Source organism: Pseudonocardia sp., from assembly GCF_035305885.1.
GTDB lineage: Bacteria > Actinomycetota > Actinomycetes > Mycobacteriales > Pseudonocardiaceae > Pseudonocardia.
On the sequence record NZ_DATGOP010000034.1, the window covers coordinates 1 to 57,671 of the forward strand.

General features: G+C 73.9%; 47 protein-coding genes and 1 pseudogene (1 of these 48 running past the window's edge). 24 read left to right on the plus strand and 24 right to left on the minus strand.

All coding sequences use genetic code 11. From position 1 onward, the window contains the following. A partial coding sequence (locus tag VKZ81_RS06420; RefSeq protein ID WP_324240495.1) for a monocarboxylic acid transporter occupies positions 1-1,438 on the plus strand: 1,438 nt, incomplete at its 5' end. A gap of 98 nt (positions 1,439-1,536) precedes the next feature. Here the strand turns inward: VKZ81_RS06420 and hppD are convergent. Then, positions 1,537-2,742, minus strand: coding sequence for a 4-hydroxyphenylpyruvate dioxygenase (gene hppD / locus VKZ81_RS06425; RefSeq protein WP_324240496.1), 1,206 nt, complete (start codon positions 2,740-2,742; stop codon positions 1,537-1,539). A gap of 109 nt (positions 2,743-2,851) precedes the next feature. Between hppD and VKZ81_RS06430 the strand changes: the two genes are divergently transcribed. Continuing rightward, positions 2,852-3,364 carry an Lrp/AsnC family transcriptional regulator gene (locus VKZ81_RS06430; RefSeq protein WP_324240497.1) on the plus strand — a complete coding sequence of 171 codons (513 nt, stop codon included), beginning with the start codon at positions 2,852-2,854 and terminating at the stop codon, positions 3,362-3,364. Between the two features lie 6 nt (positions 3,365-3,370). On the opposite strand, the gene VKZ81_RS06435 is transcribed toward VKZ81_RS06430, so the two are convergent. The 3 genes from VKZ81_RS06435 to VKZ81_RS06445 form a co-directional block, all read right to left on the minus strand. Then, positions 3,371-3,619, minus strand: a complete 249-nt coding sequence (locus VKZ81_RS06435; RefSeq protein WP_324240498.1) for a hypothetical protein — start codon at positions 3,617-3,619, stop codon at positions 3,371-3,373. A 564-nt stretch (positions 3,620-4,183) separates the two neighbouring features. Further along, entirely contained in the window at positions 4,184-4,450 is a 267-nt protein-coding gene (locus VKZ81_RS06440; protein ID WP_324240645.1) for a DUF1876 domain-containing protein, read from the minus strand. A gap of 45 nt (positions 4,451-4,495) precedes the next feature. Further along, the gene (locus VKZ81_RS06445) at positions 4,496-5,461 is read right to left on the minus strand and encodes an NADPH:quinone oxidoreductase family protein (protein ID WP_324240499.1); all 966 of its coding nucleotides are present in this window, start codon (positions 5,459-5,461) and stop codon (positions 4,496-4,498) included. Between the two features lie 54 nt (positions 5,462-5,515). Between VKZ81_RS06445 and VKZ81_RS06450 the strand changes: the two genes are divergently transcribed. Next, complete coding sequence (locus tag VKZ81_RS06450; protein WP_324240500.1) at positions 5,516-5,887, plus strand: MerR family transcriptional regulator; 372 nt, start codon at positions 5,516-5,518, stop codon at positions 5,885-5,887. Here the strand turns inward: VKZ81_RS06450 and VKZ81_RS06455 are convergent. Together VKZ81_RS06455 and VKZ81_RS06460 are read right to left on the minus strand one after the other, a co-directional pair. Beyond that, on the minus strand, positions 5,865-6,635 hold the full coding sequence (locus tag VKZ81_RS06455; protein ID WP_324240501.1) for a PIG-L deacetylase family protein: 771 nt from the start codon (positions 6,633-6,635) through the stop codon (positions 5,865-5,867). The two genes, VKZ81_RS06450 and VKZ81_RS06455, sit on opposite strands and share 23 nt — an antisense overlap. A 60-nt stretch (positions 6,636-6,695) precedes the next feature. Continuing rightward, positions 6,696-7,847, minus strand: coding sequence for an ROK family transcriptional regulator (locus VKZ81_RS06460; protein WP_324240502.1), 1,152 nt, complete (start codon positions 7,845-7,847; stop codon positions 6,696-6,698). A gap of 48 nt (positions 7,848-7,895) precedes the next feature. Here VKZ81_RS06460 and VKZ81_RS06465 point away from each other — a divergent pair, with 48 nt between their 5' ends. Then, on the plus strand, positions 7,896-8,510 hold the full coding sequence (locus VKZ81_RS06465) for an HAD-IA family hydrolase (RefSeq protein ID WP_324240503.1): 615 nt from the start codon (positions 7,896-7,898) through the stop codon (positions 8,508-8,510). A 34-nt stretch (positions 8,511-8,544) separates the two neighbouring features. After that, entirely contained in the window at positions 8,545-9,666 is a 1,122-nt protein-coding gene (locus VKZ81_RS06470) for an epoxide hydrolase family protein (RefSeq protein WP_324240504.1), read from the plus strand. A 97-nt stretch (positions 9,667-9,763) separates the two neighbouring features. On the opposite strand, the gene VKZ81_RS06475 is transcribed toward VKZ81_RS06470, so the two are convergent. Continuing rightward, entirely contained in the window at positions 9,764-11,086 is a 1,323-nt protein-coding gene (locus VKZ81_RS06475) for an NAD(P)/FAD-dependent oxidoreductase (RefSeq protein ID WP_324240505.1), read from the minus strand. Positions 11,087-11,221: 135 nt separating this feature from the next. Here VKZ81_RS06475 and VKZ81_RS06480 point away from each other — a divergent pair, with 135 nt between their 5' ends. Beyond that, positions 11,222-12,049, plus strand: coding sequence for a sugar phosphate isomerase/epimerase family protein (locus tag VKZ81_RS06480; RefSeq protein ID WP_324240506.1), 828 nt, complete (start codon positions 11,222-11,224; stop codon positions 12,047-12,049). Further along, a complete protein-coding gene (locus VKZ81_RS06485; RefSeq protein WP_324240507.1) occupies positions 12,046-13,164 on the plus strand; it encodes a Gfo/Idh/MocA family protein in 1,119 nt (372 codons plus the stop codon). Before VKZ81_RS06480 ends, VKZ81_RS06485 begins: the two co-directional genes overlap by 4 nt. Positions 13,165-13,274: 110 nt before the next feature. Here the strand turns inward: VKZ81_RS06485 and VKZ81_RS06490 are convergent, their stop codons facing one another. Next, positions 13,275-14,078 (minus strand): serine protease, encoded by an 804-nt coding sequence (locus VKZ81_RS06490; RefSeq protein ID WP_324240508.1) that lies wholly within the window; start codon positions 14,076-14,078, stop codon positions 13,275-13,277. A gap of 194 nt (positions 14,079-14,272) precedes the next feature. Between VKZ81_RS06490 and VKZ81_RS06495 the strand changes: the two genes are divergently transcribed. After that, positions 14,273-14,875, plus strand: coding sequence for a DedA family protein (locus VKZ81_RS06495; protein WP_324240509.1), 603 nt, complete (start codon positions 14,273-14,275; stop codon positions 14,873-14,875). Positions 14,876-14,967: 92 nt separating this feature from the next. Further along, the gene (locus VKZ81_RS06500) at positions 14,968-15,414 is read left to right on the plus strand and encodes a nitroreductase family deazaflavin-dependent oxidoreductase (RefSeq protein WP_324240510.1); all 447 of its coding nucleotides are present in this window, start codon (positions 14,968-14,970) and stop codon (positions 15,412-15,414) included. Positions 15,415-15,624: 210 nt separating this feature from the next. Here VKZ81_RS06500 and VKZ81_RS06505 read toward each other — a convergent pair whose 3' ends face one another. The 4 genes from VKZ81_RS06505 to VKZ81_RS06520 form a co-directional block, all read right to left on the minus strand. Further along, positions 15,625-17,436 carry a helix-turn-helix domain-containing protein gene (locus tag VKZ81_RS06505; RefSeq protein WP_324240511.1) on the minus strand — a complete coding sequence of 604 codons (1,812 nt, stop codon included), beginning with the start codon at positions 17,434-17,436 and terminating at the stop codon, positions 15,625-15,627. 14 nt (positions 17,437-17,450) lie between these two features. Then, complete coding sequence (locus VKZ81_RS06510) at positions 17,451-18,731, minus strand: MFS transporter (RefSeq protein ID WP_324240646.1); 1,281 nt, start codon at positions 18,729-18,731, stop codon at positions 17,451-17,453. A 95-nt stretch (positions 18,732-18,826) separates the two neighbouring features. Beyond that, a complete protein-coding gene (locus VKZ81_RS06515) occupies positions 18,827-19,591 on the minus strand; it encodes a 3-hydroxybutyrate dehydrogenase (RefSeq protein ID WP_324240512.1) in 765 nt (254 codons plus the stop codon). Between the two features lie 95 nt (positions 19,592-19,686). Then, the gene (locus tag VKZ81_RS06520) at positions 19,687-20,148 is read right to left on the minus strand and encodes a MarR family winged helix-turn-helix transcriptional regulator (protein WP_324240513.1); all 462 of its coding nucleotides are present in this window, start codon (positions 20,146-20,148) and stop codon (positions 19,687-19,689) included. A 74-nt stretch (positions 20,149-20,222) separates the two neighbouring features. On the opposite strand from VKZ81_RS06520, the gene VKZ81_RS06525 reads away from it, so the two are divergent. Then, positions 20,223-21,044 carry an LLM class flavin-dependent oxidoreductase gene (locus VKZ81_RS06525; RefSeq protein WP_324240514.1) on the plus strand — a complete coding sequence of 274 codons (822 nt, stop codon included), beginning with the start codon at positions 20,223-20,225 and terminating at the stop codon, positions 21,042-21,044. Here the strand turns inward: VKZ81_RS06525 and VKZ81_RS06530 are convergent. After that, a complete protein-coding gene (locus VKZ81_RS06530; protein ID WP_324240515.1) occupies positions 20,986-23,217 on the minus strand; it encodes a helicase in 2,232 nt (743 codons plus the stop codon). The two genes, VKZ81_RS06525 and VKZ81_RS06530, sit on opposite strands and share 59 nt — an antisense overlap. Before the next feature lie 172 nt (positions 23,218-23,389). Here VKZ81_RS06530 and VKZ81_RS06535 point away from each other — a divergent pair, with 172 nt between their 5' ends. Beyond that, positions 23,390-23,869: a hypothetical protein gene (locus VKZ81_RS06535; protein WP_324240516.1), complete on the plus strand. Its 480-nt coding sequence runs from the start codon at positions 23,390-23,392 to the stop codon at positions 23,867-23,869. Here VKZ81_RS06535 and VKZ81_RS06540 read toward each other — a convergent pair. Both VKZ81_RS06540 and fxsT read right to left on the minus strand, forming a co-directional pair. After that, positions 23,848-24,435, minus strand: a complete 588-nt coding sequence (locus VKZ81_RS06540) for an RNA polymerase sigma factor (RefSeq protein ID WP_324240517.1) — start codon at positions 24,433-24,435, stop codon at positions 23,848-23,850. The two genes, VKZ81_RS06535 and VKZ81_RS06540, sit on opposite strands and share 22 nt — an antisense overlap. A gap of 210 nt (positions 24,436-24,645) precedes the next feature. Further along, on the minus strand, positions 24,646-27,570 hold the full coding sequence (gene fxsT / locus VKZ81_RS06545; protein WP_324240518.1) for an FxSxx-COOH system tetratricopeptide repeat protein: 2,925 nt from the start codon (positions 27,568-27,570) through the stop codon (positions 24,646-24,648). Positions 27,571-27,726: 156 nt separating this feature from the next. On the opposite strand from fxsT, the gene VKZ81_RS06550 reads away from it, so the two are divergent. Continuing rightward, positions 27,727-30,882 (plus strand): hypothetical protein, encoded by a 3,156-nt coding sequence (locus VKZ81_RS06550; protein WP_324240519.1) that lies wholly within the window; start codon positions 27,727-27,729, stop codon positions 30,880-30,882. A 6-nt stretch (positions 30,883-30,888) separates the two neighbouring features. Here VKZ81_RS06550 and mmsB read toward each other — a convergent pair whose 3' ends face one another. The 4 genes from mmsB to VKZ81_RS06570 form a co-directional block, all read right to left on the minus strand. Continuing rightward, positions 30,889-32,133 carry a multiple monosaccharide ABC transporter permease gene (gene mmsB, locus VKZ81_RS06555; RefSeq protein ID WP_324240520.1) on the minus strand — a complete coding sequence of 415 codons (1,245 nt, stop codon included), beginning with the start codon at positions 32,131-32,133 and terminating at the stop codon, positions 30,889-30,891. Continuing rightward, a complete protein-coding gene (gene mmsA, locus VKZ81_RS06560; RefSeq protein WP_324240521.1) occupies positions 32,130-33,668 on the minus strand; it encodes a multiple monosaccharide ABC transporter ATP-binding protein in 1,539 nt (512 codons plus the stop codon). Before mmsA ends, mmsB begins: the two co-directional genes overlap by 4 nt. A gap of 88 nt (positions 33,669-33,756) precedes the next feature. Next, on the minus strand, positions 33,757-34,923 hold the full coding sequence (chvE, locus tag VKZ81_RS06565) for a multiple monosaccharide ABC transporter substrate-binding protein (protein ID WP_324240522.1): 1,167 nt from the start codon (positions 34,921-34,923) through the stop codon (positions 33,757-33,759). 243 nt (positions 34,924-35,166) lie between these two features. Next, on the minus strand, positions 35,167-35,796 hold the full coding sequence (locus VKZ81_RS06570) for a GNAT family N-acetyltransferase (protein WP_324240523.1): 630 nt from the start codon (positions 35,794-35,796) through the stop codon (positions 35,167-35,169). 174 nt (positions 35,797-35,970) lie between these two features. Between VKZ81_RS06570 and VKZ81_RS06575 the strand changes: the two genes are divergently transcribed. Both VKZ81_RS06575 and VKZ81_RS06580 read left to right on the plus strand, forming a co-directional pair. Then, a complete protein-coding gene (locus VKZ81_RS06575; protein WP_324240524.1) occupies positions 35,971-38,595 on the plus strand; it encodes an ATP-binding protein in 2,625 nt (874 codons plus the stop codon). Between the two features lie 73 nt (positions 38,596-38,668). After that, complete coding sequence (locus VKZ81_RS06580; protein ID WP_324240525.1) at positions 38,669-39,727, plus strand: methyltransferase domain-containing protein; 1,059 nt, start codon at positions 38,669-38,671, stop codon at positions 39,725-39,727. Positions 39,728-39,782: 55 nt separating this feature from the next. On the opposite strand, the gene VKZ81_RS06585 is transcribed toward VKZ81_RS06580, so the two are convergent. Further along, complete coding sequence (locus VKZ81_RS06585) at positions 39,783-41,237, minus strand: glutamate synthase subunit beta (protein WP_324240526.1); 1,455 nt, start codon at positions 41,235-41,237, stop codon at positions 39,783-39,785. Positions 41,238-41,282: 45 nt separating this feature from the next. Further along, a complete protein-coding gene (gltB, locus tag VKZ81_RS06590) occupies positions 41,283-45,818 on the minus strand; it encodes a glutamate synthase large subunit (RefSeq protein ID WP_324240527.1) in 4,536 nt (1,511 codons plus the stop codon). Between the two features lie 483 nt (positions 45,819-46,301). On the opposite strand from gltB, the gene VKZ81_RS06595 reads away from it, so the two are divergent. The 8 genes from VKZ81_RS06595 (at position 46,302) to VKZ81_RS06630 (ending at position 53,716) form a co-directional block, all read left to right on the plus strand. Beyond that, positions 46,302-46,988 carry a (2Fe-2S)-binding protein gene (locus VKZ81_RS06595; protein ID WP_324240528.1) on the plus strand — a complete coding sequence of 229 codons (687 nt, stop codon included), beginning with the start codon at positions 46,302-46,304 and terminating at the stop codon, positions 46,986-46,988. A gap of 310 nt (positions 46,989-47,298) precedes the next feature. Continuing rightward, a complete protein-coding gene (gene tig, locus VKZ81_RS06600; protein ID WP_324240529.1) occupies positions 47,299-48,729 on the plus strand; it encodes a trigger factor in 1,431 nt (476 codons plus the stop codon). 198 nt (positions 48,730-48,927) lie between these two features. After that, positions 48,928-49,536, plus strand: coding sequence for a ClpP family protease (locus VKZ81_RS06605; protein ID WP_324240530.1), 609 nt, complete (start codon positions 48,928-48,930; stop codon positions 49,534-49,536). Further along, complete coding sequence (locus VKZ81_RS06610; RefSeq protein WP_324240531.1) at positions 49,533-50,183, plus strand: ATP-dependent Clp protease proteolytic subunit; 651 nt, start codon at positions 49,533-49,535, stop codon at positions 50,181-50,183. Before VKZ81_RS06605 ends, VKZ81_RS06610 begins: the two co-directional genes overlap by 4 nt. Positions 50,184-50,355: 172 nt before the next feature. After that, complete coding sequence (clpX, locus tag VKZ81_RS06615; RefSeq protein WP_324240532.1) at positions 50,356-51,639, plus strand: ATP-dependent Clp protease ATP-binding subunit ClpX; 1,284 nt, start codon at positions 50,356-50,358, stop codon at positions 51,637-51,639. Positions 51,640-51,852: 213 nt separating this feature from the next. Continuing rightward, positions 51,853-53,244 (plus strand): OFA family MFS transporter, encoded by a 1,392-nt coding sequence (locus VKZ81_RS06620; RefSeq protein ID WP_324240533.1) that lies wholly within the window; start codon positions 51,853-51,855, stop codon positions 53,242-53,244. Then, a complete protein-coding gene (locus VKZ81_RS06625; RefSeq protein WP_324240534.1) occupies positions 53,241-53,381 on the plus strand; it encodes an MFS transporter small subunit in 141 nt (46 codons plus the stop codon). The genes VKZ81_RS06620 and VKZ81_RS06625 overlap by 4 nt, the downstream gene beginning before the upstream one ends. Before the next feature lie 20 nt (positions 53,382-53,401). Next, positions 53,402-53,716 (plus strand): DUF6457 domain-containing protein, encoded by a 315-nt coding sequence (locus VKZ81_RS06630; RefSeq protein ID WP_324240535.1) that lies wholly within the window; start codon positions 53,402-53,404, stop codon positions 53,714-53,716. Between the two features lie 22 nt (positions 53,717-53,738). On the opposite strand, the gene VKZ81_RS06635 is transcribed toward VKZ81_RS06630, so the two are convergent. Then, on the minus strand, positions 53,739-53,924 hold the full coding sequence (locus tag VKZ81_RS06635; RefSeq protein ID WP_324240652.1) for a pyridoxamine 5'-phosphate oxidase family protein: 186 nt from the start codon (positions 53,922-53,924) through the stop codon (positions 53,739-53,741). Between the two features lie 101 nt (positions 53,925-54,025). Then, positions 54,026-54,211, minus strand: a pseudogene (locus tag VKZ81_RS06640) (hypothetical protein); the annotation flags it as partial. A gap of 23 nt (positions 54,212-54,234) precedes the next feature. Between VKZ81_RS06640 and VKZ81_RS06645 the strand changes: the two are divergent. Next, positions 54,235-55,737, plus strand: coding sequence for an alkaline phosphatase D family protein (locus VKZ81_RS06645; protein WP_324240536.1), 1,503 nt, complete (start codon positions 54,235-54,237; stop codon positions 55,735-55,737). Positions 55,738-55,765: 28 nt separating this feature from the next. After that, positions 55,766-56,512, plus strand: coding sequence for a hypothetical protein (locus VKZ81_RS06650; RefSeq protein ID WP_324240537.1), 747 nt, complete (start codon positions 55,766-55,768; stop codon positions 56,510-56,512). Here VKZ81_RS06650 and VKZ81_RS06655 read toward each other — a convergent pair. After that, positions 56,509-57,671 carry the 3' portion of an APC family permease gene (locus tag VKZ81_RS06655; RefSeq protein WP_324240538.1) on the minus strand. It continues 283 nt past the right edge of the window, so the window shows 1,163 of its 1,446 coding nt (coding positions 284-1,446); its start codon lies off the right edge, out of view; it ends in the stop codon at positions 56,509-56,511. The genes VKZ81_RS06650 and VKZ81_RS06655 overlap by 4 nt on opposite strands.

A 57,671-nucleotide genomic window follows, 5' to 3' on the forward strand; every position in this document is an offset into this window, starting at 1 on the left:
CGGGTTCCTGTACTCGATCGGGTTCCTGGTGGCGTGGCTGGTCGCGCTGCTGCTCGTGGCGGAGCTGCTGCGCAACACCGGCAAGTTCACGATGGGTGACGTGCTCAGCTTCCGGATGCGGCAGCGTCCGGTGCGGGCGGCGGCCGCCACCTCGACGTTGGTCGTGTCGCTGTTCTACCTGCTGGCGCAGATGGCCGGCGCGGGTGCGCTGATCGCGCTGCTGCTGCAGATCCCGAACAGCAACACCGTCGGCCAGGGGATCGTGATCGCGGTCGTCGGGCTGCTGATGATCGTCTACGTGCTGGTCGGCGGCATGAAGGGCACGACCTGGGTGCAGGTCATCAAGGCCGGGCTGCTGCTGGTCGGCGCCGCGACCCTGGTGACGTGGGTGCTCGGCAGGCACGGCTTCGACTTCTCCGCGCTGCTCGGCGAGGCCGTCGAGGAGAACCCGTCGATGGAGACCGCGCAGGGCGTGCGGGAGCTGGGTGAGCGGTTGCTGATCCCCGGCCTGCAGTACGGCGCGTCCGACCTCGCGAAGATCGACTTCCTGTCCCTGGCGCTGGCGCTGGTGCTGGGCACCGCGGGCCTGCCGCACATCCTGATGCGCTTCTACACGGTGCCGAACGCCAAGGAGGCGCGTCGTTCCGTGGTGTGGGCGATCTGGCTGATCGGCGTCTTCTACCTGTTCTCGCTGGTGCTCGGCTACGGCGCGGCCGCGCTCGTGCCCGGCGGGGCGGAGCGGATCGCCACCGCGCCCGGCGGCACGAACTCCGCGGCGCCGCTGCTCGCCTACCAGCTGGGCGGGGAGTTCATGCTGGGCGTCATCTCCGCGATCGCGTTCGCGACGATCCTCGCGGTGGTGGCCGGGCTGACGATCACCGCGTCTGCGTCGTTCGCCCACGACGTGTACGCCAACGTCCTCAAGCGGGGTGTCGCGTCCCCGGACGCCGAGGTGCGGGTGGCCCGCCGCACGGCGATCGTCATCGGCCTCATCGCGATCGCGGCCGGCATCCTCGCCCGCAACCAGAACGTGGCGTTCCTGGTGGCGCTGGCGTTCGCGGTGGCGGCGTCGGCGAACCTGCCGACGATCCTGTACTCGCTGTTCTGGAAGCGGTTCAACACCACCGGCGCGCTGTGCAGCATCTACGGCGGCCTGGTCGTCAGCGTGGTGCTGATCGTGTTCTCGCCCGCCGTGTCCGGCCACCCGACGTCGATGGTGCCGAGCCTCGACTTCGACGTCTTCCCGCTCGCCAACCCCGGCCTGGTCTCCATCCCGGCGTCGTTCCTGCTCGGGGCGATCGGCACGCTCGTCGGCCGGCCGGACGAGTTCGCCGACGCCCGGCACGCGGAAATGGAGGTCCGCGCGCTCACCGGTGCGGGTTCGGAGAAGGCGACGGTGGCGCCGAAGACGCAGCCGCTGCCGAAGATCACGGTCTGACCGGCCGCGGCGCCGCTGTCGCGACCCGACCAACGGCGCGTTCGCCGGAACCTGTCCGACGAACGCGCCGTTGGTCGGAATGCTGACGGATCCGCGGGCTAGAGGTTGCCCCGCTTCGCCTGCTCCCGCTCGATCGCCTCGAACAGCGCCTTGAAGTTCCCCTTGCCGAAGCCGAGGGAGCCGTGGCGCTCGATGAGCTCGAAGAACACGGTGGGGCGGTCGCCGATCGGCTTGGTGAAGATCTGCAGCAGGTAGCCGTCCTCGTCCCGGTCGACGAGGATGCCGCGCTTCTGCAGCTCCTCGATCGGCACCCGGACCTCGCCGATCCGGGCCCGCAGGTCGGGGTCGGTGTAGTAGGAGTCGGGCGTCGACAGGAACTCGACGCCCGCGTCGCGCATCGCGTCGACGGTGCGGATGATGTCGTTGGTGGCGAGCGCGAGGTGCTGGGCGCCGGGGCCGCCGTAGAACTCGAGGAACTCGTCGATCTGCGAGCGGCGCTTGCCGATGGCCGGCTCGTTCAGCGGGAACTTGACGCGGTGGTTGCCGCTGGCCACCACCTTGCTCATCAGGGCGGAGTAGTCGGTGGCGATGTCGTCGCCGATGAACTCCGCCATGTTCGTGAAGCCCATGACGCGGCGGTAGAAGTCCACCCACTCGTCCATGTGGCCCAGCTCGACGTTGCCGACGATGTGGTCGAGCGCCTGGAACAGCCGCTTCGGCGCGCCCTGCGGCTTGCGGTGGGTGGACGTGCGGGCGACGTAGCCCGGCAGGTACGGGCCGGTGTAGCGGGAGCGGTCCACCAGCGTGTGCCGGGTCTCGCCGTAGGTGGCGATCGCGGCGAGGCGCACGGTGCCGTGCTCGTCGGACACGTCGTGCGGCTCCTCCAGCACGGTGGCGCCCTGGGCGCGGGCGTGCCGGATGCAGCGGTCGACGTCGGGCACCTCGAGCGCGATGTCGATGACCCCGTCGCCGTGGCGGCGGTGGTGGTCGAGGATCGGGCTGTTCGGGTCCACCCCGCCCTTCAGCACGAACCGCACCGCGCCGGAGCGCAGCACGTAGGCCGTGTGGTCGCGGTTGCCGGTCTCCGGCCCCGAGTACGCGACCAGCTCCATCCCGAACGCGAGCTGGTAGAACGCGGCGGCCTGGGTCGCGTTGCCGACCGCCCACACGACGGCGTCCCAGCCGGTGACCGGGAAGGGGTCGCCCTCCGCGTCGTACTCGACGAGCCCGACGAGCTGCCGCAGCTGATCGAGGTCGAGCTCGGCCAGCCGTTCCTGACTGGTGAGGGTCTGCTCGATGGTCATACTCCAGGACAGCTCATCCGCGAAGTGCTGCGCAACCGACCCATCCAGATCTGGTCACGGTGCACAGATTGTGCGGATGATGAGCAAATGATCTGTACAGTCTGCCTATGTGGAGCTGGACGCGCTGGACGTCGACCTGATCGGTGCGCTGCGGGCGTCCCCGCGGGCCGGCGTGCTGGAGCTCTCGCGCACGCTCGGCGTCGCGCGGGGCACCGTGCAGGCCCGCCTGGACCGGCTGGAACGCGAGGGCGTGATCACCGGGTACGGTCCCGACATCGACCTCGCCGCGGCCGGATACCCGGTGCAGGCCTTCGCCACGCTGGAGATCGCGCAGGGCCAGCTCGAGGACGTCGCCGCGGAGCTCGCCGCCCTGCCCGCCGTGCTGGAGGCCTACGCCACCACGGGCTCGTCGGACGTGCTCTGCCGCCTCGGGGCGTCGTCGCACCAGGACCTGCAGGACACCCTGCTCGCACTCGGGCGCAGCCCCACCATCGCCCGGTCGACGAGCGTGGTGGTGCTGTCGGTGGTGGTTGCGCCGCGGGTCCAGCCGCTGCTCGAGGCGCGCCCGCGCACCGGCCCGAGCCGCGCCCCCCGGTACGGGCGCGGGCCGGCCGGCGGGTGACCGGGCTCAGGCCGCCGCGATGCCGCGGTGGACGATGCGGGCCACCGCCTCGAGCGACGTCGGGCCCGAGGGGCGCGCCGTGCGGAGCAGGCCGTGGAGCGCGCCCACCGGCGTCTCGACGACCCCGTGGGGGTCGACGTGCTGCCGCCTCGCCGCGGGCGACGGCCCGCTCGACGATCGCCCTGGTGAGAGGGCCGGGCGCTCGGAGAAGAACGCGGCCATCGGCTCCGCCGCCTCCTCCGATGCCCAGGCCACGGCCACGAGGTTGCGGGTGGTGTGCCGGCCGGGCTCCCGGCCGATGGCCGGCGGCGACCGACCGGGCGAGGGCCCGCAGGCCGCCCTCCGGCGTGCCGGTGTCGGGCACGGGGATGGGCCGCGCGCTGCTTTCCAGCGCGGCGTCGGTGCCGAGCTCGGCCCTGGTGGGCCACCGCCGGTAGCCGGTCGTCTCGTCCACACCGGCGCGGACGGCGACGTCCTCGATCCGCGTGTTCCGTGGCAGCGGTCGGCCGGCTCCGCGAGCGCGGCGTCGAGAACGGCGGCCCGCACGCGCGCGCTGCGGCCGCCGGTCCGGCGGGTCCCGGGGCGCACCTCGGGTGGGTGCGCTTGATCGGGTACCGACCGTGGCCGGGCTGGTCCTCGTCCTCGCCCCCAACCCCGGACGGCGAGCCCCGTGGGCGGCGACGATCGCATCCGAGGCCGCCCGCCGGCCGGCGGCCGTGACCGTGGCGCGGGGGGCCGACGAGGCCGGCACGTTCCTCCTGGCCGACGGCCTGGTCACCGCGCCGCTGGTACTCGCCTGGGCGCGGTCGCGCCGCGCGCTCAGATCCGGACGTGCGCCGGTTGGTGCGTGACCCGCTCGATGTCCGCCGCCGTCAGGTCCAGCAGCTTGTGGGACAGCTCCGACAGCGCCCGCGCCACGGCGAGCTCGTCGCCGATCCGCGGCACGTCCTCGTCCTCGGGGCTGCACCGCGCGAGGCCCACCCCGGTCAGCTCGGTGGACCCCGCGTCCAGCCGGGCCACCGCCCTCGTCCGGCGCTCGTGCTCGTCGATCTCGATCGCGACGTTCCAGCGCTTCGCGGCCTGCATGTCGCTCACCTCGGCTCGCTCGGTGGGGGAAGAAGTGTCCTCCCGTCAGGGGCGCAGCGCCAGCTTGCCGACGGTGGACCTGGTCTCCAGTTCGGCGAGCACCTTCGGTCCGTCGGCGAGGTCGTGGACGGTCGGGCGGCCGGGCGGGTGGACGCCCGCCGCCACGAGGTCCGCCAGCTCCGCCACGAGCTCGGTGAACAACTCCGGCGCGGTCTTCGCGAGGACGCCGATGTGCAGCCCGATGACGTGGACGGGGTGGGTGAAGTTGAGGTCGCGGTTGCTGATCGCGGCCTCGCCCGCGGCGATGCCGTAGACGACCAGGCGCCCGGTGACCCGCCGGGTGGCGGCCAGCGCGGCGGTGAAGGCGTCGCCGCCGACGGACTCCAGCACGAGGTCGGCGCCGCGGCCGCCGGTGCGGCGCCGCACCTCGTCGGCCAGGTCCACGTAGTCGATCACGTGGTCGGCGCCCAGCGCCCGCACCGCCTCGTGCTTGCCCGGGGAGGCCGTGCCGATCACGGTCGCGCCCTCGTGCTTGGCCAGGCGCACCGCCGCCTGCCCCACCCCGCCCGCGGCGGCCTGCACGAGCACGGTCTCGCCCGGCGCGAGCCGGCCGAGGCGGAGCGCGGCGAGCGCGGTGCCCCGGTTCAGGACGAGGCCGAGCGCCTGCTCGTCGGACCAGCCCGCGGGGACCGGGGCCGCACCGGCGGCGGGCAGCACGACGTACTCGGCGAACGCGCCGGGGCCGGTGCCGATCACGTGCGCGCCCGGCTCGATGCCCGTCACCCCCGGCCCGAGGGCGACGACCTCGCCGGCCGCCTCGAACCCCGCGATGTAGGGCGGGCGGGGACCGCCGGCGTAGGTGCCCCGGGTCTGCATGACGTCGGCGAAGTTGACGCCCGCCGCGCCGACCCGGATCAGGACCTCGCCCGGGCCGGGTGCGGGTACGGGAGCGTCGGTGACGAGGCGCATCGCGCCGGGGCCGCTCAGCGCCGTCTGCTCGAGTGCTCGCATGCGGATAGGCTCGAACCCTCACACACGTGTGAAGGTCGACATGAGGTGGGTCACGTGCGGATCGGCGAGCTGGCGCGGCGCACCGGCACGACGCCCCGGCTCCTGCGCTACTACGAGGAGCAGGGGCTGATCACGTCCGCCCGCGGCGCGAACGGCTACCGCGACTTCGACGAGGCGTGCGTCGACCGGGTCCGCCAGATCAGGGGGCTGCTCGACTCCGGGCTGCCCACGCGGGTCATCAAGCAGATCCTCCCGTGCCTGACCACGGGTGCCGTCCACGTGTCCGACCCGACCCCGGAGACGATCGCGATCCTCGAACGCGAGCACGCCCGCATGTCCGCGCGCATCGAGTGCCTCACCCGCAACCGGGACGCGATCGCCGACTACCTCGCCGCGGTGCGCCTCAGTCGCCGCGCACCTCGGTGAGCAGCGCAGGCGGCGCCTGCAGGTCGTGCACCCGGAACAGCACGGCGTGCTCGACCCCCATCTCCTTGCCGGCCATGGCCGCGAACATCGGGATGAAATCGGCGGGCGCGGGGTGGTCCGGGAGCGCGGCCAGGTAGGCGGCGTGCGCCTCCAGCGACGCGACGCCGCGCTGCAGCGGCTCGCCGGTGACGTCCACCCCGTGCGTCGCCTTGCCGTCGCCCGCGAACGACGGCATGAGGATGAAGCGCGGGCTCCAGGGTTCGAGGCCGTCCGCGTCGATCTGCTCGGCGAACACCCAGCGGTTGCCCGCGTCGCGCACCGCGTCGATCGTGGCGAGCCCGGTGGCCCGGTGGTCGGCCTGGTCGAAGCCCATCGGCGACTCGACCTCGTAGCCGCCGCCGACCACCGCGTCGGGCCGGAAGCGCCGGATCGCGCGGCAGATGTCGCGGCGCAGGTCGAGCCCGTAGACGAGCATGCCGTCGGGGTGCTCCAGCACGGTCAGGTCGCTGACGCCGACGGCGTCGCACGCGGCCCGTTGCTCGGCGACCCGCAACCGCGCGGTCTCCTCCGGCGGGTTGGGCATGCCCGCCTCCCCGCGGGTGAGCAGCAGGTAGGCGACCTCGATCCCGCGCGCCGTCCAGCGCGCGACGGCGGCGGAGACGCCGTACTCCATGTCGTCGGGGTGCGCGGCGACGCACAGCACGCGCTGGAAGGACTCCTCGGGCAGGGCGGGCAGCAGTTCGGTCATGGGGGGAGCATGCTCGCGGTCGAGCGCGGCGTACATCGCATTGCGGTGGGTCGCGCCGGCTCAGGCGCCGCGCAGCCGCGCCCACGCCGTGAGCGACTCCTCGGTCAGCACCGCGTCGAGCGCCGTGGCGGCCGCGCCGTGCAGGGCGGCGTCGTCGCCGAGCGCCGCGGGGCGCAGCGGCGGAGGGGTCGCCCGGCGGAACGCCATCAGCCCGCCGGTGAACGCCTCGGCGAACGCGTCGGGCGCGGCGGCGCGCAGCGGCTCGGCGAGCCCGCCCAGCGTCACGACCTCCGGGTCGAGCCCGTTCACCAGGCCCGCGATCCCGCGGCCGAGGCTCTCCGCCGCCCGGGAGACGGCGGCGGTGGCCGCCGGGTCGGTCCGGCCGAGCACGGCGAGGGCGTAGGTGCGGGGGTCGGGCGGCGGCGGGTCGCCGAGGTGGCGGGCGAGCGCGCGGCCGTCGACGGTGGGGTCCCAGCAGCCGAGGGCGCCGCACGGGCAGCGCAGCGCGGGGTCGCCGAAGGGCAGGTGGCCGAACTCGCCCCCGGCGCCGGTGGCGCCGCGCACGGGCCGCCCGTCGACCACGAGCGTGCCGCCGACACCGACCTCCACCGTGACGTGCAGCGCCGTCCCCGCGCCCGCCCCGGCCCCCGCGCGAGCCTCGGCGACGCCCGCGAGGGTAGCGTCGTTGTCGATGCGCAGCCCGACGCCCGGCACGCCGAGCGGGGTGAGGTCGACCGGGCCCCAGCCCAGCGACGCCCCCTGGACCACCCGCCCGTGCTGCACGGTGGCGGCGACCGCGACGGCGACGGCCCGCACCCGGTCGCCGAGGCGCTCCCGGGTGCGCCGGACCGCGCCGCCCACCGCCTCGAGGACCTGGTCCGGGTCGCGGCTCGCGTGCGGGGCGGCGGCCACGACCTCCGGGCGGCCGTCGACGCCGGCCACGGCGCACCGCCAGTCCTCGTGGCGCAGGTCGACCGCGATCACGACCGGACCCTCCGGGTGGGGGCCGAGCACGGTGGTCGGCCGTCCCCGCCCCGCCGCGGGCGCGGGGGTCTCGGTGAGCAGGGCGAGCTCGCGCAGGCGCGCGGTGATGTCGGTGGCCGACCCGCTGGAGAGCCCCAGCCGCTGGGCCACCGCGGCCCGCGTGACGCCGGGGCTGCGGCGCATCTCGGTGAGCACGGCGATCGCCCCGTGCCAGCGCGGGCTTGCCATCTCCCTCCCCGGTTTATGCTCGGGTGCCGAGTTTAATCGGAGGTTCCCGTGGAGCTCGCCACCGTGCGTGCGGTCCTGCTCGACATGGACGGCACCCTCGTCGATTCGGACGCGTCCGTCGAACGGGCGTGGACGACCTGGGCGGCCGAACGCGGCCTCGATCCGGCCCCCGTCCTGGCCATCGCGCACGGCAGCCCACCGGACCGCACCATCCGCCGGGTGCTCCCGGCGCTGGACGACGCCGCGGTCGCCGCGGCGTCCCAGCGCCAGATGGACCTCCAGTACGACGACCTCGCCGACGTCGTCGCGGCGCCCGGTGCGCACGAGCTGCTCGCCGTGCTGGAGCGGCTCGAGCTGCCGTGGGCCGTCGTGACCAGCGCGGACGTGCGGCTGGCGAAGGCGCGGCTGGGAGCGGCCGGGATCGAGCCGCCGCTGCTGGTCACCGTCGAGGACGTCCGTCGCGGCAAGCCCGACCCGGAGGGCTTCCTGATCGCGGCGAGCCGGCTCGGCGTCGAGCCCGCGGCCTGCCTCGTGGTGGAGGACAGCGAGCCGGGCCTCGCCGCCGGCCGCGCCGCGGGCATGCGCACGGCCGCGCTGCGCGGCCTGGACGGCGACCTGCGGCTCGCCGACCTGGCGCAGCTCGCGCGCCTGTTCGCGCCGTGAGCGACCGGCAGTCCGCCCGAGGAGGGGCACGAGCGTGACCGTCACCGAGTTCCGTCTCGCCGTGCCCGACGCCGACCTCGCCGACCTGCGCGACCGGCTCCGGCGCACCCGCTGGCCGGAGGCCGAGACCGTCGACGGGTGGGCGCAGGGCGTGCCGCTCGCCCACCTGCAGGAGCTGTGCGCGTACTGGGCCGGCGGCTACGACTGGCGCGCCACCGAGGCGCGCCTGAACGGCCTGCCGCAGTTCCGCACCGAGATCGGCGGCCTCGGCATCCACTTCCTGCACGTCCGCTCGCCGCACCCGGACGCGCTGCCGCTGGTGCTCACCCACGGCTGGCCCGGCTCCGTCGTGGAGTTCCTCGACGCGATCGACCTGCTCACGACCGGCCCGGAGCCGTTCCACGTCGTCTGCCCGTCGTTGCCGGGCTACGGGTTCAGCGACAAGCCGGCTCGAAGCGGCTGGACCGTGCAGCGCATCGCCGCCGCGTGGGCGGAGCTGATGGCCCGCCTCGGCTACGACCGCTACGGCGCCGCGGGCAGCGACTGGGGCACATCGGTCAGCACCTGGATCGGCAAGCTCGACCCGGAGCACGTGGTGGGCATCCACCTCGTGCCGCCGCTCGCGGCGCCGGACCCGGCCACGTTCGACGACCTCACCCCCGGTGAGCGGGCCGCCCTCGACGACATGGCCCGTGCCCAGCGCGACGGCGACGGCTACTCGATGCAGCAGTCCACCCGGCCGCAGACGATCGGCTACGGCCTGGTCGACTCACCCGCGCTGCTCGCGGCCTGGATCGTCGAGAAGTTCCACGCCTGGACCGACCCGGCGAGCGAGTTCAGCCGCGACCGGCTGCTGGACAACCTGATGCTCTACTGGCTGCCCGGCGCGGGCGCGTCGGCCGCGCGGCTGTACTGGGAGAGCTTCCGCGAGGTGCAGCGCACCTTCGCGGGGGAGACCACGGACCAGGTGCACGTGCCCGCGGGCTGCTCGGTGTTCCCGCACGAGAACCCCCGCCCGTCCCGGCGGTGGGCGGCGCGCCGGTTCACCGACATCCGCTACTGGAACGAGCCCGACCGCGGCGGCCACTTCGCGGCGTTCGAGCAGCCGGAGCTCTTCGCGGGGGAGCTGCGGACCTTCTTCCGCCTGGTCCGCTGACCCCGCGAGTCGCGCTCTGCGTCCCCGCGAGTCGCGCTGTGGGTGCCCGCGAGTCGCCGTGTGGGTGTGGGCGAGTCGCGATCTCGGCGCGCGGGGGTCACCGGGGCGAGCGCTGCACCTCGGGTGATGCGGTGTCCAGCGGCACGTTCGGCGCCCGGACCAGCCCCAGCTGCACGGTCTGCCGCGGCAGCAGGGCGTCGAGGAGCCAGTCCGCCGCGGTGCGGGTGCGGTTGGTCGGCATCGACAGCAGGTGGTAGCCGCGCGTCACCGCCTTCGCGACGAGCCCTCCGAGCGGCACGTGCAGCGGGTTGGCCGCGGCCTCCCGCCCGCCGAGCTCGACGACGAAGCCGAGGTCGTGGTGGCGGTAGGCGCGCGGCGTGCCGTGCCCGAGCGACGCGGCCACGTTGCGGCCGACCAGCTTGCCCTGCCGCACCGCGTGCTGGGCGGTCATGGCGGTGAGCTCACCCGGGCGGGTCAGGTCGGGTACGGCGGCCGCATCCCCGCAGGCGAAGAGGTCGGGATGGCCCGGGACGCCGAGCTCGGCGTCGACGACGAGCCTGCCCTTGGCGGTCGGCAGCCGGAACGCCTCCACGAGCGGGTCGGGGCGCACGCCGACGCACCAGACGAGCGTGCGGGTGGGCACCGTCTCGCCGGTCGTGAGGAGCACGTGACCGTGGGCGGCCTCCTGCACCGACTGACCGGTGCGCACCTCGACGCCCCGCTCGCGCAGCACCCGGTCCGCCGTGCCGGACAGCCGCGGGTCGAGCTCGGGCAGCACGCGGTCGGCCAGGTCGAGCAGCAGCCAGCGCACCGGCTGGTCGCGCAGGGCGGCGTGGTGGCGCACCAGCGTGTCGGTGAGCAGCGGCCCCTGCGCGGCGACCTCGGTGCCGGTGTAGCCGGCGCCGACGACCACGAACGTGCACCGCGCCTCCCGTTCCGCCGGGTCGGCGGTGGAGGCGGCGAGCTCGATCTGGCGGGTGACGTGGTCGCGCAGGTACAGCGCCTCCGGGATGCCGCGGAAGCCGTGCGCGTGCTCGGCGACCCCGGGGATCGGCAGCAGCTTGTGGACGCTGCCCACGGCGAGCACCAGCCGGTCGTAGCCCATCTCGGCGCGGCCGCTCTCCGGGTCGGTCCAGCCGATCCGCCGGTCGTCCAGGGCCACGGAGCCGACCTCGCCGAGCACCACCCGCACGCCCGGCAGGGTGGCCGCGAGCGGGACCGTGATCCGGCGCGGGTCGATCACCCCGGCCGCGACCTCGGGCAGCAGGGGCAGGTAGAGGAAGTAGTCGGTGGGGTTGATCAGCACGATCTCGGCGGCGTCGCCGAGCCGCTTCGCGAGCGACCGCGCAGCGCTGTGCCCGGCGAACCCGCCGCCGACGACCACGACCCGCGGGCGGGCCCGCGGCTTCGTCGATGTCATGGGACCCGCCTCCTCGAGGCCGGGACGGGCGGTCGCCCGCGGTCTGCGACCGTACCCCGGTTCCGCCCCCGGCGAGCCCCGTGACGCGCTTCCGGCCCCCGCTCCCGCGGGCACCCGCCGCCTAGGGTGATCCGCATGTGGACCCTCTCCGGCTTCGCCGACGAGATCTCCCCCGACCTGGACGAGCAGTGCCGGGTGCTCACCGACCTGGGCATCCGCCACATCGAGTTCCGCAGCGCGTGGGACACCAACGTCCTGGACCTCGACGACGACCAGCTGGAGAGGGTGCGCGCGACGCTCGACCGCGCCGGCATCGGCACGTCCTCGGTCGGCTCGCCGATCGGCAAGATCGGGGTGCTCGACGACTTCGACGCCCACCTCGTGCGGATGCGCCGCGCCCTGCACGTCGCCGGGGTGCTGCAGGCGCCCTACATCCGGCTCTTCTCCTTCTTCATCCCGAAGGGCGACGACCCCGTGGCGCACCGCGACGAGGTGCTGCGCCGGATGGCCGCGCTCGCCGCCGAGGCCGAGGGCCACGACGTGGTCCTGCTGCACGAGAACGAGAAGGAGATCTACGGCGACACCCCGCAGCGCTGCCTGGACGTCGTGGAGTCGGTCGGCTCGCCGAAGCTGCGGCTGGCGTGGGACCCGGCGAACTTCGTGCAGGTCGGCGTCCGGCCGTTCACCGAGGGCTATGCGAGCCTCCGTCCGCACGTGGAGTACCTGCAGGTGAAGGACGCCCTGCTGGCCGACGGCACGGTCGTGCCCGCGGGGGAGGGCGACGGCGAGGTCGAGGCCACGGTCCGGGCGCTCGCCGCCGACGGCTACGACGGGTTCTGCTCGATGGAGCCGCACCTCGCGACCGCGGGCGTGCTCGGCGGCTTCTCCGGCGAGCACCACTTCCGGCGGGCGACCCGGGCGTTCACGAAGATCCTCGACCAGGCGGGGGTGCGGTACCGGTGACGGTGCGGTTCGCGGTGGTGGGCTGCGGGGTGATCGGCGCGCTGCACGCCGAGGTGCTCGCGGCGAACCCGGACACCGCTCTGGACGTCCTCGTCGACACCGACCACGCGGCGGCCGAGGCGGTCGCGGCCCGGGTCGGCGGCGCCGTCCCGGTCACCACCTCGCTCGACGAGGCGCTGGCCCGCGACGACGTCGACGCGGTGGCGATCTGCGTGCCCAGCGGTGGGCACGCGCGGATCGCGGTGGCGGCGCTCGAGGCGGGCAAGCACGTGGTGGTGGAGAAGCCGGTCGACGTCACGGTCGAGGCGGCGGCGCCGATCGTGACCGCCGCGGCGGCCGCGCCCGCAGGCACCGTGGCGACGGTGATCAGCCAACACCGGTTCGACCCGGCGAGCGTCGTCGTGCACGACGCGATCGAGGCGGGCCGCTTCGGCCGGATCACCTCGGCCGTCGCGACCGTCTCCTGGTGGCGCAGCCAGGCCTACTACGACTCCGGCGCGTGGCGCGGCACCTGGGAGCTCGACGGCGGCGGCGCGCTGATGAACCAGGGCGTGCACACGGTCGACCTGCTGCTGTGGTTCCTCGGGCGGCCGGTCGAGGTCATGGCGCTCACCGGCCTGCTCGCGCACGAGCGGGTCGAGGTGGAGGACACCGTCGCCGCGGTCGTCCGGTTCGAGTCCGGGGCGCTCGCCACGCTGCACGCCACCACGGCCGCCTACCCCGGCCTGTCGGTGCGGCTGCAGGTGCTGGGTGACGCCGGCTCGGCCGTGATCGACGACGACCGGCTGCGCTACTTCCACAGCAAGGAGCTGGCCACCGCCGAGGCCGCGGGCGACGCGGGCGTGCGGGCCGACCAGGGCGACCGCTCGGACCAGACCGCCCTCGTCCTGCCCGAGGAGCCGGGGGCCGACCCGGCGAACCCCATGTTCACCGGGCACGCCCGGCAGTACCGCGACATCGTCGAGGCGATCCGCACCGGCAGGCGACCGGGCGTCACGCTCGAGGACGCGCTGCTCGCCCTGGCGACCGTGCGGGCGGTCTACGAGTCGGCGCGCACCGGTGCGCCGGTACGGGTGGACGACGTGCTGGCGGCGGTGAACGTCCCCGCGCGCTGAGCCCGCCCCGCGGGTCCCGCGGAACCCGTTTCCCGACGAACGGCGCGTTCGTCGGAGAGCGGGCGGCTCCGCACCATGCGCGCCGCCGCCGGCAGGCCCACCAGGCCGCGCTAGTCGCGCAGCCGGAACGGCTCCCGCCCCGGTACGAGTACGACGTGCCCGATCCCGCCGTGGGCGTTGGCGTAGGCGAGCGCCCGGGCGAGGTCGGTGACGCCGTTGGCGCCGCTGCCGTCGGTGTACAGGGTGGAGAGCACGCCGAAGGCCCGCCCCCGGCCGTCGAGGTACCCGCTGCCGGAGTCGCCGGACCGCCCCGGCGGCCGCGTCTCGACCCGATGTGCCAGGCCCCGGCCGGTCGAGCCGAGGCTGCGGCCCTCCTTCGCCGCGTTCGCGCCGCCGCGCGGCTGGTGGCTGTACACCGGCTCCCCGGGGTCGGTGCCGTCGGTGTCGAGCCCCGTCGGCCCGCCGAACACCGGGACGGTCGGGTCGGCGCGCGCGGCGTCGGCCGGGTCCAGCTCGACGAGGGCGAAGTCGTTGTGCAGGCAGCGCGCCGGGTCCGACTCGCCGCGCCGCTGCATGGTGCCCCACGACGTGTAGGCGAGGCGGCCGGAGGTGCGGCTGCCGTCGTTGCCGACGATCGTGACGCCGGTGCCGACCGGGAGCGTCGGCTCCGCGCAGCCGGAGAGGCCCATCGACTCGCTCGCGCCCGCGCAGTGCGCCGCGTAGCCGAGGTAGGTCGCGCCGTGGCCGGCGAAGACGAACCCGGCCCGGCACGAGCTCGTCACCTGCCCGTCCACCGGGCTGAGCAGCAAGACCCCGGGCGTGATGGCGGGGCCGGGGTCCGCGTGCGCCGGGCCCGCGGCGAGGGCCGCCGCCACGACGAGAGCGCAGAGCACGACGGCACGGCGCAGGGCCACGGAACACCCCCTCGGTCGGTCGGCGGATCCGCCGGAGCGTAGATCGGCTTCGCGACCTGCGCCGTTCCCGTCGCGCGAGGGGGTGACGGGGACCGCGCTGACGGCGCCCATGGTCATCTGGAAGGCTGAGCGGGCTCCCCCGGCCCTGCTGCCGTGCACGCCCCCGGGCGCGCGCGACCGGAAGGACTGCATCGTTGGACGTCCTGACCGTGTGTGACGCGGTGCTGACCAGCTCGTGGCTGCTGCCGATCCTCCTCGTGATGATCGCCGTCGACGCGCCGTTCCCGGTCCTGCCCAGCGAGACCATCCTCGTCTCGGCGGCGACGACCGCCTTCGGCGGCGGCGACGTCGGCATGCTGATCGGTCTGTTCATCGCCGCGCTGGCCGGCTCCGTGCTGGGCGACGCCACCGTGTTCTGGCTCGGTCGCTGCTCGCACCGGCTGTTGTCGAGCCGCGTCGACGGCCGGTACGAGATCTCGGCGTGGGTGCGCAGGCACATGCTGCGCCGCCCCGGGATCGCGCTGGTGGGGGCGCGGTTCGTGCCGGGTGGGCGCCTGGTGAGCACCGCGGCCGCCGGCCGGTTCGGCCTGCCGGTCCGCCGCTTCCTGCCCTGGACGGTCGCGAGCTCCGCGGCGTGGGCCGCCTACATGCTGCTCATCGGGCTCGCCCTCGGCCCGGTCACCGGCGGCGACCCGGTGCTCAGCCTGGTCGCAGGCGTAGCGTTGGCCCTGGTCACGGCCGCGGGGTTTGCGCTGGTGTCGAAGCTGCGGCGGGCACGGGTCCCGGCCTCCTCCTGAAACCGAGAGCACTGCTCTTGACCTGAGACACCCGCTCTGGTTCACTGTTCTCTAGCAAGAGCGGTGCTCACATTTCGGATCAGGAGTCCACGATGGCTGCCACTCACCGTTACATCGAGGCCGGGCGCGGCACCGAGCTGATGAACAAGGTGGTCCGCTGGCTCACCGCGCGCGGGGTGAGCGTCATCGGTTCCCGGGTGCTCGCCGTGCGCGGGCGGCGCAGCGGCAAGTGGCAGACGGTGCCGGTCAACGTGCTCACGCACGAGGGCGCCCGGTACCTCGTGGCGCCGCGCGGCCACACCCAGTGGGTGCGCAACCTGCGGGCCGCGGGCGGGGCGGGGGAGCTGCGGCTGGGCAAGCGGACCGAGCCGTTCGTCGCCGACGAGGTGCCCGACGCGGAGAAGCCCGAGATCCTGCGCGCGTACCTGCGGCGGTGGAAGTTCGAGGTCGGCGTGTTCTTCGACGGTGTCGACCACACCGCCTCCGACGAGAAGCTGCTGGAGATCGCGCCGGGCTACCCGGTGTTCCGCCTCCGCTGACACCGGCCCGAAAAGAGATCAACCGGTGCCGGCGGAGGCTCCCCGTTCCGCCGGCCCCGGTCATCCGGCTCAACGCCCGATGCGGGGCGCGGTTGCGGGCGGATGTGGGCGGTCCGTCGAGTGGGCGATCACGATCGGTGATCGGCTCGTATCCGGTTCGACGCCGAACGGTCACCGCCGAGCGACGGACGGGAACCATCCGGCGCCCGCTCACGCGCCGCCACCGCGCAGCTTCCGCAGGCGCAGCGCCAGCTGGATCTCCAGGGCCCGGTCGGGGGTGTGCCAGTCGTCGCCGAGCAGCGCCGCCACGCGTTCCAGGCGCTGGCCGACCGTGTTCACGTGGACGTGCAGCAGCCCGGCGGCCCGGGACGGGCTCGCCCCGGCCGCGAAGTAGGCCTCCAGCGTGGCCAGCAGGTCGGTGCCGCGCCGGGCGTCGTGCGCGGCGACCGGGCCGAGCACGCGTTCGAGGTAGGCCTCGACGTCGGCCGCGTCCCCGGTGACCAGGCCGGCGAAGCCGAGGTCGCGGGCCGAGCCCGAGGGCAGACCGAGCGCCGCGAGGGCGGCGGCCGTGCGCCGGGCCTCCGCATAGGCGTCGCGCAACCCCGCGGCGGGCACGACCGGGCCCGCCGCGCCGACCGGGCCCGCCTCCTTCCCCGCGCGCCGGGCGACGTCGGCGGCCACCGCGGACGCGTCGCGCCCCGGCACGACCGCGACCGTCCAGCCGTCGTGGCCGCCCACCAGCCCGGGGCCGTGCGCGCGGCCGCCCCGGCACACCGCGACGACGTGGGGCGTGCGCAGGCGCAGCCCGAGCAGCCTGCCGCGCTCGACGACCGCGGCGTCCACCTCGCCCGCCGGGCGGGCCAGCAGCTCGGCGAGCAGGTCGGTGCGGACCCGCTGGTCGGCCTCGGCCTCGCGCAGGCGGAACAGCAGCACGAGCGCGGTCACCATCGCCGCCCGCTCCACGGTGCGGACCTGGCCGTCGTCGAGCGCCTCCCGCCCGCCGAGCGCGAGGGTGCCCAGGCGCTGGCCGACCGCCCGCACACCCACCGCGGCGGCGCCGTCCGCGTGCACCAGCCGGGCGGCGTCCGCGGCCCGGCGCACCGCGGGCAGCTCGGCGAGGCCGTCGGGCACCGCGCCGTGGGCGGCGAGCAGCTGGTCGTCGACGTCGAGCACCGCGACCCAGCAGTCGAGCAGCTCGCCGAGGGTGGCGGCGATGTCGTCGACCCCGCCGCCGGAGAGCACGACCCCGGCGAACCGGTCGTGCGCCGCGGCGGCCTGCTCGATGCCCGCGTGCGCGCTGGAGAGGGCGGCGAGCGCCTCGGCCGTCTCCGCCGCGCGGCGCACCTGCACGAGGGAGACGGCCGCGAGCGCGGCGAGCGACCCCAGGAGCGCCACCTCGGTGCTGGCGAACGGCCTGCGGACGCGGTGCGCGGCGAACAGCACCCCGACGAACTCGTCGTCCACGAGCAGCGGGGTACCGCAGATCGCGCGCAGCCCCTCCTCCTCGACGGCGGCGTCGATCTCGGCGGTGTGCTCGTAGCGGGTGTCGGACGGGTAGTCGGCGGTCCAGTGCGGCCGGTGGGTCTGAGCCACCAGGCCGCCGAGCCCCGCGCCGAGCGGTAGCCGCAGCGCCTGGAACCGGGCGGAGATCGACCCGTCCGTCGCCCGCATGAACGTGTCACCCCGCTCGGGGTCGGCCAGCGTGAGGTACGCGCAGTCGGCCCCGAGCAGGGTGCGCGCGCGCCGGACGATCGTGTCGAGCACCTCACCCGGGTCCGGCCGGGAGGCGAGGTCGCGGGCGATGTCGACGAGCGCCGAGAGCTCCACCTCGCGGCGCCGGTGGGCGTCGATGCCCGCCCTCACCCGCAGCGCGAGCTCGCGGGCGACCGCGCCGGACTCCGGGTCGGCCGCCGCGAGCGCCCGCGCCTGCTCGTCGATCCGCTCGGCGGGCGCGTCCTGGGCGAGCAGGCGGAGCAGCTCCAGCGCCGTCCGCGACACGGCGGTGATGATGCCACCGCCCATGGTCGCGGCTCCGCTCAGCGGGTCGGGACGATCGCGTGGTCCTCGGCGAGGTCGCGGTGGCGGGTCTCCCCGTAGCTGGCCACGGCGATGATCGTCAGCAGCGCGCTGAGCGCCACGTACACCGACACCGCGTAGCCGGTGCCGAACGAGGTGTAGAGCGCCACGGCGATGACCGGCGCGAGGCCGCCCGCCACGACCGACGCGAGCTGGTAGCCGACCGAGACGCCGGAGTAGCGGACCTTGGTGCCGAACATCTCCGACAGGAACGCGGCCTGCGGGCCGTACATCGCGCCGTGGAAGACGAGCCCGCCGACGACGGCGACGGTGGTGAGCGCGAAGTTGCCGGTGTTGAGCAGCGCGATGAACACGAACGCCCAGACGCCGACGCCCGCGGCCCCGAGCAGGTAGATCGGCTTGCGGCCCACGCGGTCGGACGCGATGCCCCAGAGCGGGATGACGACCAGGTGCACCGCGGCGCCGATCATCACCGCGCCGAGCACGAACGAGTTGGGCAGGCCGAGCGTCTGCTGGACGTAGCTCGTGATGACGATCGTGAAGACGTAGTAGCAGACGTTCTCGGCGAACCGCGCGCCCATCGCGGTGAACACCTCGCGCGGGTAGCGGCGGAACACGTCGACGATGGGCACGACCTCCTTGTGGCCGGCGGCGACGAGCTCGGCGGCCTTGCGCTGGGCCTCCTGGAAGATCGGGGACTCCTCGACCGAGAGCCGGATGTAGAGCCCGATCAGCACCAGCACCGCGGAGAGCAGGAACGGGATCCGCCAGCCCCAGGACTGGAAGGCCTCGTCGCTCTGCACCGCGGCGAGCAGGAACAGCAGCGCATTGGCGAGCAGCTGGCCGAACGGCACCCCGGCCTGGGGCCAGCTCGCCCAGTAGCCGCGCCGCGAGGGGTCGCCGTGCTCGGAGACGATCAGCACGGCCCCGCCCCACTCGCCACCGATCGCGAAGCCCTGGACGAGGCGCAGGACGGTCAGAAGCAGCGGGGCGGCGAACCCGATCGTCGCGTACCCGGGCAGCAGGCCGATGGCGAACGTCGCGACGCCCATCCCGACCAGGCTGATCACCAGGAGCTTCTTGCGGCCGAGCTTGTCGCCGTAGTGGCCGAAGACCAGCCCGCCCAGCGGGCGCGCGACGAACCCGATCGCGAACGTGCCGAGCGCGAGCAGGGTGCCCACGGCGGGGTCGTCGGACGGGAAGAACACCGCCGGGAACACGAGGGCGGCCGCGACGCCGTAGAGGAAGAAGCCGTACCACTCGACGGTGGTGCCGGCCATGCTGGCGGCGACGACCTTGAGGATGCTGGCCCGGGACGGCCCGGCGGACTTGTCGGTGACCACGGTGTCTCCGTTTCGGGTGTGTTGGCTTCTTCTCAGTGGGCGGTCCAGCCGCCGTCCATCGACAGCGACGCTCCGGTGATCGAGGCCGAGGCGGGCCCGTAGAGGACGGCGGCGAGCTCGGCCACCTCGTCCGGTTCGACGAGGCGCCGCACGGCGGCGGGGGCGAGCATCACCCGCTCCACCACCTCGTCCGGCTCGATGCCGTGGGTGCGGGCCTGGTCGGCGATCTGCCGCTCGACCAGCGGCGTGCGCACGTAGGAGGGGTCGATGCAGTTGCTCGTGACCCCGTGCGGGGCGCCCTCGAGCGCGATGACCTTGGACAGGCCCTCCAGCCCGTGCTTGGCGCTCACGTAGGCCGACTTGAACGGGCTCGCCCGCAGACCGTGCACGCTCGAGACGTTGATGACGCGCCCCCAGCCGCGGGCGTACATGTGCGGCAGCGCGCGCCGGGCGAGCCGGAACGGCGCCTCGAGCATCACGCGCAGCAGCAGCGAGAACCGATCGGGGTCGAACTCGGGGATCGGGGCGACGTGCTGGAGGCCCGCGTTGTTCACCAGCGCGTCGACCTCGGCCGGGAGCTCGTCGACGGCCGCGAGGTCGGACAGGTCGCACGGCACCGGCTCGACGGCGGCGACGTCGCCCGCGAGCCGGTTCAGGCCCTCCTCGTCCCGGTCGACGGCCACCACCCGCGCCCCGTCGGCGGCGAGCCGCCGGGCGATGGCGGCGCCGATCCCCGACGCCGCGCCCGTGACGAGCGCGCGCCGCCCGGCGAGCGGCGGCGAGGTGACGGGGGTCATGCCCGAGCACGGTACGTCGGCGGGGCGCGATGCGCTGTGTGTTCAGCGCCCATCGATCGGCGTCGAATATGTGCTCATCTCACATCGTTCGACGATCACAGGTGGCGATAGCCGGGGTGCACCCCGGGGCGCAGGCCCTGGTCCGCGGCGATCCGCGCGAGCAGGGCCCGCAGCGTCTCGCGCTCGCCCTCGTCGAGGCTGCGGCAGAGGTCGTCGTCGTGCTCGTGGGCGACCTTCCCGATGCGGGCGAGCATCGCCCTCCCCTCGTCGGTGATGTGCAGCGCGTGCAGCCGCCGGTCCGCGCGGTTGCGCCTGCGCTCGACGAGCCCGCGGTCGGCGAGCGAGTCGACCAGCCCGACGAGCCTGCTCGGTGGCATGCCGAGGATCCGGGCGACGGCCTGCTGGCTCTGCCCCGGCTCCGCGGCGATGAGCCCGAGCAGGCCGACCTGCGGGGGCGTGAGGTGCAGGGCGGCGACGCGCTCGGCGAAGCGCGCGGCGGCGTGCGCGCCGACCGCGGCGAGCAGGAACGCCGAGCCCGGCGGGTTCTCCAGTGGCACGGGTAGACCGTACAGCTCCAGAACGGTACTCTCAAAATAATCGTTCAGAGCTGTAATCGTTTTGGAGGTGGGGGATGTCGGAGCACAAGTTCCGCTTCGGGGTGGTGGCCACGCCGGAGGGCGGCGCGCAGCGCTGGGCCGCGACGGCCAAGCGGGTGGAGGGGCTGGGCTTCTCCAGCCTCCTGATGCCCGACGGGCTGCAGCTGCTCGAGCCGTTCTCCTCGCTCGCGGTGGCGGCGAGCGCGACCACGACGCTGCGCGTCGGCACGTTCGTGCTGGCGAGCCCGCTGCGGGCGCCGCGCGCGGCGGCGTGGGGCGGGCACTCGCTGTCGGTGCTCACCGACGGCCGGTTCGAGTTCGGCATCGGGACCGGCCGCCCCGAGGCGCAGCGCTTCGCCGAGCAGCTGGGCAGGCCGTGGGGCACGCCGGGCGAGCGGCTGCGGGAGGTGGCCGAGTCCATCGAGCTGCTGCGCGAGCTCGACGGCGAGCGGCACACCCCGGTCCTGGTCGCCGCGGGCGGGCCGAAGGCGCTCGCGCTCGCCGGCCGCGCCGCGGACATCGTCACCCTGGCCGCGCCCCCGCTCGCGGGCCGCGACCACTACGCGGCGATGGCCGCCCGGGTGCGCGAGGCCGCGGGCGACCGCGACGTCGAGATCGCCGCGAACCTGTTCCTGGTGGGCGACGAGGAGCCGCCGCCATGGACCCGGCGGTTCATCGACTTCGACCACGCCACCCTCGCCGCCCACGACGCGCAGACCCTGCTGCGGGGCACGCCCACCGAGATGGCCGACGAGCTGCAGCGGCGCCGCGACGCGTACGGCGTGTCCTACATCAGCGTCAACGGTGCGTTCCTCGACCAGCTCGCGCCGGTGGTGGAGCTGCTGGCCGGTCGGTGACCGGGCGGGGTGCGAGCCGGCGCAGCGAGCCGGGCAACGGCTCGGAGTGCAGCGCGCCGAGCCGCTGGGTGGCCCTGGTGAGCGCGACGTAGAGGTCCGCCGGTTCCATCCGCTGCGGCTCGACGAGCAGCACGGAGTCGAACTCGAGCCCCTTGGCCTCCCGCGGGGTGAGCACGGTGGCCCCCGGCGCGTCGGCGAACGGGCCGGGGGCGATCACCGCGACCGAGCCGGGCCCTTCCGACTCCCGGGAGACCTCCTCGCGCACGGTCGCCACCAGCTCGTCCGGTGCCACGCGCCGCGCCCACGGGGCCACGCCGCTGCTGCGCACGGCCCGCGGGGTGGTGCGCCCCGGGTCGTGCGCGGCCAGCACGTCGGCCGCCACCGCCATGATCTCGGCCGGCGTGCGGTAGCCGACGGTCAGCACGCGGTGGGTCCAGCGGCCCGCCGCGTACCGGTCGAGCGCGTCGGCCCACGAGCGGGCGCCGGCCGCCGAGCGGCGCTGGGCGAGGTCCCCGACCACGGTGAACGAGCGGGTGGGGCAGCGCCGCAGCAGCACGCGCCAGTCCATGTCGGACAGCTCCTGCGCCTCGTCGACCACCACGTGCCCGTACACCCACTCCTGGTCGGCGGCGGCGCGCTCGGCGAGCGTGCGGTGGTCGACCTGCTCCTGGCGTTCGGCGAGCAGGTCGGCGTGCACGAGGTCGGCCGCGCGGATCTCGTCGTCGTCGGTCGGGTCGTGGTCGAGCAGCGCCAGGACGTCCGCCGCGTAGCCGCGGTCGTCGGCCGCGCGGCGCGCCGCCCGCCGCGCGGCCGCCCGCTCGGCGGCCGGGGGACCGAGCAGCTCGGCGGCCTCGTCGAGCAGCGGCACGTCCGAGACGGTCCAGGCGTCGCCGTCGGCGCGGGCCAGCGCGGCCCGGTCGGCGGGAGGGAGCGCGGCGGCGGCCCGGTCGATCCGCCGCGGGGAGGTGAACAGGTCGGCGAGCAGCCGCTGCGGGGTGAGCTCCGGCCAGAGCGCGTCGACCACGATGCGCAGGCCGGGGTGGCCGCGCAGCTCCGCGCGGGCGTCGGCGCGCAGGTCGGCGGCGAGCTCGGGGGCCTCGCGCGGGGCGAGCCAGCCCGCGCCGATGCGGTCGACCGCCTGGTCGGCGAGCGCGTCGAGCACGGCCGTGGCGAACGCCCCGCGCGCCTCGTTGTGCCGCAGGCCCAGCGCACGCGCCCGGTCGCGGGCCGCCGCCGCGAGCTCGGGGGTCACCTCGACGGTCACGTCCTCCAGCTCGATCGGGACGGGCTCGTCCGGCACCTCCTCGCGGTCGGCGACGGCGGCGGCGAGCACGTCGACCATCGCGAGCGAGCCCTTCACGCGCGCGGCGTGGGGGGTGTCCTCGACGTCCGTGGCGACCCCCGGCAGCAGCTCGCCGGGCGTGGCGAACACGACGTCGGTCTCGCCGAGCGAGGGCAGCACGGCGGAGATGTGGGTGAGGAACCGGGGGTTCGGGCCGAGCACCAGCACACCGCGGCGCGCGAGCTGCGGGTGCGTGTAGAGCAGGTAGGCCACGCGGTGCAGCGCCACGGCGGTCTTGCCGGTGCCCGGTCCGCCCTCGATCACGGTGATGCCGGTGTGGTCGAGCCGGATGATCTCGTCCTGCTCGGCCTGGATCGTGGCGACGATGTCGCGCATCGGACCGGTGCGCGGCGCGTCGAGCGCGGCGAGCAGCGCCGCGTCCGCGCCGGCCGAGCCGTCGGCGGCCTCCGGGGCGAACACGTCGTCGTGCGCGTCGACCAGCGTGCGGCCGCGGGTGCGGAAGTGGCGCCTGCGCACGAGGCCCTCGGGGCGGGCCGCCGTCGCGGTGTAGAACGGGCGGGCCGCGGGCGCCCGCCAGTCGACGAGCAGCGGCTCCAGGTCGTCGTCGAGCAGCCCGATGCGGCCGACGTAGGTCCGGGTGCCGTCGGCGGCGTCGATGCGGCCGAAGCACAGCCCGTCGCCGCCGGCGCGCAGCCGGGCGAGCCGGGCGGCCTGCGCCCGCACCGCGGCCTCCCGCAGGGCGCGCTCACCCGGGGAGCTGCCGGACGCGCGCTGGGCGGCCGCGAGCTCCCGTTCCGCGGCGATGCGTTCGGCGTCGAAGCGGTCGTACAACAACGCGATGTGGCGGCGATCCTCGTCCAGGCTCGACAATTCTCGACCCCTCTGGTAGAATGAATTCAGAAACGCGATCCGGCTTGTTCGACAGAATCGCAATCTTCTTTTCTGCCAGAGGTTCGCGGACCCGGGGTGGGGCTTTCCCCCGTCCGCGTCCGAGGGCCCGCCGGGCGGCCCCGCGGCCCCGCCGCGCGGCAGTCTCGACGCCATGACCAGCACCGAACCGCGCCACGCGGCCACACCGTGGTCCGAAGCCGTGCCCGCCGCCGTGTCCATGTCCGTGGTGCTCTGGCTCTCGGCCATCGGGGCCGGCGCCGCGGAAGCGTTCGTCCACCTGCTCTTGCCCGAACCCCCGACGGTCGCCCAGCTCGCCACCCGATTCGGCATCTACGCGGCGCTCACCCTGCTGGTGCTCGCGCTGCCCACCGGGCGCAATTCCGTCCGGTGGGCGGTGGCCGTGCTGCTCGGCGGGATCGGCACCGTCTCGCTCGTGGTCGAGCCGATCACCTGGCTCGCGGCCGGCGGCTCACCCGGCCTGTTCCTGCTGACGGCCGACGCACCCGCGCTCGTCTCGGCGACCCTGCGCACCGCGCACCTGGTCGCCGTGCTCTGCGCGCTCGTGCTGCTGTTCCGCCCGGCCGCGAACGCCTGGTTCCGCCGCCCGCGTCAGCTCGCGCAGGCGTCCTGACCCAGCCGGGCCAGGCCGCACCGCAACGTCCGCAGCGCCCGCTGCCGCGTCGGCCCGATGCTGCCGATCGGCAGGCCCATCTGCCGCGAGACCTCGGCGTAGTTGGGCTCCGGGGTCGAGAACAGCGCGTTGACCAGCGCGCGGGGCTTCACCGGCAGCTCGGTCACGGCGTGCGCGACGGCGCGCCGGACCTCCTCGGCCAGCACCTGCGCCTCCGGCCCCGGGTCCTCCACGACGAGCTGGTCCTCGTCCACGCAGGTCGGGGCCTCCCGGCGGGACCTCGCCAGCAGCGCGAGGCACTCCCGGCGGGCCACGGTCGTGAGCCAGCCGCCGAGGCTGTCGGGGTCGCGCACGGTGTGCAACCGTTCGAGGGCGCGCAGCCACGTGTTCTGTACCGCGTCGGCGAAGTCCGCCTCCTGGAGCCGGTACGAGCCGACGACGGCGCGCACCAGGCCCTCGTACCGCGCCGTCAGCTCGCGCCACGCCTCGGGGCGCCGGTTGCACGCCTCCGCGACCAGCTGTGCCGTGCTCGGTGTCGCGGGCGTCGCCGGATCGGGGCTGACCATGGATGCCTCCCCACAACGAGCTGGAGGCCACATTCACGCGGTCCGCTTGCAACGACCTTGCAATGGCCCAAGAGGGCGCGCGGGGGTTCCGGCATCCGCTCGCAACCCGGTGGCGCGAGCGGGCGGACGGCGTCTCCCCGGGCCCGCGAGCACGCCGGAGCGGAGCGGAGGCGATCGAACACGGCTGCGCGGGCCGCTCACCCCACCGTTTCAGCCCGTCGGCTCGGCCCCGAACACGCGCGCCGCGTCCTCGGCGAGCCGCTCCCGCTCGGTCGGGTTGTCGGCCAGCCTGCGCTCGGCGATCTCGAGGACCGTGCGCATCAGCGAGCGTGCCCTGGCCGTGTTCCCGCTCGCGGCGAGCGCGACCGCGAGCCGCCTGCCCGCGAGCAGGGTGCTCGCGTGCTCGGGGCCGAGCGCGGCGAGGAAGATGCGCCGCGCCCGCGCCTGCGCCTCGACCGCGGCGCCCGGCCGCCCCGCGTCGGCGTGCGCGAGGCCGAGGTTCGTGAGCGCCATCGCCACGCGCGAGTCCTCGGGGCCGAACACGCGCTCCAGCAGCCGCACCGCGCGCAGGTGCACGCCGGCCGCCTCGTCCGCCCGGCCGGACAGGCGCAGCGCGTAGCCGAGCTTGTCCAGCGTCTGCGCGGTGTCGGGGTGATCGGGGCCGCAGACCCGGGTGAACACCCCCAGCGCGCTGCGCTGCAGCGCCACCGCCGTCTCCAGGTTGCCGCCGTCCTGCTCGACCATGCCCAGGCCGGCGGTGGCGTGGGCCCAGTCGCGGTCGTCGCGCCGCCCCATGCCCTCCAGCAGCGAGATCGCCGTCCGCAGCGCCTCCCCGGCGGGGCCGAGCCGGCCCGCGGCCCACAGGGTGTAGCCGAGGTCGGTCAGCACCGGTGGCACGAGGTCGTCCCGGCCCGCCTTCTGCAGGGCCACCAGCGCGCGCTCGTGGGCCTCGATGGCGGCCACCGCGTCGTCGGCGCAGTTCAGGACGTGCCCGAGCCGGTTGTACGCGTGCGCGAGCACGACGTCGTCGGGGTCGAGCGACGAGTCGAGGATGTGCACCGCCTCCCGGTGCAGCTCGAGCGCGGGGGCGAGGTGGCCCGCGGCGTCGAGCACCTCGCCGAGCTGGCACACGAGCCTGCCGTGCAGGACCGGGTCCCCGGATCCCTCGTGCAGGCGCAGCGCCGTCTCCAGCACGTGCTGCGCGGCCGGGTAGAGCGCCCGGGCCGCCTGCCTGGCCGCGAGATCGGCGAGCCCCTCCACCAGCCCGTCGGGCACGGTGTCGAGCGCCTCGGCGTGGGCGGCGATGCTCACCAGGTGTGCGCCCGCGTCCTCGCCGTCGGCGCCGGTGCAGGCCCGCACCGCCTCGGCGAGCCGGTGCCTGCGCACCCCGTCCGGCATCCTGGCCCGCACCACGTCCTGCACCAGGCGGTGCACCCGCACGACCCCCGCGTCGCGGTCGACGAGCGACAGCCGCAGGAGCTCCGCGAGCGCGTCCTGCAGGTCGAGCTCGTCGGCGAACGGCTCGGGGTGGCCGAGGCGGCGCAGCGTCGAGACGGTGACCGCGTCCGGGGCGAGGAACGCCATCGCCTCCAGCAGCCCTGCCGCGCGCGGCGACCGCTCGTGGAGGCGGTCGAAGGCCAGGCCCCACGTGGTGGCGACGGTGGGCCCGGAGTCGAGCGGGTCGTGCAGCAGCAGGCTCTCCCGCCGCACCCGGAACAGCTGCACGTAGTCGAGGACGGACATGCCCGTCTGCTCGATGTAGGCGCACGCCTGCTCGAGCGCCAGCGGCAGGTCGCCGAGCAGCTCGGCGAGCGTGTCGGCCTCGTCGGCGCCGTCGCCGGTGCGGTCGGTGACGTAGCGGACGGACTCGCTCCTGCGCAGCGGCGAGACGGTGACCGGCCGGGCGAGCCGACGCCACGCCGGGTTGCGTGAGGTGATCACAACGTCGCCGTGCCGGGCGGCCGGCATGAACGGCTCCAGCAGGGCCGGGTCGTCGGCGTTGTCGAACACCAGCACCCAGCCGGGGGTGCGGTCCAGCTCGGCCCACAGCGCGGCGTGGGTGTCGTCGCCGCGCTCGTACGGGGCGATGCCGAGCGCGGCCGCGAGGTCGGCGAGCCCGGTGGCGGTGCCCGCCGGGTCCTCCGCCGCGATCCACCACGCGACGCGGCCGGCCCGGTGCCTGCGGTGGGCGAGCTCGAGCGCGAGCTCGGTCTTCCCGACGCCGGCGAGGCCCACCAGCGCCACGGCCCGCGGCCTGCGCGCGTCGTCGTCCAGCACCCCGCCGATCTCGGCGAGCACGTCCTCCCGCCCCACGAACGAGCGGTTGCGCGGCGGGAGGTTGGTCGGCAGCACCGACGAGGCGGCCGTGGGCAGCAGTTCCTGGGCGAGGACGGCCGCGTGCACCCGGCGCAGCTCGGGGGTCGGGTCGACGCCGAGCTGCTCGGCGAGCGCGTGCCGGCACCGCTCGTAGGCGGCCAGCGCGTCGGCCTGCCTGCCCGCCGCGTACAGGGCCCGGACCAGGCGGACGGCCACGGACTCGCGCAGCGGGTCCTGCTCGGCGAGCTCCTGCAGCAACACCACGTCCTCACCCGCCCGGCCGGCCCGGGCGTGCGCGTCGGCCAGCGCCTCCGCGGCGAGCACGCGCAGCTCCTCCCACTTGGTGGCGAGCGGCGCGAGGAAGTGGATCTCGCGCATCGCGCCGAACGCGCCGGGTCCGCGCCACCGGCCGAGGGCGGCGCCGAGGATGGCGGCGGCCGCGCCGTCCGCGCCGCGCGCGAGCGCCTCGCGGCCCCTGGCCACGTCGTCGACGAACTGGTCGGCGTCGACGGTGACCGCGTCGCGGTCGATCACGTACCGCCCGGCCCGCCGGGGGATGGCGTCCGCGCCGAGCACACGTCGCAACCGCGAGACGTACGCGTGCACGGACGCGACCGTCGACTCGGCGGACCGCTCGCCCCAGACGTCGTCGACGATCTGCTCGGCCGAGACCGTCTCGTCGCCGCCGGCGAGGATCCGCGCGAGCACCGCCTTCTGGCGCGGGCCGCCGAGGGCGACCTCGCGGCCGTCCACGGTGGCCGTGAAGTCGCCGAGCACGTGCAGCACGACGCCTGGAACCGGGGTTCGTGCGCCGCTCACGACTGCTGCCGCTCCTTCGTGCCGAGGGAGCAAGCGTTGCCGCACCGGTGACGCCTCGTCAATGACGTGCACACCACGGGCACGTCCGCGTAACAGATCGGCTACGGCGCGCGACCGGTCCCGTCGGGGGGTAGCGTGCCGAGGGGGGAGCTGACGATGAACGAGCGGATCGTCCATTTCGCGCCGGATTCCTATCCCCGGGTGGTCGCGGGGCCGACCGACCCGGGCCTGCTGGACGTCCTGCTCCCGTTCCGGGTCGAGACCCACCAGCGGCACCTCCCGGTCGTGTCCTACCGGCTGCACGCCGAGGTGGAGGGGCGGCCGTGGGCGCACCGGGCGCGGGTGCGCCGCATCCGCGAGGGATTCGCCGACTGGATGCGCGGCCAGATGCGGGCCCAGGGCCAGTTCCGCTTCGACCACCTGCCCTACTACGTGGGCCTGGACGAGGCGCTGGCGTCGGGGCACGCGCACTACCTCGAGGCCAGGCTGCCCGCCGTGCCCGCGGGCGCCCGCGTCGAGTACGCGCTGGAGGTCGACCTCGCCGGCGGCGCCACCGCGTGCTCCGCGCGGTACGCCACGGTCGCGGTGGCCCCGGGGTTCACCCGCGACGACATCCGCCGGGTCCACATCCCGCACCCGGGGGCCGCGCTCGACGCGTGGGTGCTCTACCACCGGCACGCGGGCGACCGCGACGAGATCCGCATCGACGTCGTGGACCTGTTCGCCCACCGCGGTGACCGGCCCGACCTCGCGGTCCGGGTCGGTGATCGGGTCGTCGACCTGCGCGAACCCCAGCCGGACCCGCTGCCGCTGGTCGACATCGCGGCCGACTCGGTCACGGTGGCCGTGCCGCGGTCGGGTGACGGCCCGCCGCCCGTGGTCGTCACCCACCACGGGCAGCCGGTCGAGGTCGACCTGTCCGCGCCCGCCGAGGCGGGGACCGCGCGGGTCGTGTTCGTCAACTTCGCGATCCAGGGCCTCAACGACCTGTTCGCCACCGCCGACGACGACTACCACCCGCCGCGCACGTACGCCCAGGTGACGATGCGCGACGAGCTCGCGAGCTACAGCAGCCGCCCCGGCAGCAGGGAGCGGGGCACCGGCGACGGGTACGCGTTCACCCTCGACGCGCACCGCCGCTACCGCATCCCGCAGATGTGGGCGATGAACGGCGGCCTGCTCGGCCTGCTCGCCCACGACTGCCCCGAGGACCTGCAGCGGATGCGCGAGGACGCCGAGGCCGGGCTGCTCGTGCCGGTCGTCGCCGGGTTCGGCGCGCACCGGCTGCCGTACTACGCGACCGAGACGAACCGCGACGCGATCGAGTTCGGCTCGGAGGCGATGCGGGAGATCCTCGGGCAGACCCGGCCGGTCTACTACCCCGACTCGCGCATCCTGACCGACGGGCCGAACGTCGTGCAGGCCCTGCGGGAGGCGGGGGTGGAGTACCTCGTCGTCGACGGCGGCAGCCACGAGAACGGCGAGGAGGACACCGCCACGGTCGTGCGCAACCCGAGTCCGCCGATGGGCCGGGTGACCGACGGCCGCTGGGTGAACTGGCAGTACCTGTGGCGCGACCGCACGAGCGGGCTGAAGGTGCTGTTCATCGACCGGGAGCTCAAGGACGGGCTGCTCGGCGCCGCCGACCACGACGCCGACCACGACGCCGACCGCGGCAAGGTCGCCCGCGACCTGCGGCGCAAGTTCATCGAGCTGGCCGCTCAGCCGCAGCTGCGCGGGGGCAACCTGCTCGTCTACTCCGACGACGCCGACAAGGCCAGCGGCAACGGCTGGTTCGACGGCGTCTACCACGGCAACGAGCTGCAGTTCAACCAGCGCTACCAGGCGGCGCTGTCGTGGCTTTCGACCCACCCGTGGGTGCAGGTGGTCACCACCGACGACCTCACCGACGCCGACTGCGTCGGCGAGCTCGACCTCGTGCGCGCCTCGGACCCGTACATCGAACAGGAGTGGCGCCTGCACCGGGACCCGGTGCCGGGCTGCGACTTCGGCCTCGCGTTCGACACCTGGTACGCGGCGTGGGCGCGAACGCGGGCCGAGTGGCTGGGGGAGGACCTCGAGGCGATCTCGAAGCGGGCCGAGCGGGCCATCGCGGGCTTCCCGGCCGAGTGGCGCAACCAGCTCTACGACCTCGCCCGGCTGTACCTCACGCTCAGCCTGCACGAGTCGCAGTGGTCCAAGCGCGCCCGCCTGCCCGAGGACCAGCCGGGCGGCGCGGATGCGGAGGACTTCGTGCTGGCCGAGTCGTTGCAGCTGCGCAACGCGCACGTCTACCTGGCCGCGGCGGTCTGGGCGGAGTGGGCGCGGGGCGGGCCGGAGGGCACCTTCCGCGACGCGGGCCCGGTCGTCGACCGGGTGGCGCAGCTGGAGGACGCCGTCGACCCGGCCGCGGCGCCGCCGTGGCGGCGGGTACGCGGGCTGCACTGGGACCACGACCCGCTGCCGAACGCGGTGCTCTACAACGCGCGGGCCCTCGTGGTGCTCGACCGCAACGGCGGCCGCATCACCCACCTGTTCTGCATGAAGGACGGGCGGCCGTACTCGGTCAGCGGGACGTGCAAGGCCTACCAGTTCCTCGACATGGACTGGGCGGCCGACAGCGGGGTGCAGTGCGACGGCCTCGTGCTGCAGAACACCGTCTGGACCCCGAACCACGCCTACGTCGCCTGCGACGTCGACGCGAGCCGCGGCACCATCGGCGCGAGCCCGGCGGGCGACGACGCGTACGACTGGTACTACCCGGACAACTTCAACGCCTACGACGAGCTGCCCGCGGGTCCGGACGCGGTCACCTTCGCCTACGGCGAGGGCGCCCCGCTCACCGACGCCCCGGACGACCTCGACGCCCTCTCCGCCCGCCTCGCCGAGGACCACCGGGCGAAGCGGGCGGGGGAGCGCGGCGTGGTGCTGCACGACGTCGCGGCGTTCGGTCGCTTCCGCAAGACCGTGCGCCTGGACGGGCCGGTCGTGCACGTCTCCTACGCGGACACGCTCCCCGGCCACCGGGTCGCGAACGAGTTCTGCGTGGACCTGTGGTCGGCGGCGATGCGGGGCAGGCGGCAGGCCGTCACCGTGGCCGCGGACGGCCGCAGCGCCGAGATCGAGGGTGACGACGGCCTCGCCGTCCGGCTCGAGCTCGGCGCGGGCTGCGAGTTCTCCGCCGCCACCCGTGCCCCGCGCGACGAGCCGACCGTCGAGACGCTGCGGCTGCACCGCGTCATGACCGACGACCTGGAGATCGTCGCCCCGGCCGGGGGCGAGTTCGACTACCGGATCGTGCTGCCCGGCTGAGGACCGTCAGCGCGAGGAGCCGGCCCGCCGCTTGTTGTAGATGTCGAACGCGACGGCGAGCAGCAGCACGATGCCCTTGACCACCGACTGGATCGGCTGCTCGATGCCCATGAGCTGCATGCCGTTGCTCATCACGGCCATGATCAGGCCGCCGACCACGGCTCCGACGACCGTGCCGACGCCACCGGTCACGGCCGCGCCGCCGATGAACGCCGCCGCGATCGCGTCGAGCTCGAACATGTTGCCCGCGCCGGGCTGGGCGCCGTTCGACCGCGAGGAGAAGATGATCCCCGCGATCGCGGCCAGCACGCCCATGTTGACGAAGATCCAGAAGTTGACCGCGCGGACCTTCACGCCGGACAGGGTCGCCGCCGCCAGGTTGCCGCCGATCGCGTAGACCTGCCGCCCGAACACCGACCGCCGGGTGAGCACCCCGTAGATGAGCACGAGCGCGCCCAGGATGATCAGCACGACCGGCAGGCCGCGGGCGTTGGCGATCTGCCACGCGAAGTACATGACGACCAGGCCGACCACCAGGATCCGCGCCACGAACAGCGGGAACGACTCCACCGGCTGCTGGTAGGTGATCCGGGCCAGCCGGGTGCGGTAGCTGGCCACGGCGTAGCCCACCACCCCGATCGCGGCGACGACCAGGGTGAACACGTCGTAGCCCGGACCGCCGAGCAGCCCGTTGATGAAGCCGGTGGCCACCAGCTGGTACTCGGACGGGAACGGCGACAGCGAGATGTTGCCCAGCACCTGCTGGGTGAGGCCGCGGAACAGCAGCATGCCGGCCAGCGTCACGATGAACGCCGGGATGCCGACGTAGGCGACCCAGAACCCGTGCCAGGCACCGATCACCACGCCGGCCGCCAACGCGGCGAGGATCCCCACCCACCAGGGCAGCCCCTGCTGGATGACGAGGACCGCCGCGATCGCGCCGGTCAGCGCGACCACCGACCCGACCGACAGGTCGATGTGCCCGGCGATGATCACGATGACCATCCCGATGGCCAGCACCAGGATGTAGGAGTACTGCAGGATGATGTTCGTGATGTTGATCGGGCTGAGCGAGACGCCGCCGGTCAGGATGGCGAACAGCGCGATGATCGCCACGAAGGCCACGTAGATGCCGCTCTGGCGCAGGTTGCGGGTGAGCAGCTCGCGGACGTTGCTCGTGCCGGTGTGCAGCGCGGCCGACGTCGTGGCGCCCTCGGGCGCCGTCTCCTGCGGGGGTGCGGTCCTGGTCATGCCGCAGACTCCCTCTCCATGGTCATGAGGGCCATCAGGTTCTCCTGCGTGGCTTCGGCCACCGGCACCTCACCGGTGATCCGGCCCGCGGACAGCGTGTAGATGCGGTCGCAGATGCCGAGCAGCTCCGGCAGCTCGGACGAGATGACGAGGACGGCCTTCCCCTGCGCCACGAGCCGGTTGATGATCTGGTAGATCTCGTACTTCGCGCCGACGTCGATGCCGCGGGTCGGCTCGTCGAGGATCAGCACGTCCGGGTCGGTGAACAGCCACTTCGACAGCACGACCTTCTGCTGGTTGCCGCCGGAGAGCTTGCCCACGACGCTCATCACGCTCGGTGCCTTGATGTTGAGGCTGCGCCTGCTCTCCTCGGCGACCTTGATCTCCTCGTTGCCGTTCACCCACCCGCGCTTGGCGAGCTTGCGCAGACCCGCGGCCGAGACGTTGTGCCGGACGTCGTCGATGAGGTTCAGGCCGTAGCGCTTGCGGTCCTCGGTGGCGTAGGCGATGCCGGCCTCGATCGCCTCGGCGACGGTGCGGGCCTTCACCGGCTTGCCGCGCACGTAGAGCCGGCCGGAGATGTTGCGCCCGTAGGAGCGGCCGAAGATGCTCATCGCGAGCTCGGTGCGGCCTGCGCCCATGAGCCCGGCGATCCCGACGACCTCGCCCGCGCGGACGGTGAAGCTCGCCCCGTCGACGACCTTGCGGTCCTGCGTGGGGTGCCACACCGTCCAGTCCTCGACGCGCAGCACCTCCTCACCGGGGTGGGACTCGCGCTCCGGGTAGAAGCTCTCGATGGGGCGGCCGACCATGCCGCGGATGATGCGGTCCTGCGTGGCGTCCGGGTCGCGCATGTCGATGGTCTCGACGGTGCGCCCGTCGCGCAGGATCGTGGTGCGGTCGGCGATGCTCATGATCTCGTTCAGCTTGTGCGAGATCATGATCGAGGTGATGCCGCGCTCCTTGAGCCTGCGCAGCAGGCCCAGCAGGTGGGCCGAGTCGTTGTCGTTCAGCGCGGCGGTGGGCTCGTCGAGGATCAGCAGGCGCACGTCCTTCGACAGGGCCTTCGCGATCTCCACCAGCTGCTGCTTGCCGACGCCGAGCTGGCCGACCGGCGTGACCACGTTCTCGTCGAGGCCGACCTCGGCGAGCAGCCGCGCGGCCTCGGCGTTGGTCCGGTTCCAGTCGATGAGCCCGCTCCTCCCCCTGCGCTCGTTGCCCAGGAAGATGTTCTCGGCGATCGAGAGGTAGGGGACCAGGGCGAGCTCCTGGTGGATGATCACGATGCCGACGTTCTCGCTGTCGCGGATGCCCGAGAACCGCACGGGCTCGCCGTCGTAGATGATCTCCCCGTCGTACTCGCCGGTCGCGTGGACGCCGGAGAGCACCTTCATCAGCGTGGACTTGCCCGCACCGTTCTCCCCGCAGATCGCGTGGATCTCACCGCGCCGGACCGCGAAGTTCACGTCGGACAGCGCCGTGACGCCCGGGAAGGTCTTGGTGATGCCGCGCATCTCCAGGATGTAGTCGTCCATGGACCTCTTCGATCTCTCGCGCTGCCACGTGGTTCGGCGGGCCCCGGCGGCCTCTCGCAGCCGGGGCCCGCCGTGCTCGGTTTCCGCGTCAGCTCGCCTGGCCGCTGGCGACCTCTTCGGCCGTCCAGTAGCCGGTGTCGATGAGCGCGGACTGGATGTTGTCCCGGTAGACCGTCACGACCGGCAGCAGGTAGGACGGGACGACCTTGACGCCGTTGTCGTACGTCGTGGTGTCGTTGGCCTCGGGCTGGTTGCCCGACAGGAACGCCTCCGCCGCCCGCGCGCCCTGCTCGGCCAGCAGGCGGGTGTCCTTGAAGATCGTGGAGCTCTGCACGCCGTCGGCGATCAGCTTGACCGACGCGATCTCCGCGTCCTGCCCGGTGACGATCGGCATCGGGTTGTCGCCGCTGTCGATCGTCGGGCCGTAGCCGGCGTTCTGCAGGGCGGTGATGATGCCGCGGGACAGGCCGTCGTACGGCGACAGGACGCCGTCGACCCGGCTGCCGTCGCTGTAGGCGGAGGTCAGCAGGTCCTCCATGCGCCGCTGCGCGGTCTCCTGCTGCCAGCGCAGGATGGCGGCCTGCTCGATCGTGGTCTGGCCGCTCTTGACCACGAGCGTGCCGTTGTCGATCAGCGGCTGCAGCACCGACATCGCGCCGTCCCAGAAGTAGAAGGCGTTGTTGTCGTCGAGCGAGCCGGCGAACAGCTCGATGTTGAACGGCCCCGTGGCCGAGCCGTCCGACCCGTCGGGGTTCTTGATGCCCAGCCCGGTCAGCAGGGCCTCGGCCTGCGCGACGCCCACCTGGAAGTTGTCGAACGTGACGTAGAAGTCGACGTTCGGGCTGTTGCGGATGAGCCGGTCGTAGGAGATGACGGGGATGTCCTGCGACTTCGCGGTCTCCAGCTGGCTGGACAGGGCGGTGCCGTCGATCGCGGCGATGATCAGCGCGTCCGCGCCCTGGGTGATCATCTGGTCGATCTGCTGGGACTGCGTCGGGATGTCGTCGTTCGCGAACTGCAGGTTGACCTGGTACCCGGCCGCCTCGAGCTGCTCCTTGAGCGACTCGCCGTCGGCGATCCACCGCTCCGAGGTCTGCGTGGGCATCGAGACGCCGACGAGCAGGTCGCCTGGCTCCTGTTGCGCGGCGTCGCTCCCACCTGCGCCGCCCCCTCCGCCGGCGCCCCCGCCGGCACAGGCCGCGAGGCCGAGCGCCAGGGCGGCGCCCGCTGCGACCAATCCGAGCTTCCTGTGCACGTCTCCTCCTCGAGATCCTTGCCCGTCGAGCGGGCCGTCCCGCGGTGGGCGGGCGACCCAATGTGAGCGCTAACAGGGGGTAGCGTCAACCCCTCCGGCGTACGCGGCCGTCACGGTCCGATAACACACGCGCAACCGTCACCCGTTCGGCACGCCTCGTCACCGAAATGGCCCCCGGACCGGGGGTCCTCCACCCGGCCCAGGGGCCATCGTCGCTGATCAACGCGTTGTCGGTGGGGGTCCTCACAGCCGCCGCGCACCGGGCTCCCGCCACATCGGCCACAGCGGCGGGCCGTCCGGCAGGCGGATCTCGCCGACGACCTCGAACCCGTGCCGCGCGTACAGCCGCCGGTTGCGCGGGCTCGTGGCCTCCAGGTAGGCGGGGCTCGCCTCGGTGTCGCAGCGTCGCAGGGTCGCCTGCAGCAGCGCGGAGCCGAGCCCGCGGCCGTGGTGGACCGGGTCCACGCCCAGCAGGTTGAGGTAGTGGCACGGCGCGCTCGGGTGCTGCTCGTCGAGCAGGCCGATCACCTCGACGACCCGGCCGGTGTCCTCGCCGCACGCCTCCTGCAGGCGGGCGCCGAACTCGTCGGTGTCCTCCTCGGCCACGGCCTTTTGCCCCGGCCCCGCCCACAGCGCGGCGCCGACGGCGGGTGTCCCGACGATCCGGGAGGCGCCCAGCGGCTGGTAGGCCTCGGCGAACAGCGCGAACAGGCCGGGCAGCACCGCGGCCCGGCGCGCGGGGTCGGGGATGATCCAACCGAAGGCGGGGTCGTCGGCGAACGCCGCGGACAGCACCGCGGCGACCGCGTCGCGGTCCGCCGCGTCGGAGGGGCGGACGGCCCGCTCGGGGGCGGTGGTGGTGGTCGTGCTCATGACGCTCCTTCGTTCTCGGGACGCTGTCGACCACTGCGGCGTGAGGCCGGGCCGCACACCGGGAGGCCGGACCTCCCACCGGCGCAGGGCAGGCGCCCGATCGGTGGCTGGGCGGCGCCCGACGCCGCCGGTACCGTGATCGGCCGACCCGACGCGAGGTACGGGGGCCAACGGATGAGCGCGGATCCCTCGCTCGTGGGCCGGGACCGCGAACTGGCCACGCTCACCGGGATGCTCGGCGTGCGGCGGCTGGTCACGATCACCGGCGTCGGAGGGGTGGGCAAGACGCGGCTCGCGCTGGCCGTGGCCGCGCGGACCCCGCACGCCGCGGTCTGCCACCTGGCGCGGCGGAGCCGCCCCGACCAGGTGGCAGAAGCCGTCGCGGAGGCGCTCGGGTACCCGTCGTGGGAGGCGGCGCTGGTCGGGCTCGCGGAGCGGACCGCGCTGCTCGTGCTCGACAACTGCGAGCACCTGCTCGACGCCGCCGCCGACGCGGTCGAGCTGCTCCTCGCGGCCGCGCCGGGCGTGTCGGTGCTGGCCACGAGCCGCGAGCCGCTCGCGGTGCCGGACGAGCACGTGCTGCGGCTCGACCCGCTCCCCGTCGGCGACGGCGCCACGGGCGAGGCGTCGTCGCCCGCCGTGCAGCTGTTCTGCGCGCGCGCCGCGGCCGCGGGCTCGCCGATCGAGCTCGACCCCGACACGGCGGCCGCGGTCGTCGAGCTGTGCCGCCGCCTCGACGGGCTGCCGCTCGCGATCGAGCTGGCGGCGGCCCGAACCCCGACGCTGAGCCCGGCCGAGATCCTCGCCCACCTCGACCGCAGGCTCGACCTGCTCGTCGGCCACCGCCGCGCCCCGGCCCGCCACCGCAGCCTGGAGGCGCTGGTGGACTGGTCCTACGAGCGGCTCGAGCCGGCCACCGCGCGGTTCTTCGCCCGGCTCGGCGTGTCCGAGGGGCGGTTCACCGCGGAGGCGGCCCACGCCGTCGGCGGCGAGCCGGACGAGGACCTGGTCGACGTCATCGGCCACCTCGACCGGCTGGTGGCCCGATCGCTGGTGCAGGTCCACCGCAGCGGCGGGCGCACGTTCTACTCGCTGCTGGAGACGATCCGCGCCTACGCGCGCGCGAAGCTCGTCGCGAACGGGGAGTTCGAGACGATCACCAACCGGTGCGTCGACTGGACCGCCGCGCACTGCCGCGGCGTGGTCGCCCGCTACCGGCGGTCCTGGTCGGCCGACGTCGCGGCCACCGCGGACGCGCTGCGCCACGACGTCTACGACGCCCTCGGGCACGTGCTGGCGCGCGACGAGCGGCCCGACCGCGCCTTCGCGCTCTACGGGCTGCTGTGGTGCGCCGACGTGCACCACGGCCGCGCCCAACCGGTGGCGGACTGGGGCGAGCGGCTGCTCGAGCGCTGGCCCGACCCGGGGCTGCCGGGCTGGCCGGAGGTGGCGGGCGTGGCCGCGACCGCGCACGTCGTGACCGGCCACCTCGACCGCGGCGCCCGGCTCGCCACGGCGGCCGTCGAGGCAGCGGGCCGCCCGGCCGATGCGTTCGTCGCCCGGCGGGCGCTGGTGCTCGCGAGCCTCGCGGGGGCCGACGGCGCCGCCGCGCTGCAGCGTGCCGACGAGGCGCTCGCCGACGGGCTCGAGGACATGCCGCCCTGGCGCGTCGAGCTGGAGAGCCTGCGGGCGATCGCGCTCGCCGCGGTGGGCCGCGAGGAGGAGGCGGTGGCCGCCGCGCGCGCCGCGCAGGCCGACGCGGCGGCCGAGGGGGGAGTGCTCGCGTCCTGGTGCGCCCTCGTCCACGGCCACGTGCTCGCGCTGCGCGACCCCGAAGCGGCCCGCGAGGTGCTCGCCGGGGTGGTGGTGGGCGCGGACACGTCCGGCTACCCGCAGGGGCGGGCGCTCGCCACCCGCGCCCTCGGCGTGCTCGACCTGTGGGTCGGGCGGTGCGCGCAGGCGGCCCGGTCGCTGCGGGAGACCCTCGACGACTTCGCCCGCCACGGCGACGCGCACGTGCGCACGACCCTGCGCTGCGTCGCCGGGCTCGCGGCCGCCGCCGGCCGGCCCGCCCCGGGGCTGTTCGCCGCCGCCGACGTGCCCGCGGCGGCCGACCTGGAGGACCTGCTCGCGCGCGCCACCCTCACCCGCCGCCTCGCCCGCCCCGCCGATCCCGGCCCGGCCCCGCCACCCGCGGTCGCGGTCGCCCGCGCCCGGGAGGTGCTCGCCGCGATCGCGGAGCCCGGCGACCGGCCCCCAGAGCGGGCGCCGTCGGCCTCGGTGTTCCGCCGCGAGGGGGCCGTGTGGACGCTCGCGTTCGAGGGGGTGACCGTCCGGCTGCCCGACAGCAAGGGCCTGCGCGACCTGGCGGTGCTGCTGGCCGCCCCGGGGCGCGAGCTCCACGCCGCGGAGCTCATGGGCGCGGCGGTCGAGGCCCCGGACACCGGGCCGGTGCTCGACGCGCAGGCGCGGCGCGCCTACGAGGCGCGGATCGTCGAGCTGCAGGAGGAGCTCGCCGAGGCCGAGGACGCGCACGACACCGCGGCCGCCGAGAAGGCCCGGCTCGAGATGGAGCTGCTCGTCGACCACCTCACCGCCGCGACCGGGCTGGGCGGGCGGGCCCGGCGCGCGGGCAGCAGCAGCGAGCGCGCCCGCACGGCGGTCCGGTGGCGCATCAAGGCGGCCGTCGACCGCATCGGCGAGGAGCACCCGGCGCTCGGCAAGCACCTGAGGGAGTCGGTGCGGACCGGCACCTGGTGCTCCTACCACCCGGTGACGCCGGTCACGTGGGAGCTGTGAGGCGCGACCTCACGGGCGCGCGGCCACACCTCCCGCCTTCGACGGCGAAGGACCGATCCAGCAAGGAGAGACCATGCCCACGCCCACCCTGGACGAGCGCCTCCTCGAGGCGGCCACCGGCACGCTCGAGCTCTTCGGCGTCTACCTCGGCACCCGGCTCGGCCTGTACCGGAGCCTGGCCGAGCGCGGCAGGCTCACCGCGCCCGAGCTCGCCGAGGCGGCCGGCATCCACCCCCGCTACGCGCAGGAGTGGCTGGAGCAGCAGGCCGTCGCGGGGTTCGTGGCGGTCGACGACCCGTCCCGCCCGGCCGACGCCCGCCGCTACCGGCTGCCCGCCGACCACGTCGGGGTGTTCGTCGACCCGGAGCACCCGGCGCACCTGGCCCCGTTCGCCGACGCGGTCGTCGGCGTCGGGAAGGTGCTCGACGAGGTCGTCGAGGCCTACCGGACCGGCGGCGGGGTGCCGTACTCCCACTACGGCCCCGAGTTCCGGCGCGGGCAGGGCGGCATGAACCGACCCGCGTTCGCGAGCGACCTGACCGGCAGCTGGCTGCCCGCCGCCGGCGTCACCGAGCGGCTGTCGCGGCCGGGGGCGCGGATCGCCGACGTCGGCTGCGGCCACGGCTGGTCGACGATCGCCATGGCCCGCGCCTACCCGCAGGCCGAGGTGATCGGCTACGACCTGGACGAGGCTTCGGTGGCCGAGGCGCGGGCGCACGCCGAGGCCGCGGGCGTCGGGGTCCGGTTCGTGCAGGCGGACGCCCAGGCGGTCGCGGCCGACGGGCCGTTCGACCTCGTGGTGGTGCTCGAGGCCCTGCACGACATGGCCCGCCCGGTGGAAGGGCTCGCGGCCTGGCGCAAGGCGCTCGCCGACGGCGGTTCGGTGATCGTCGTCGACGAGAAGGTGGCGGCCACGTTCACCGCGCCCGGCGACGCGATCGAGCGGCTCATGTACGGCTGGAGCATCGCGCACTGCCTGCCCGCCTCGCTCGCCGAGCAGCCGTCGGCCGGCCTGGGCACCGTCCTGCGCGAGGACGACGTCCGGCGGCTCGCCGCGCAGGCCGGCTTCGCCTCCACCCGGGTCGCCGAGGTCGACGCCGGGTTCTTCCGGGTCTACCGGTTGGAGGGATGACCGACGCGCGAGCGGCCCTCCCGCGCGGGGCGGGAGGGCCGCTGGTCGTGCGCGGTCAGGAGATGGGCCGGTCCGTCGGCGCGATCGGCTTGGGCAGGACGTCGCGCCCGGTCAGGTAGGCGTCCACCCCGGCGGCCGCGGAGCGACCCTCGGCGATGGCCCACACGATCAGGCTCTGCCCGCGGCCCATGTCGCCCGCGGAGAACACGCCCTCGACGCTGGTCATGAAGTTGGCGTCGCGGGCGACGTTGCCGCGCTGGTCCAGCTCCACCCCGAGGTCGGTGAGCAGCTTGCCCTTCTCCGGGCCGAGGAAGCCCATGGCCAGCAGCACGAGCTGAGCGGGCAGCTCCCGCTCCGTGCCCTCGATCGGCACGAAACGGCCGCTGGAGTCGCGGCGCACCTCGACGATCCGCAGCCCGCGCAGCTTGCCGTCGGCGTCGGCGAGGAACTCGGTGGTGTTCACCGAGTACAGCCGCTGGCCGCCCTCCTCGTGGGCCGACGAGACCCGGTAGACCATCGGGTAGGTCGGCCACGGCATGCCCGGGGTCCGCTGCTCCGGCGGCATGGGCATGATCTCCAGCTGGGTGACCGAGCGCGCGCCCTGGCGGTGCGCGGTGCCGAGGCAGTCGGCGCCGGTGTCACCGCCACCGATGATCACCACGTCCTTGCCCTCCGCCGTGATCGGCGGGGCGTCGATGTCGCCCTGCTGCACGTGGTTGGCCCACGGCAGGTACTCCATCGCCTGGTAGACGCCCTCGACCTCGCGCCCGGGGACGGGCAGGTCGCGCCACGCGGTGGCCCCGCCCGCGAGCACGATCGCGTCGTACTCCTCCCGCAGCTGCTCGGCCGTGATGTCGGTGCCGACGTCGGTGGAGGCGCGGAACCGGGTGCCCTCGGCCCGCATCTGCTGCAGGCGCCGGTCCAGCCGGCTCTTCTGCATCTTGAACTCGGGGATGCCGTAGCGCAGCAGCCCGCCGATGCGGTCGGCCCGCTCGAAGACCACGACGTCGTGCCCGACCCGGGTGAGCTGCTGGGCCGCGGCGAGCCCGGCCGGACCCGAGCCGACCACCGCCACCTTCTTGCCGGTCTTGGTGACCGGCGGCTGCGGGGTGACCCAGCCCTCCTTGAACGCGTGGTCGATGACCTGCAGCTCGACCTGCTTGATCGTGACCGGGTCGCTGTTGATCCCCAGCACGCACGCCGCCTCGCACGGGGCGGGGCACAGCGTCCCGGTGAACTCCGGGAAGTTGTTGGTGGCGTGCAGCCGCTCGATCGCCTCGCGCCAGTCGTGGCGGTGGACGAGGTTGTTCCACTCCGGGATGAGGTTGCCCAGCGGGCAGCCCTGGTGGCAGAACGGGATGCCGCAGTCCATGCAGCGGCTGGCCTGCCGCTCCAGCTTGTCGTCCGGGAACTCCTCGTAGACCTCCGACCAGTCCCGCAGGCGCAGCGGCACCGGCCGGCGGGTGGGGGTCTCGCGGGGGAACTTCAGGAAGCCCTTCGGGTCAGCCATGCGCGGCCTCCCTGGATGTCGCTGTCGCCTCGTTCACGTCCGTGCTCATCCGTGCGCCGCTTCCATGATCGCCTCGTTCACGTCACGGCCCTCCCGTTCGGCCGCGGCGCGGGCGCGCAGCACCCGCTTGTAGTCCTTGGGCATGACCTTGCCGAACCGCTCGACGTTGACGTCCCAGTCGGTCAGCAGGGCGCGGGCCACGGCCGAGTCGGTCTCGGCGTAGTGCCGCTCGACCGTGTCGCGCAGGAACACCCGGTCGTCGTCGGTGAGCGGGTCGATGTCGACCATCTCGCCGTTGACCCGGTGCCGGGGCAGGTCCAGCACGTAGGCGATGCCGCCGGACATGCCGGCCGCGAAGTTGCGCCCGATCTTGCCGAGCACCACCACGCGGCCGCCCGTCATGTACTCGCAGCCGTGGTCGCCGACGCCCTCGACGACGGCGAGCGCGCCCGAGTTGCGCACGCAGAACCGCTCGCCGACGACGCCGCGGATGAACATCTCACCCGAGGTGGCGCCGTAGCCGATGACGTTGCCCGCGATGACGTTCTCCTCGGCCGCGAACGGCGCCGACGGGTGCGGGCGCAGCGTGAGCCGGCCGCCCGAGAGCCCCTTGCCGAAGTAGTCGTTCGTGTCCCCGACCAGGCGCAGCGTGATGCCCTTCGGCACGAACGCGCCGAAGCTCTGGCCGGCCGAGCCGGTGAGCGTCACGTCGATCGTGTCGTCGGGCAGGCCCTCGCCGCCCCACCGCCGGGTGAGCTCGTAGCCGAGCATCGTGCCGACGGTGCGGTTGACGTTGCGCACCGGCAGGTCGAGCCGGACCTTGTCGCCGGAGGACAGCGCCCCCTCCGACAGCTGGATCAAGGTGTTGTCCAGCGCCTTGTCCAGGCCGTGGTCCTGCTTGCGGGTCTGGTGACGCGCGGCGCCCGGCGGCAGCGGCGGCACCTCGAAGATCGGCGAGAGGTCGAGCCCCTCGGTCTTCCAGTGCCGCACGGCGTCGTCGACGTCGAGCATCTCGGCGTGGCCGACGGCCTCCGCGATGGAGCGGAACCCGAGCTGGGCGAGGTACTCGCGCACCTCCTGCGCGATGAAGCGCATGAAGTTGACGATGTACTCCGGCCGCCCGTCGAACCGCTTGCGCAGCTCCGGGTTCTGCGTGGCGACGCCGACCGGGCAGGTGTCGAGGTGGCAGACGCGCATCATGACGCAGCCCGACACCACCAGCGGCGCGGTGGCGAAGCCGAACTCCTCGGCCCCGAGCAGCGCGGCGATGACGACGTCGCGGCCGGTCTTGAGCTGCCCGTCGGCCTGCACCACGATCCGGTCGCGCAGGCCGTTGCGCAGCAGCGTCTGCTGGGTCTCGGCGAGCCCCAGCTCCCACGGCCCGCCCGCGTGCTTGATCGACGACAGCGGGGAGGCGCCGGTGCCGCCGTCGTGGCCCGAGATGAGCACGACGTCGGAGTGCGCCTTCGCCACGCCCGCCGCGACCGTGCCCACACCGACCTGGCTGACCAGCTTGACGTGGATGCGGGCGCGCGGGTTGGCGTTCTTGAGGTCGTGGATGAGCTGCTTGATGTCCTCGATCGAGTAGATGTCGTGGTGCGGCGGCGGTGAGATCAGCCCGACGCCCGGCGTGGAGTAGCGGGTCTTGGCGATCCACGGGTAGACCTTCGCGCCCGGCAGCTGACCGCCCTCGCCCGGCTTGGCGCCCTGCGAGATCTTGATCTGCAGGTCGTCGGCGTTGACCAGGTACTCGCTGGTGACGCCGAAGCGGCCGGAGGCCACCTGCTTGATCGCGCTGCGCCGCGAGTCGCCGCTGGCGTCGATCACGAAGCGCTCGGGGTCCTCGCCGCCCTCGCCGGTGTTGGACTTGCCGCCGAGGCGGTTCATCGCGATGGCGAGGGTCTCGTGCATCTCCTGCGAGATCGAGCCGTAGGAGATGGCGCCGGTCGCGAACCGCTTGACGATCTCCTCGACCGGCTCGACCTCGTCGATCGGTACCGGCGGGCGCACGCCCTGCTTGAACTTGAACAGGCCGCGCAGCGTCATGAGCCGCCCCGCCTGCTCGTCGACGGCGCGCGTGTACTCCTTGAAGATCTCGTAGCGGCCCTGCCGCGTGGAGTGCTGCAGCTTGAACACCGTCTGCGGGTTGAACAGGTGCAGCTCGCCCTCGCGGCGCCACTGGTACTCGCCGCCCACCGGCAGCGTGCGGTGGTGGGGGCGCACGTCGTCCGGCGGGAACGCGCGGCGGTGCTGCATCAGCACCTCCTCGGCGAGCTCGTCGAAGCCGACGCCGCCGAGGCGGGACGTGGTGCCCGCGAAGCAGGACTCGATGACCTCGGGGCCGAGCCCGATCGCCTCGAAGATCTGGGCGCCGGTGTAGGAGGCGACCGTCGACACGCCCATCTTCGACATCGTCTTGCGGACGCCCTTGCCGAGCGCCTTGACGAGGTTGCGCGCCGCCTGCTCCGGGGTGACGCCGGGGATGTCGCCGCGGGCGGCGAGGTCCTCGACGGTGGCCATCGCGAGGTACGGGTTGACCGCGGCCGCGCCGTAGCCCAGCAGCAGCGCGATGTGGTGGACCTCGCGCGCGTCGCCCGCCTCGACGATGAGCCCCACCCGGCTGCGGGTCTTCTCCCGCACGAGGTGGTGGTGCACCGCGCCGGTGAGCAGCAGCGACGGGATCGGCGCGAACTCCTTAGAGACGCCGCGGTTGGACAGCACGATGAGCCGGGCGCCGTCCTCGATGGCCTCGGAGACCTCGGTGCAGATCTCCTTGAGGCGCCGCTCGAGGCCCGCGCCGCCGTCGGCGGCCTTGAACACGCCCTTGGCGGTGACGCAGGTGAACCCGGGCAGCTCGCCGTCGTCGTTGATGTGGATGATCTTGGCGAGGTCGTCGTTGCCCAGCACGGGGAAGGGCACGACGACCGTGCGACAGCTCGCCGGCGTGGCCTCGAGCAGGTTCTGCTCCGGCCCGAGCAGGCTCTGCAGCGAGGTCACCAGCTCCTCGCGGATGGCGTCCAGCGGCGGGTTGGTGACCTGCGCGAACAGCTGGGTGAAGTAGTCGAAGATCTGCCGCGGGCGCTGCGAGAGCGGCGCGAGCGGCGCGTCGTTGCCCATCGAGCCGATGGGCTCGGCCCCGGTGGCCGCCATCGGCTTGAGCAGGAGGTTGAGCTCCTCCTCGGTGTAGCCGAACGACTGCTGCCGGTGGGTGATCGCGGCGTGGTCGAAGACCTCGCGCTCCCGCGGCGGCAGCTCGTCCAGGTGGATCAGCCCGGCGTGCAGCCACTCCTCGTACGGGTGCTCGGAGGCGAGCGCGCCCTTGATCTCGGCGTCGTCGAGGATGCGCCCCTGCGAGGTGTCGACCAGGAACATGCGGCCCGGCTCGAGCCTGCCCTTGCGCACGACGGCCGACGGGTCGACGTCGAGCACCCCCACCTCGGAGGCGAGCACGACGAGGCCGTCCTCGGTGACCCAGTAGCGGGCCGGCCGCAGGCCGTTGCGGTCGAGCACCGCCCCGATCTGGGTGCCGTCGGTGAACGCGACGAGCGCGGGCCCGTCCCACGGCTCCATCAGCGTGGAGTGGAACTCGTAGAAGGCCCGGCGGGCCGGGTCCATCTCCTCGTGGTTCTCCCACGCCTCCGGGATCATCATCAGCACCGCGTGCGGCAGGCTGCGCCCGCCCAGGTGCAGCAGCTCGAGCACCTCGTCGAAGGTGGCGGAGTCGCTGGCGTCGGGCGTGACGATCGGCGACAGGCGCGACAGGTCGCCCGGGATGAGGTCGGACTGCAGCAGCGCCTCGCGGGAGGCCATCCAGTTCCGGTTGCCGCGCAGCGTGTTGATCTCGCCGTTGTGCGCCACGTAGCGGTACGGGTGGGCGAGCGGCCACGCCGGGAACGTGTTGGTGGAGAACCGGGAGTGCACCACGGCGAGCGCGCTCGCGACACGCTCGTCCGACAGGTCCGGGTAGAAGGCCTCGAGCTGCGGCTCGGCGAGCATGCCCTTGTAGACGATGGTGCGCGGCGACAGGCTCGGGAAGTAGACGTCCGTGGCGTGCTCGGCGCGCTTGCGCAGGCAGAACGTGCGGCGCTCGAGCTCGATGCCGGTCTCGCCCTGCACGCCCGAGACGAACAGCTGCCGGAAGCTCGGCATGGCCGCGCGGGCCATCGGGCCCAGGTCGGCGGCGTCCGGGTCGACCGGGAGCTCGCGCCACCCGAGGACCTGCAGGCCCTCCTCGGCGGCGAGCTTCTCGATCTCGGCGACGGCCGCGTCGGCGTCCGCCCGGTCCGCGGGCAGGAACGCGGTGCCGACGGCGTAGGCGCCCTCGGCGGGCAGCGGGAACCCCGCGACGGCCCGGAAGAAGGCGTCGGGCACCTGGATGAGGATGCCCGCGCCGTCCCCGGTGTTGACCTCCGCGCCACGGGCGCCGCGGTGCTCGAGCCGCAGGAGCGCGGTCAGCGCCTTGCGGATGATGCTGTGATCGCGGCGACCGGCGAGATCGGCGACGAAGGCGACGCCGCAGGCGTCGTGCTCGAACTCCGGGCGGTATAGCCCGGACGAGGTACCCGCTGGGTTCGCAGCCAAGAGTGCCTCCTGCTTGTCGTCTCGGTGCACCCCGACACCAGCATCGGGACGACGATGTGACGAGTGTGTGGTGGGTGGATGGGCTGGGAAAAGAGGAGTATCGGTCCGACCTGCCCGCTCCGCCTGATCTGTCGATCCCCGTGTGCAGCGCAGCACCGTGCGTCCGGACGTTGTGGGCCTCGGACACCGGCACGACGACCGGGCGCCGTGGTGGGGCGTCGGCCGGGTTCTACGCACGGTGCGAGCGCGCACGCGTCAGCGGGTGCGGTTTCGCGCAGACAATGTCGCACGTTGCGGCGGCGATTCGCCAGTGAGAGCCGCAGTGACCACAGTGACCGTTCTTGAACGCGCGGGATCGGCCGTACTGCCTGTAATGTGTACGGCCTGTTTCTTCCGCGTGACCCCGGCGTCGGTCCCGCGGACCCCACCCTACCCGCGTCGTGAGCGGCTGTGCGCAGGATGTGACCGGCGCACACTGCCGGGGTGGACGTGCGTTCCCTGCTCGCCGACGTGGCCGGTCTCGGCCCGTTCTTCGCGCTGCGCGCCGGCCGCGGTGAGCACCGTCTCACCGACCCGGAACCGGTGCAGGAGCGCATCGCGCACGTCGCCCGCGCGCTGGGCTGCGCCGAGCGGGTCGCGGCCTCGCTCGCCTTCCAGGGGTTCGCCGCGCAGCTGGTGTCCGCGCCGTACGCGGCGGCGGTGCTGCACGGGGAGGTACCGGCGCCCACCCCCGCCACGCTGTGGTGGAGCCGGACGGGCGACGGCGGGTGGGCGCCCAGCACCGACGCCGGCTCGACCGCGGCCGCCGACGCCCTGCCCGCGCTGCTCGAAGACCTGCTGGGGCCGCTGGCCGACGAGGTGCGCGCGCGGGTCCCGGTCGCCGCGCGGCTGCTGTGGGGGAACGCGGCATCCACCGTGGCCGCGGCCAAACGGCTGCTCGTGGTGCGGCGACCGGAGGTGGCCGCCCGGGCGGCCGAGGTGGCGGAGGCCGTGCTCGCCCACGGTGCGTTCGCGGGGGCGGGGGAGCTCCTGGCCCCGCGCGACCCCGACCTGGTCTGGACCTTCCGCCGCCGCACCTGTTGCCTCTACTACCGCGTGCCCGGCGGCGGGCTGTGCGACGACTGTGTCCGACTGCCTCCGCTGCGCTCCGGCAGGCCCGCGGGCCCGTAGAGGCGCCGCCTTGCTCCGCCGGTGCTCGGTCGCTCGTGCCTCGCTCCCTGCGCGCCTGCCCCGCAACGTGGCGTCGGCCCGCGGTGCCGCCGCCCGCGCGCACCGGCTGCCCGGGTTCGGCCGCGCACCCACCCCCGCCGCCGACGTGCTCGCAGACCGCGCCCCGGCCCGCCCGGGCAGCCACCGGCCGGACCCGTAGACTCGCGAGGACGACCGGCCGGGCGCCCGCGGGCATCCGCCCGGGCCAGCCAGCGGACCCATCTCGCCAGCGGTCCGCGCACATCCCAGTACAACGAGGAGTAAGCCCACCGTGAAGAGCACCGTCGAGCGGCTGAGCCCGACGCGAGTCCGCATCAACGTCGAGGTGCCCTTCGACGAGCTGAAGCCGGACTTCGACCGGGCCTACAAGAAGATCGCGCAGCAGGTCCGGGTGCCCGGCTTCCGTCCGGGCAAGGTGCCGGCCCGCATCATCGATGCCCGTCTCGGGCGGGGTGTGGTGCTCGAGGAGGTCGTCAACGGCGCCGTCCCGGCCAAGTACAGCGAGGCCGTCACCACGGCCGAGGACCTCATGCCGATCGGCCGGCCCGACATCGAGGTCACCGAGCTCGCCGACGGCGAGAAGCTCGCCTTCACCGCCGAGGTCGACGTCCGGCCGCAGATCGAGCTGCCCGACCTGTCCACGCTGTCGGTCACGGTCGACGATGTGGAGGTCACCGACGAGGACGTGCAGGAGCAGGTCGACAACCTGCGCGCGCGGTTCGGCACGCTCACCGGCGTCGACCGGCCCGCCCAGAAGGACGACTTCGTCCTCATCGACCTGTCCGCCACCGTCGACGGCAAGCCCGTCGAGGAGGCCCAGACCACCGGCTTCTCGTACCAGGTGGGCCAGGGCGGCCTGATCGAGGGCATCGACGAGGCCATCACCGGCCTGTCGGCGGGTGAGGAGCGGACGTTCACCACGAAGCTCGTGGCGGGCGAGCACGCCGGCCGCGACGCCGAGGTCACCGTCAAGGTCACCGCCGTGAAGGAGCGTCAGCTCCCCGAGCCCGACGACGAGTTCGCCCAGCTGGCGAGCGAGTTCGACACGTTCGACGAGCTGGTGGCCGACCTGCGGGAGCGGCTCGGTCGGGTGCGCAAGATGGAGCAGGTCACGCAGGCGCGCGACAAGGTGCTCGAGGCCCTCGTCGAGGCCACCGAGGTGCCGCTGCCGGAGACGGTGGTGCAGGCCGAGATCGACTCGGCGCTCCACGACGCGGTGCACCCGTTCGACCACGACGAGGCCAAGTTCGAGGAGTTCCTCACCTCCCAGGGCCGCACGCGCGAGCAGTTCGACGCCGAGACCAAGGAGGCGGCGGAGAAGTCCGTGCGGACCCGGCTCGTGCTCGACGCCCTCGCCGACCGGGAGCAGACCACGGTCAGCGAGCAGGAGCTCACCGAGCGCATCGTCTTCCAGGCGCAGCAGTACCAGATGCAGCCGGAGGAGTTCGCGCGGCGCATCCAGGAGGCGGGGCAGCTGGGCGCCGTCTACTCCGACGTGCGGCGCAGCAAGGCCCTCATCGCAGCCGTGCGCGCGGCCACGGTCACCGACGCGTCGGGCAACGAGGTCGACATGCGTGAGTTCCTCGGGACGGACGAGGACGAGGCCGCGGAGACCTCGGAGACCAGCGAGTCCGCCGAGTCCACCGAGGCCGGTGCGGACGCCCCCGCCGCCGCGGAGGAGAAGGCGACGGCCTCCTCCTGAGGCGCGCCACGCCCACAGCGAACAACCTGGCCATACGCGGCGAACAGGAGGTTCGTCCGCGTAGGGTCGCAATCGATGGACACGCGAGCCGAACCAGCAGAAGGCAGGGGTGAAGTGAGGCCAGAGGACTCCGCGCGCAGCGCCAGCGGAGCGCGCACGTGGGCGGGCCCGCGTACGGCGGACGCTGTCGGAGAGGTGATGCGGCGGGGCGCCCAGTCCTCGTCGATGACGCTGTCCGACTCGGTGTACGAGCGGCTGCTCCAGCAGCGGATCATCGTGCTCGGGCAGCAGGTGGACTCCGAGATCTCCAACCGCATCGCGGCGCAGATGCTGCTGCTCGCGGCGGAGGACCCGGAGTCGGACATCTCCCTGTACATCAACTCGCCGGGTGGCTCGGTCCCGGACGGCATGGCGATCTACGACACCATGCAGTTCATCCCGTGCGACGTCGCGACGTTCGGGATGGGCATGGCCGCGTCGATGGGGCAGTTCCTGCTCTCGGCGGGCACGCGCGGCAAGCGGTACGTGCTGCCGCACTGCCAGATCCTCATGCACCAGCCGTCGGCGGGCGTCGGCGGCACCGAGTCCGACATCTCCATCCAGGCGGAGCTGTTCAAGCGCCACAAGCGCGAGATGGCCGAGCTCATCGCCGAGCACACCGGGCAGACGGTCGAGCGGATCATCGCCGACTTCGACCGCGACCGGTGGTTCACGGCGCAGGAGGCGCTCGAGTACGGCTTCGTCGACCACGTCATCACCCGAGCCAGCCAGATCCCCGACTCGAACCAGAACGGGAGCGCTCGATGAGCAACATGTGGACGCCGGGCGGGCGGGCCCCGGAGCCGGCGCAGTCGCGGTACGTGCTGCCGTCCTTCGTCGAGCGCACGAGCTACGGGGTCAAGGAGTCGAACCCGTACAACAAGCTCTTCGAGGAGCGCATCATCTTCCTCGGGGTGCAGATCGACGACGCGTCGGCCAACGACGTCATGGCGCAGCTGCTGTGCCTGGAGTCGGCCGACCCGGACCGCGAGATCAGCATGTACATCAACTCGCCCGGCGGCTCGTTCACGTCGCTGATGGCGATCTACGACACGATGCAGTTCATCCGCCCGGACATCCAGACGGTCTGCCTCGGGCAGGCCGCGTCCGCGGCGGCGGTGCTGCTCGCTGCGGGCACGCCGGGGCGCCGCCTCGCGGTCCAGAACGCGCGCGTGCTGATCCACCAGCCGGCCACCGAGGGCTTCTACGGCCAGGTGTCCGACCTGGAGATCCAGGCGGCCGAGATCTCCCGCATGCGCAGGCTGCTGGAGCACACGCTCGCCAAGCACACCAACCGCTCGCCCGAGCAGGTGCACGACGACATCGAGCGCGACCGCATCCTCACGGCCGAGGAGGCCAAGGAGTACGGCATCGTCGACGAGATCATCAAGAGCCGCAAGCTCTCCGCGGTCTGAGAAGGCGGGTCGGCACCGGCGGGTTCGGGGCCGGTGCCGACCGTCCGCCGACCCGTCACCGAATCTCCGGTGCACGAAACTCCCCGGGGACCGGGTCGGGCGGGTACCGTCCAGATAGCGCGCCTCCCGGACCCGCCGGGGCAGCGCAGAGAAGGATTTGGGGTCTGCACTCATGGCACGCATCGGCGACGGCGGTGACCTGCTCAAGTGCTCGTTCTGCGGGAAGAGTCAGAAGCAGGTCAAGAAACTGATCGCCGGCCCTGGGGTCTACATCTGCGACGAGTGCATCGATCTCTGCAACGAGATCATCGAGGAGGAGCTGGCGGAGTCGGGCGACGTCAAGCTCGACGAGCTGCCCAAGCCCGCCGAGATCCACGACTTCCTCGACCAGTACGTCGTCGGGCAGACCCAGACGAAGCGCACGTTGTCGGTGGCGGTCTACAACCACTACAAGCGCATCCAGGCCGGCGAACGCCGCGGTAGCGGCGATGGCGATGGCGTCGAGATCGCCAAGTCGAACATCCTCATGCTCGGCCCCACCGGCTGCGGGAAGACCTACCTCGCGCAGACGCTGGCCAAGCTGCTCAACGTCCCGTTCGCGATCGCCGACGCCACGGCGCTCACCGAAGCGGGCTACGTGGGCGAGGACGTCGAGAACATCCTGCTCAAGGTGATCCAGGCCGCTGACTACGACGTCAAGCGCGCCGAGACCGGCATCATCTACATCGACGAGGTCGACAAGATCGCCCGCAAGTCGGAGAACCCGTCGATCACCCGCGACGTCTCCGGCGAGGGCGTGCAGCAGGCGCTGCTGAAGATCCTGGAGGGCACCACCGCGAGCGTGCCGCCGCAGGGTGGGCGCAAGCACCCCCACCAGGAGTTCATCCAGATCGACACCACCAACGTGCTCTTCATCGTGGCGGGCGCCTTCGCCGGCCTCGAGAAGATCATCAGCGACCGGATCGGCAAGCGCGGCCTCGGGTTCGGCGCCGAGATCCGCTCCAAGCACGACATCGACCCGTCCGAGAGCTTCGCGGAGACCCTGCCCGAGGACCTCATCAAGTTCGGGCTCATCCCGGAGTTCATCGGGCGCCTGCCGATCGTGGCGTCGGTCACGTCGCTCGACAAGGAGGCCCTGGTCAAGATCCTGACCGAGCCGCGCAACGCCCTGGTGAAGCAGTACCGCAAGCTGTTCGAGATGGACGGCGTGGAGCTGGAGTTCACCCAGGACGCGCTCGAGGCGGTCGCCGACCAGGCCATCCTGCGCGGCACGGGGGCCCGCGGCCTCCGAGCGATCATGGAGGAGGTGCTGCTGCCCGTCATGTACGACATCCCGAGCCGCGACGACGTGGCGAAGGTGGTCGTCACCGAGCAGACGGTGCGCAGCAACGTCAACCCCGCGATCGTCCCGCGCACCCCGGCCACCCGCCGGGAGCGGCGCGAGCGCTCCGCCTGACGAGCCGCAGCAGCACACCCGAACGACGCCGGTCCGCGTGAAGCGGGCCGGCGTCGTCGTGTGCGCGGCGCCCGCTCCGCTCGTCCGCCGTTCGTCGGCCGCTCATCGGCCGTTCGTCGCGACTGTATACCGTATTGCTTCGTACAGTTGCACGCTCACCTACCGTGATCTAGGTTCACGCGGTCGTGGTTCGCATGGCTGAGGGAGCTGCCAATGGCCGCCGGTTTCCTGCAACGTGAGCGCATCATCGCGCCACCTGGATGGAGCCGGTGGCTGATCCCGCCCGCCGCGCTGTCGATCCACCTGGCGATCGGGCAGGCGTACGCGTGGAGCGTCTTCAAGAACCCGCTCACCGCCACGATGCTGGAGGGCAACCCCGCCGCGGGCACCCTCACCGCCCTGCCGTTCACGCTGGGCATCGTGATGCTGGGGGTGTCGGCCGCGGTCTTCGGCACGGCGGTCGACCGCAACGGGCCCCGCTGGGCGATGTTCATCGCCACGGTCTGCTTCTCCACCGGGTTCCTCGTCTCGGCGCTCGGCGTGACGCTGAACCAGTACTGGATGGTCATCGTCGGGTACGGCTTCATCGGCGGGATCGGCCTCGGCATCGGCTACATCTCGCCGGTGTCGACCCTGATCAAGTGGTTCCCCGACCGGCCGGGCATGGCCACCGGCCTTGCGATCATGGGCTTCGGCGGCGGCGCGCTCATCGCGTCGCCGTGGTCGGCGTCGATGCTCTCCGCGTTCGGGGCGACGGGCGACGACCCGCAGGCGAGCGGCGTGGCGCTCTCCTTCCTCGTCCACGGCATCGCCTACGCCGTGTTCATGTCGGTCGGCTGGCTCCTGGTGCGGGTCCCGCCGGACGGGTGGCGGCCGGAGGGGTGGCACCCGTCGGAGGCCAAGACCGGCTCGCTCATCACCACGGCCAACGTGTCGGCCAACAACGCCATCCGCACGCCGCAGTTCTGGCTGCTGTGGGTGGTGCTGTGCCTGAACGTCACGGCCGGCATCGGCATCCTCGAGCGCGCCTCGCCGATCTTCCAGGACTACTTCCCCGACGCGGGCACCCAGGTCGCCGCCGCCGCGGCCGGGTTCGTCGCGATCCTGTCGCTGGCGAACATGCTCGGGCGGTTCGCCTGGTCGTCGACCTCCGACATCATCGGGCGCAAGAACATCTACCGCGTCTACCTGGGCGTCGGCGCCCTGCTGTACCTGCTCATCACGCTGCTGGGCAACGCCAACCAGGCGCTGTTCATCATCGCGGCGATGCTGATCCTCTCGTTCTACGGCGGGGGCTTCGCCACCGTGCCCGCGTACCTGCGCGACCTGTTCGGCACCTACCAGGTCGGCGCGATCCACGGCCGCCTGCTCACCGCGTGGTCCACGGCGGGCGTGCTGGGGCCGGTGATCGTCAACGCGATCGCCGACGCGCAGATCGCGGCCGGCGTGGAGGGGCCCGGCCGGTACACGGTGGCCTTCTGGATCATGATCGGGCTGCTGGTCGTCGGCTTCGTCTGCAACGAGCTCATCCGGCCGGTGGACGAGCGCTACCACGAGCCCGCGTCGCAGGACGCGGTGGACACGACGGGGGCGAAGAGGGCATGAGCACGCAGTCCGCGGCCGACGGCACCCGCACCGGCCCGCCGCCGGTCGCCTGGCTGGCCTGGGCGTGGGTGGTGATCCCGTTCCTGTACGGCCTGTACCAGCTCGTGATCAAAATCCCCGCGCTGTTCGGCGGCTGATTCCGGGTTAGGGTCGGCGCGTGGCTGACAGCAGTGACGCACAGGCCCTGTCCGCATGGGTCACCGCCGTGGTGCGGGAGCTCGGCATCGAAGGGGCCCTCGAGCGCGAGGGCATCGTGGACCTGGTCCTCGATCTCGCCTCGGACGTGGCGCACGGCGTCTCCCGGCCCGGGGCGCCGGTCACCGCCTTCCTCGTCGGGGTGGCGGCGGGCCGGGCCGACGACCCGGCGGTCGCCGCCCGCGACTTCGCGGAGAAGATCGGCCGGCTCGCCGACGGCTGGGACGCCGACAGCGAGCGCGGCGCCCCGGCGGGCGACCAGTCCCGCCGCGCCTGACCGTCGGCCGGCCCGCGGCGGGTCAGCCCGTCACGTCGAAGTCGGAGACGATCCGGGTCGGGCGGATGCGCACCACCAGCTCGCCCGGCACGGCGTTGCGCCGGCCGAACTCCTCGGCCCGGTCCGCGCCCGTGTAGCGGCCGCCGATCGCGGTGGCGAGCCGCAGCAGCTCGTCCGGATCGTCGCAGACCGTGGCGGTGCCCTGCACCTGGACGAACGCGTAGGGCGGCTCCTCGAGGTCGACGCGAACACCACGCGCGGGTCCCGGGCGATGGCGCGCGCCTTCGGCGTGGTCGCCCCCGTGGTGAACACCGGCTCGTCGCCGTCGAGGACGAACCACGCCGGCGCCACCAGCGGCCTGCCGTCCGACGCGACGTAGCCCAGCTCGCCGGTGCGGGTGCCTGCGGAGAGGAAGGCCCGGATCTCGGGCGTCAGCTCGGACACAACCGGCCACGTCGAGCGCCGTTGTTCACCCGCAGACCGGGGTCCGTTCACCCGGGTGGTCTACACACCGGGCCATGCGCTCCCTCCGGATCGACCGCCGCACCCTGCTCCGCGCCGCCGCCGTCGGCGCGCTGACCGCCCCCGCGCTCGTGCGGGCCGACCGCCCGGTGCTGACCCACGGCGTGCAGTCCGGGGACGTGGTCCGCGGGTCGGGGCTGGTCTGGGCGCGGGCGGACCGGCCGTCGCGCATGGTCGTCGAGGTGGCCGACGACCCCGGGTTCACCCACCCGCGCCGGGTGGTGGGGCCGGTCCTCACCCCGGACACCGACTTCACCGGGAAGGTCCGGGTGCACGGCCGCGGTCGGACCGTCCACTACCGGGTCACCGCGGAGGACCTCGACGGCCGCGTCGCGAGCGCGCCGGTCACCGGGTCGTTCCGCACCGCGGGTCCACGCAGCGAGGGCGTGCGGTTCGTCTGGTCCGGCGACGTGGTCGGGCAGGGCTGGGGGATCGACCGCGACCGGGGCGGGATGCGGATCTTCCGCGCCATGGCCGAACGCGACCCCGACTTCTTCCTGCACAGCGGCGACACCGTCTACGCCGACGGCCCGCTCACCGAGACCGTCGCGCTCCCCGACGGCAGCACGTGGCGCAACCTCGTGACGCCGGAGAAGGCGAAGGTGGCCGAGACGCTCGCCGAGTTCCGCGGCCAGTACGCCTACAACCTGCTCGACGAGCACCTGCGCGCGTTCCTCGCCGCCGTGCCGCAGGTCAACCAGTGGGACGACCACGAGGTCACCAACAACTGGTACCCGGGCGAGCTGCTCGACGACGACCGCTACACCGAGAAGCGGGTGGACGTCCTCGCCGAGCGCGCGTTCCGCGCCTACCACGAGTGGGTGCCGCTGGACCCGCGCCGGGCGATCGACGGCCGGGTCTACCGGCGGCTGGCGTACGGGGCGCACGTGGAGCTCTTCGTGCTCGACATGCGCAGCCACCGCGACCCCAACGGGGCCAACACCGGGGCGGGCGGGCGCATCCTGGGCGAGCGGCAGGCCCGGTGGCTCGTCGACGGGCTGGCGTCGTCGCACGCGACGTGGAAGTTCGTCGCCTCCGACATGCCGATCGGGCTGCAGGTGCCCGACGGGACGGCGTGGGAGGCCGTCGCGAACGGCGTGGCGGGCCCGCCGAGCGGCCGGGAGGCCGAGCTGGCCTGGGTGCTGTCGGAGCTGCGCAGGCGCGGCGTCCGTGGCGTGGTGTGGCTCACCGCGGACGTCCACTACACGGCGGCCCACCACTACTCCCCGGAACGGGCGGGGTTCACCGAGTTCGACCCGTTCTGGGAGTTCGTCTCCGGCCCGTTGCACGCGGGCGCCTTCGGGCCGAACCCGCTGGACCCGACGTTCGGCCCCGAGGCGGTGTTCGTGCACGCCCCGCCGGCGCCGAACACCTCGCCCGCGCACGGCTACCAGCACTTCGGGGAGGTGGAGGTCTCCCCGGACGGCGAGCTGCGGGTGAGCCTGCGCGGGCACGACGGGCGGGAGCTGTGGTCGACCGCCGTGGCGGCCGTGGCGTGACCCCCGCGCGCGGGGGAGGATTCATGGCATGCGGACCGTGGTCGGGGTGGCGCGCTGGGTCGGCTCGCGCGTCCGGCGGGCGGCGCACCCCAGCGACCGGCCGGAGCACGCGGCCCGGGTCCGTCCGCTGGCGGCGGGCAGGCGCCCGCTGCTGCCCGGTGGCCTCGGCGAGCAGCGGCGCGGCGGCGTCCGCCTCGACCAGGTGGACCCCACCACCTGCGGCAGCGCGGTGCTGATCGCGCTCGCGGCCTGGGCGGATCCGTCGGAGATGCGGCGCCTGGACGGCGAGGACGCCGACGCCGGGGGAGCGGCCGGATCGGGCGCCCTCGCGGGGGCGCAGGCCGGCGTCGCGGTCGGGTTCGGCGAGCGCTTCGACGCCCGGCAGCGGGAGGTGCACCGGCAGTCCACGCGGTTCTGGCCGCAGGCGCTCGGCACCACGCCGTGGGGGATGGTGTCCTGGCTGCGCCGCCACGTGCCCGGGGCGGGCCCGTACCGGGTGCGGCTGGTCGACGACACCTCCGCCGCCGACCTCGACGACGTGCTCGGCCGGGCCGGGGCGGCGCTCGCCGCCGGCAGGCCGGTGCCGCTGCTGGTGGGGTCGCTCGTCCCGCGGCACTACGTCCTCGCCCTCGGCGTGCTCGACGACGGCCGGTGGCGGGTGTACGAGCCCACGAGCGGGCAGGTCCGCGCGGTGGACCTGCGGCTGGTCCGGGAGCGCAGGCTCGCGCCGGTGCTGGGCTTCGACCGGCTGCACGCGGCGCTGCTGCCCGCCTAGCGCTCGGTGGTGGGGCTGAGCATCGAGTGCCGCCTGCCGTACACCAGGTAGATCACGAGCCCGATGACCAGCCACACGGCGAACCGCAGCCAGCTGAGCAGGTCGAGGTTGAGCATCAGGTAGAAGCAGGCCACCGCGGCGAGCACGGGCAGCACCGGGGAGAACGGGACCCGGAACGGCCGCTCGAGCGCGGGCCGGCTGCGGCGCAGCACCGGCACCGCGATCGCCACGATGATCATCGCGCTCAGCGCGCCGATCGAGACCATGTCGGCGAGCTCGGAGATCGGCGTGATCGCCGCGATGACCGCGATCACCGCGGCGCCGATGATCGTCATCCGGTGCGGGGTGTGGAACCGGGGGTGCGCGGTGCCGATGGGTTCGGGCAGCAGCCCGTCGCGGCCCATCGCGAACCCGATCCGGCCGATCGTGACCAGCTCGACCATCATCACCGAGGTCAGCCCGGTGACGGCTCCGATCGAGATCAGCGCCCCGACCCAGGGCAGCCCGACCGCGTTGAACGCGCTCGCGAGCGGCGCCCCGGGGTCGATCTCCTGGTAGGGCACCATCCCGGTCATCACGAACGAGACCGCGATGTACAGCATTGCGCACACGCCCAGGGCGCCGAGCAGGCCGATCGTCATGTCGCGCTCGGGGCGCCGCGTCTCCTCGCCCAGGTTGGCCAGCGCCTCGAAGCCGGTGTAGGCGAAGAACACCACCGCGGCCGCCGTGAGCATCCCGCCGACGCCGTACGCGGTGGCCTCCACCCCGAACACGCCCTCGACCACGGGCTGCTGCAGCACCGAGCCGCCGCCCTCCACGGGCTCGGCCGGTGGGATGAACGGCGTGAGGTTCGCGGTGTCGATGAAGAAGACGCCGACCCCGATGATCAGCACACACACCGCGAGCTTCACGGCGACCAGCACGTTGGTCAGGCGCGACGACTGGCGGATGCCGAGCACCGCCACCACGGTGAGGATGCCGATGATCAGGACCGCCCCGATGTTGAACGGCGCGGACTCGCCGAACAGCACCTGCGGCAGCCCGAAGAGGTTCGCCAGATAGCTCGACCAGCTGCGGGAGACCACGGCGAGGCCGAGGCCGAACTCCAGCAGCAGGTCCCACCCGATGATCCACGCGAACAGCTCGCCGAGCGTGGCGA

Bases quoted from the DNA above. Each gene is read 5' to 3' on its own strand.
- VKZ81_RS06480 (WP_324240506.1), top strand. From the start codon at position 11,222: ATGTGGACCCTCTCCGGCTTCGCCGACGAGATCTCCCCCGACCTGGAC.
- VKZ81_RS06650 (WP_324240537.1), top strand. From the start codon at position 55,766: ATGCGGACCGTGGTCGGGGTGGCGCGCTGGGTCGGCTCGCGCGTCCGG.
- VKZ81_RS06510 (WP_324240646.1), bottom strand. From the start codon at position 18,731: ATGGCCGGCACCACCGTCGAGTGGTACGGCTTCTTCCTCTACGGCGTC.
- mmsA (WP_324240521.1), bottom strand. From the start codon at position 33,668: ATGGACGACTACATCCTGGAGATGCGCGGCATCACCAAGACCTTCCCG.
- VKZ81_RS06525 (WP_324240514.1), top strand. From the start codon at position 20,223: ATGTCGGAGCACAAGTTCCGCTTCGGGGTGGTGGCCACGCCGGAGGGC.
- VKZ81_RS06645 (WP_324240536.1), top strand. From the start codon at position 54,235: ATGCGCTCCCTCCGGATCGACCGCCGCACCCTGCTCCGCGCCGCCGCC.
- VKZ81_RS06620 (WP_324240533.1), top strand. From the start codon at position 51,853: ATGGCCGCCGGTTTCCTGCAACGTGAGCGCATCATCGCGCCACCTGGA.
- VKZ81_RS06500 (WP_324240510.1), top strand. From the start codon at position 14,968: ATGGCTGCCACTCACCGTTACATCGAGGCCGGGCGCGGCACCGAGCTG.
- VKZ81_RS06445 (WP_324240499.1), bottom strand. From the start codon at position 5,461: ATGCGAGCACTCGAGCAGACGGCGCTGAGCGGCCCCGGCGCGATGCGC.
- VKZ81_RS06440 (WP_324240645.1), bottom strand. From the start codon at position 4,450: ATGCAGGCCGCGAAGCGCTGGAACGTCGCGATCGAGATCGACGAGCAC.
- VKZ81_RS06505 (WP_324240511.1), bottom strand. From the start codon at position 17,436: ATGGGCGGTGGCATCATCACCGCCGTGTCGCGGACGGCGCTGGAGCTG.
- VKZ81_RS06580 (WP_324240525.1), top strand. From the start codon at position 38,669: ATGCCCACGCCCACCCTGGACGAGCGCCTCCTCGAGGCGGCCACCGGC.
- VKZ81_RS06515 (WP_324240512.1), bottom strand. From the start codon at position 19,591: ATGACCCCCGTCACCTCGCCGCCGCTCGCCGGGCGGCGCGCGCTCGTC.
- VKZ81_RS06460 (WP_324240502.1), bottom strand. From the start codon at position 7,847: ATGGCAAGCCCGCGCTGGCACGGGGCGATCGCCGTGCTCACCGAGATG.
- mmsB (WP_324240520.1), bottom strand. From the start codon at position 32,133: ATGACCAGGACCGCACCCCCGCAGGAGACGGCGCCCGAGGGCGCCACG.
- VKZ81_RS06610 (WP_324240531.1), top strand. From the start codon at position 49,533: ATGAGCAACATGTGGACGCCGGGCGGGCGGGCCCCGGAGCCGGCGCAG.
- hppD (WP_324240496.1), bottom strand. From the start codon at position 2,742: ATGACCATCGAGCAGACCCTCACCAGTCAGGAACGGCTGGCCGAGCTC.
- VKZ81_RS06585 (WP_324240526.1), bottom strand. From the start codon at position 41,237: ATGGCTGACCCGAAGGGCTTCCTGAAGTTCCCCCGCGAGACCCCCACC.
- VKZ81_RS06625 (WP_324240534.1), top strand. From the start codon at position 53,241: ATGAGCACGCAGTCCGCGGCCGACGGCACCCGCACCGGCCCGCCGCCG.
- VKZ81_RS06605 (WP_324240530.1), top strand. From the start codon at position 48,928: ATGCGGCGGGGCGCCCAGTCCTCGTCGATGACGCTGTCCGACTCGGTG.
- VKZ81_RS06535 (WP_324240516.1), top strand. From the start codon at position 23,390: ATGACCAGCACCGAACCGCGCCACGCGGCCACACCGTGGTCCGAAGCC.
- VKZ81_RS06550 (WP_324240519.1), top strand. From the start codon at position 27,727: ATGAACGAGCGGATCGTCCATTTCGCGCCGGATTCCTATCCCCGGGTG.
- VKZ81_RS06570 (WP_324240523.1), bottom strand. From the start codon at position 35,796: ATGAGCACGACCACCACCACCGCCCCCGAGCGGGCCGTCCGCCCCTCC.
- VKZ81_RS06540 (WP_324240517.1), bottom strand. From the start codon at position 24,435: ATGGTCAGCCCCGATCCGGCGACGCCCGCGACACCGAGCACGGCACAG.
- VKZ81_RS06455 (WP_324240501.1), bottom strand. From the start codon at position 6,635: ATGACCGAACTGCTGCCCGCCCTGCCCGAGGAGTCCTTCCAGCGCGTG.
- clpX (WP_324240532.1), top strand. From the start codon at position 50,356: ATGGCACGCATCGGCGACGGCGGTGACCTGCTCAAGTGCTCGTTCTGC.
- VKZ81_RS06575 (WP_324240524.1), top strand. From the start codon at position 35,971: ATGAGCGCGGATCCCTCGCTCGTGGGCCGGGACCGCGAACTGGCCACG.
- VKZ81_RS06475 (WP_324240505.1), bottom strand. From the start codon at position 11,086: ATGACATCGACGAAGCCGCGGGCCCGCCCGCGGGTCGTGGTCGTCGGC.